Here is a 56557-nt window from a genome sequence, read left to right on the forward strand (position 1 = left end):
TTAAATGGTCTTGCATCATGTGCTCTCCACTTGAGGAAGAAATCTTAAAGAATAATAAAATCCGTCATTCGGATTTTATAGGGAAGAAATGAAGTAGGGATAGAAAATTTTAGCGCGCTGGGCGCAATAATAGAGCCGATAATTTTTTTATCGGAGAAAGCAGTACGGTAAGCGGTGAACAACTGTTTTTGGAATACATAATGGAAGCGACTATAAATATTTTTTGCTTTCTATGCAATAGGTACTAGCGATTAGATTCGTCCGGATTTCTTTTGCTTTTACCAAAACGCCATAATTTAATGAAATATCCCGAAAATGCATAAGCAGCAAAAAGAATGAATAGCACCAAAGGCGGATGACTTGGAATCAGAACAAAAAAGAACAACACCAATAACAGAACAGTAAAAAACGGCACTCGGCGCCGTAAGTTTATCTCTTTACCGCTATAGAATGGAATATTACTCACCATCGTTAATGCAGCAAACAAAGTCACGATACTTGCCAGCCATTTGATGTCGTTTCCCTGAATGTCAAAGTTCAACATGACCCATACCAATCCGGCTATTAATGCAGCAGCAGCCGGACTGGGTAATCCTTGGAAAAAGCGTTTATCGATTACTTCAATATTGGTGTTAAAACGGGCTAATCGCAATGCTGCGCAGGCGCAGTAAATAAATGCGATAATCCATCCCCATTGCTCCATCTCCTTCAATGCCCACTCATAAACAATCAACGCAGGTGCGACCCCGAATGAAACCATGTCAGACATGCTATCGTATTCAGCACCGAACTCACTTTGAGTCCCGGTCAGGCGCGCCACCCGGCCATCCAATCCATCCAATACCATGGCAATAAAAACAGCGATCGCTGAATATTCAAAATTCCCGTTCATTGCCTGCACGATCGCATAAAACCCGGCGAATAACGCAGCCGTCGTAAACAAATTAGGCAACAAATAGATACCCCGCCGGCGAAGCCGGGATTTGATCACAATGCGTTCTGGTAGTGAATCAGGTGTCAGTGGCATTTGGCTGCCTTGAAGGCACAAAAAATATAAAATCCAATGGATTAAATTACGCTAGAAATAGTTTCTCTTCAACGTTCCCAATCCAACACTGGCTGGCTTTGCAGAAACAGGCCTGGTACGAACACTAATTTGCTTCAGCCAGGTGCGTTGGCCTCTTCACGAAATTCCGCCAATATGGATGTTGTTGCAAAGACTTTATCGCCGATATTGACATTAATTTTAGTATTCAGCGGTAAATACACATCGACTCTCGAACCAAATCGAATAAACCCGAAGCGTTGTCCTCTTGCCAAATGATCACCAAGCGAAGTATGGCAAATTATCCGTTTTGCAATCAAACCCGCCACTTGAACACAAGTCACATCCGCGCCATTATCGGTTTTAATCCATAAGGCGTTGCGTTCATTTTCCAGTGAAGCTTTGGGCAAATCGGCATTAATAAATTTTCCCGGGAAATACCACCGGTTGCGTACTTCGCCATCAACCGGACTACGGTTGGAATGAACGTTAAATACATTCATAAAAACGCTGATTTTAATTGCGTCTCTCTCTAAAAAAGGATCGTGTGTTTTCTCAACCGCCACTATTCGGCCATCAGCAGGCGCCAAAACAGCATTCAGGACAACCGGTACTTCCCGTGGTGGATCTCGAAAAAATTGTAATACAAAAATGGCAATTACCCAGAATGGTATTGCCCAATACCAGTCAACAAAGAAGGTCACACTGATCGCTGCTGCAAACGCAATCGCGATATGCAACCAGCCTTCGCGCGCGATGATAGGATAAGGATAGTAAGCCATGAAATAAGCTAAGCCAAAAACAAAATTAATGTAAGAAATTCAATCAGGATAAAAATTCTTAATTCTTTCCTTGGTCAACCAGTTTATTTTTCTTAATCCAAGGCATCATATCTCGCAATTTCGCGCCCACTTGTTCAATCGGATGTTCGGAAGCAATCCGGCGGCTTGATTTGAGTACCGGCGCACCTGCTTGATTCTCCAGAATAAATTCGCGGGCATACTCTCCAGTTTGAATCTGCCGCAGAATTCTCCGCATCTCTTCACGCGTTTGCTCGGTAATAATTCTCGGACCACGAGACACATCGCCATATTCCGCGTTATTGGAAATTGAATACCGCATATTTGCAATTCCACCTTCGTAGATCAGGTCCACGATTAATTTCACTTCGTGCAAACATTCAAAATAGGCCATTTCTGGCGCATAACCAGCTTCGACCAGCGTTTCAAAACCGGTTTGTATCAAAGCGGTCAAACCACCGCAAAGCACTACCTGCTCGCCAAACAAATCCGTCTCTGTTTCTTCCTTGAACGTCGTTTCTATCACGCCTCCGCGCGTACCACCATTAGCAGCTGCATACGACAATGCCAAATCACGCGCCTTGCCCGATTTATTCTGATGAACTGCAATGAGCGTTGGCACTCCACCACCTTGCAGATAGGTCGAACGCACTAAATGCCCCGGGCCTTTCGGCGCAATCATGATGACATCCAAGTCTTCTCGCGGTGCCACTTGTCCGTAATGAATATTAAAACCATGCGCAAAAGCAAGCGTGCTCGCCTTTTTCAGAGCCGGTTCGATTTCCTTTTTATACACTGCAGCAATCTGTTCATCGGGCAATAACACCATTACGACATCGGCTCCTTTGACAGCATCGGTTACTTCTTTGACTTTCAATCCTGCTTTCTCGGCTTTAGCCCACGATGCACCGTCTTTCCTCAGACCGACAGTAACCTTTACCCCGGATTCGCTCAAATTATTTGCATGCGCGTGCCCTTGAGAACCGTAACCCACGATCGTAACTTTCTTCCCTTTAATAAGAGATAAATCTGCATCTTTATCGTAAAAAACTTTCATTATTTTCCTTTTATACAAATGTTGGATAGACACAAGCAAGCAATAGAGACTATGCCTGTTAACAAAATTAAACGCTGTGGATGATTGCTTTCAAGATTCGAGTTAATCGCCAATAGAAATTATACCTTTAAAATCCATTCCCCACGCCCAATACCGGATGCGCCTGTACGCACTGTCTCCAGAACAGCGCTCTTGCTGACAGCTTCAAGAAACGCATCCAGCTTTGAACTCGTACCTGTCAATTCAATCGTAAATGACTTTTCTGTGACATCAATAATGGAACCGCGGAAAATTTCGGAAAGTCGCTTGATCTCTTCTCGATCAGTTCCGATTGCACGCACTTTTACCAGCATCAGCTCCCGTTCGATATGGTTACCGTCATTCAAGTCAACAATTTTAACCACTTCAATCAGCTTGTTTAATTGTTTTGTCACCTGCTCCACAACATCATCGGATCCCACAGTGACCAGCGTCATACGGGATAGGGTCGGGTCCTCCGTTGGCGCCACAGAAAGTGACTCGATATTGTAACCACGAGCGGAGAACAGACCGGCTACTCGAGATAAGGCTCCCGCCTCATTTTCCATCAATAAAGAAATTATATGTCGCATTTATTCACACCAAAATCATCTCAGAAAGCCCTTTTCCACCTGGCACCATTGGAAAAACATTCTCAGTCTGATCCGTAATGAAATCCAAAAATACCAATTGATCTTTGAGCTTAAAGGCATCTTTTAAGGCATCTTCTATATCTCCAGGTTTTTCGATGCGCATCCCGACGTGCCCATAGCTCTCTGCTAATTTAATAAAGTCCGGCAGTGCATCCATATAGGACTCCGCATAGCGATTGCCATGAAAGAATTCTTGCCATTGTCTTACCATACCCATATAACGATTGTTTAAATTAACAATTTTCAGCGGCAAGCGATATTGTTTACATGTTGACAATTCCTGGATACACATCTGAATACTTGCTTCACCTGTAATACAGGCTACTTTTCCTTTCGGATTGGCCAATTGCACTCCCATTGCTGCCGGCATGCCAAACCCCATCGTACCCAGTCCACCCGAATTGATCCAGCGGCGCGGCTTATCAAATTTATAAAACTGTGCGGCCCACATCTGATGCTGTCCGACATCGGAAGTAACAAAAGCGTCTCCTTTCGTGATGTCAAACAATTTCTCTATGACCATCTGCGGTTTAATGATGTTGCTATCCCGATCAAATTTCAGGCAATCCCGCTCCCGCCAGAGATCTATCTGTTTCCACCATTCCTTCAACGCCGCTTGATCTGATTTTTCTTTTTCGGATTTCAGCAATTTTATTAATTCTTTCAGCACATCCAAAACATCACCGACGATCGGAACATCCACTTTTACACGTTTTGAAATCGATGATGGATCAATATCAATATGAATGATTTTCCTATTTTCATTGTAAAAATGCTTTGGATTACCGATTACACGATCGTCAAACCGGGCGCCGACCGCCACCAGCACATCGCAATATTGCATCGCCATATTCGCTTCATAAGTGCCGTGCATGCCCAGCATGCCCAAGGATTGCTTATCGGTCCCCGGATAACCGCCCAATCCCATCAAAGTATTAGTGCATGGAAAATTCAGCAACTGCGTTAACTCGGTCAATTGGGCCGCAGCATCGCTCAAGATCACACCACCGCCCGCATAAATCATTGGGCGTTTGGCGCTCAATATCAAATCCGCCGCTTTCTTGATTTGCCTAGCGTGCCCCTTTACCACCGGATTATAAGAACGCATTGTTACCTTGTCCGGATAGACAAACTTCGTTTTTTGTTGCGAGATATCTTTTGGAATATCAACGAGAACAGGACCCGGACGTCCGGTCGAAGCGATATAAAAAGCTTTCTTGATAGTTTGCGCTAACTCAGCCACATCCTTCACCAGAAAATTATGCTTTACACATGGGCGTGTAATACCGACTGTATCGACTTCCTGAAAGGCATCCAAACCAATGGCGCTGGTCGGCACCTGACCGCTAATAATTACCATGGGAATTGAATCCATGTACGCAGTCGCAATCCCTGTCACAGCATTGGTAAGCCCCGGCCCGGAAGTAACGAGCGCAACACCCACCTTATTACTAGAGCGCGCGTAACCATCCGCTGCATGTAACGCAGCCTGCTCATGGCGCACTAAAATGTGACGAACTTTATCTTGCTTAAACAGTTCATCGTAAATGAATAACACAGCGCCACCAGGATAGCCGAAAATACATTGCACCCCTTCTTCTTGCAAGCACCGTATGGTAATTTCAGCACCGGTCAGTTCTACACTCATGCCAATTGCATCCTAATATCAATTTCAATAACAATTCATAAAAAAATAACACCCGAAAACTCCGCTATCGTATCAAGAAACATCGTACCGCGAAGCGTAAGGTATTATTCAAAAATTAAATGCCTGTTCCACCCACCGTCAAACCATCGACACGCAAGGTCGGCTGTCCTACACCAACAGGCACGCTTTGCCCCTCTTTGCCACAGGTACCGACTCCCGGATCAAGCAACATATCATTACCGATCATGGAAACCCGGGTTAATACATCCGGGCCGTTACCAATCAAAGTAGCACCTTTAATCGGGTACGTGATTTTCCCGTCTTCGATCATGTAGGCTTCTGCAGCCGAGAAAACAAATTTTCCACTGGTAATGTCAACTTGACCGCCCCCAAAATTGGCTGCGAATAACCCGTGTTTGACAGATGCTATAATCTCGGCTGGGTCCTTGTCGCCGTTTAACATATAGGTGTTGGTCATGCGCGGCATCGGAATATGCGCGAAAGATTCTCTTCGACCATTGCCGGTCACCGGCAGATCCATCAACCGGGCATTTAGATTATCCTGCAAATAGCCGCGCAGTATGCCATCTTCTATCAATACAGTACATTGCGTCGGATTACCTTCATCATCAATATTCAACGATCCCCGTCGTCGAGGAATAGTACCGTCATCGACCACGGTAACGCCCGGAGCCGCCACGCGCTGTCCAACACGACCGGAGAATGCCGAACTTCCTTTACGGTTAAAATCCCCCTCCAACCCGTGACCAATCGCTTCATGCAGTAATATCCCCGGCCAACCGCTCGCCAAAACAACCGTCATCGTACCAGCAGGTGCCGGGCGCGCATCCAGATTGACCACAGCTTGATGAACAGCTTGCTTGGCGTAGTCCTGTAAAATCTCGTCGGTAAAATATTCATAACCAAAGCGCCCGCCACCGCCTGCCACCCCCTGTTCGCGACGGCCTTTTTCTTCGGCGATTACCTGCAAAGACAATCGGACTAGTGGCCTCACATCGGCTGCCAGCGCCCCGTCACTTCGAGCAACCATTATCACTTCGTATTCGCCCGCCAATGACGCCACCACTTGCGTAATCCTGCGGTCAAGTTGCCGGGTAAAACGCTCCACCTTTTCCAGTAGCGCTACTTTCTCCGCGTCTCTTAGACTCGCAATCGGATCTTGAGGCAAATACAATTGTGTTCGTTGATCCAATCCATTTCGCTTTACCACTTGAACCGCGTGCTGGCCACCTTGATTGGCGATCGCCCGTGTCGCCTGAGCGGCTGACATTAGCGCCGACATACTGATATCATCGGAATAAGCAAACCCGGTTTTTTCACCACAGATCGCACGAACACCGACGCCCTGGTCGATATTGAAGCTACCCGATTTCACAATACCTTCTTCCAGCATCCAGCCTTCAGAACGGCTATACTGAAAATAGAGATCCGCATAATCGATTCGATGAGACAACAACTGCCCCATCACTTGCTGCAATCCAGATTCATTCAGATCGTATGGCGTCAGCAAACAGCGATTTGCAATCGCTATAAAATCCTCACTCTCTGTATTTCCTTCAATGCTCATATCGTAATTCAATTAATTGAGCTGCAGCCGCAATAAGTCCTCCATGATGCATGGATCTCATACGCTTAGCAGGGTTGTAAAATCCGATGATTCAAGGCTGGTAAATTGGCTCGCAAACTTGATTGATAATCGGGATCGATTTTCGCCACAACGGCACCGGAACCACGCGGCAAACGCTCCACCACCACGCCCCATGGATCGACAATCATGCTGTCCCCATTGGTTTCGCGTCCATTAACGTGATAACCGCCTTGTCCAGGTGCTATAACATAAGCCATGTTTTCGACAGCGCGCGCGCGCACGAGAACTTCCCAGTGCGCTTTTCCAGTAATTGCCGTAAATGCAGCCGGTGCCAGGATGATATCAACTTTATCCATCAACCGGAATAATTCCGGAAACCTTAGATCGTAGCATATCGACAAGCCGATTCGACCAAAAGGGGAATTCACCGTCACCACTTTATCTCCCGCTTTTATGGTTTTTTCCTCGGCATAACATTCATGCCCCAGCTGCAAACCAAACAAATGAATCTTGTCGTAACGAGCCACTTGCCGCCCGTCATCCGCATAAACCAAGCAACTATTATAGACTTTATTAGGATCAGGCGAGACCAGCGGCACCGAACCTCCTACCAACCATATTCCTAAACGTTTTGCTGTGTCACTCAGAAACTTTTGAATTGGCCCTTCGCCCGGTTGCTCCCGAACCGCCAGCTTATCCGTATCCTTCATACCCATGATGCAAAAATACTCAGGCAACACAACCAATTTGGCGCCACGGCACACAGCATCTTCAATCAATCTCGCCGCCTCTTCGAGATTAGCGGACACACTCGGTCCCGAAGCCATTTGTATCGCGGCCACACAAAATCCCTTATCGGCACCTTTATCGATGTTCAAGGAATGGTCTTTAACTGTATTTTTTAACATACTTCGTTTACTCTGATTCAATCTTTTCCAAAAAACTTAAAAAATATCACACTGGATATTTTAAAAAATCTGTTTTATTATCAGCCCGTTCCAGTATATATACTATGCACGGCATCGAACCGATCTTATCCATGTCGAATTCTAGCATTTAGTAGGATAACGATCTATTTCGTTTTATACGGTATTTTATCCAACGCTTTAAAGTAAGCTTCCTGATCAGCTACATAATTAACATCAATTCAACAATGGAACAAGGCAATCTTTCTCCCGATGCGATTCTGACTGCCGCACTACCTGCCAGTCGCTATGCACAACGGTTGTTGGATAGCGAACCGGCACGAAAAGCTACCTTGTTAGAAAATCTGCACACGCGCTTTCATAGAAAAGAAATGCAGAATTTTCTTGATTCGCGGTTAAAACAAATCCTAAAGGAAGAAAACTTAAATAGCGTACTTCGCGATTTACGCAAGCAGGTTATACTTCGTTTAGCGATTCGCGACATTAGCGGACTGGCTGATTTAGCCGAAGTAATGGCTTGCATGACCGATCTCGCAGAGGTCACAATTGATTGTGCTCTTAAATATCACGAAATGTGGCTCACTCGGCCTGATCGCTTCGGATCACCTCAAGGTGAAAACAGTCAAGCGGTCCAGCATTTGCTAATTGTCGCCATGGGTAAGCTCGGTGGCGGCGAACTGAACGTATCGTCGGATGTCGATTTGATCTTCGTGTATCCGGAAGATGGCGAAACCGATGGGGTCAAATCAATTTCAAATCACGAGTTTTTTGCGCGCCTCGGACGCAAGGTGATTGCCAGTCTTAACGACTATACCGCCGATGGTTATGTGTTCCGGGTTGATATGCGGCTACGCCCGCATGGTGAAAATAGCCCTTTAGCGATCAGTTTCCCGATGTTGGAGGAATATTTCATCAAACAAGGACGGGAATGGGAACGCCATGCTTGGATCAAGGGCCGGGTGATCGCTGGAAACACTGATAGCGAGAACGAATCCATCTTGATGGAGCAAATTGTCAGACCCTTCGTATTCCGTAAGTACTTGGACTTCAATGCTTATGAGTCGATGCGCCGTTTGCATGCGCAACTGCGCAAAGAAGTCGAACGCCGCGAATTGCACGATAATATCAAACTCGGACCCGGCGGCATCCGGGAAATCGAATTCATCACCCAAGTTTTTCAATTAATTCGTGGCGGGCGAGATGTGGATCTATGCATTCGTCCTACCCTCAGCGTTTTGCAACGACTTCGAGAAAAGCAGCAATTACCGAAACAAGCCGTGTCAGAGCTCATTCAAGCTTATCATTTCTTGCGGAAACTCGAGCATCGCCTGCAATACCTGGATGATCAACAGACCCAAACGTTACCATTAAATCCCGACGATCAGTATCGTATTGCGATGGCCATGGGTTTCAACGACTACGATCACTTCATGCAACAACTGGACATGCACCGAAATGACGTAACGCGTCACTTTGAGCTCATTTTTGCCACGCCGCGGAAATCCCCCACACATGACATGTTGGCTTATTTATGGCGAACCGAAGCGCACGATACCTCGCAAACCGAAGCTGCCACGATGCAACTAAGCACTATGGGATTCAGCGAACCCGCAAAAATCTCGCAACGAATCCGCTCCTTCTATCAGGATACCTCCTATCAGCAACTTCCGGAATCGAGTCGGCAGCAAATCACTACACTGATACCCATGTTCATTGAAGCAGCCTCTGAGCATCCGCCGGTCGATATTACATTGGAACGCATGCTGCAATTACTCGAAAAAATCAGCACGCAGTCTTCTTACTTGGCGCTACTGCTGGAACATCCCCATACCTTGCAGCGTGTCGCGGAACTTGCGTGTATCAGCCAATGGGCCAGCGATTATTTGGGACGCCATCCCATTCTACTGGATGAATTATTGCGTCAACACGAACCACACCCGGTCCCGGATTGGACAGTGCTCAACGACGAATTGATCTACCAATTGAATCATGTTAACAATCCGAAAAATGACGTGATCGAATGGCAAATGGACGTTTTGCGGCATTTCCAGCATGCGCAAGTATTCCGCCTCCTAGTCACCGATCTTGAAGGTACGCTGCTACTGGAAACTCTCAGCGATCACCTTACGGCATTAGCGGATCTGGTATTGGACAACGTCCTGAATCTTGCGTGGCCTGGCTTGAAAAAGCGTCATCGTGAGAAACCCGCTTTTGCAGTGATCGGCTACGGCAAACTCGGCGGAAAAGAACTTGGCTATGCATCCGATCTTGACATGATATTTTTGTACGATGACAACCATCCGGATGCAGCGGAAATCTATACCAAGTTGGGACAGAGCATCAACGCTTGGCTTACACGTCACACATCCGCCGGGCTGCTGTATGAAACCGATCTGCGCCTGCGCCCCAACGGTGCCTCCGGCTTGTTGGTCAGTTCAATGGAAGCTTTTGCGCAATATCAGCATCAGCAAGCCTGGGTATGGGAACACCAAGCACTGACCCGGGCGCGTTTTGTGACCGGTGATCCACGTGTCGGAGAAATTTTTGAAAATACACGTAAAACAATTCTATGCAAATCTCGCGACTTGATCGAACTTAAACAAGAGATATTAAAAATGCGTGAAAAAATGTTGGAAGCGCACCCCAACCCAACTCCACTGTTTGATATCAAACATGATCGCGGCGGTATCATCGATGTCGAGTTCATCGTGCAATACCTGGTACTCGGCTATGCCAACCGTTACCCCGAACTAACTGGTAATATTGGCAATATCGCGCTCTTGAAACTCGCCAGCAAGCTGGATTTGATCCCCGCCATCGCGGCTGAAAATGTACGTTCATCCTATCGGGAATTCCGGCGCATCCAGCACCGCTTGCGCTTAAATGGTGATGCCGATATCGCCGGTGGCGCCACGGATGGACAAGCACAAAAATATACCCGCGTTGAAGGTAATCCTCTAAAAGATGATCGCAAAGCGGTTTTGACACTATGGGAAGAAGTCTTTGGACACTAATGCAGTGTATTAAAAAATTTTCTATCTACTGAAATTTCAATCCGACTTCGATATCCAACATAATAACAAACGACTTGATATTTGACCGATAACCTATGAATAAAATAGAAGAATTCTTTTTATAAAAATTATGGCACGGATTCTGCTATGAATTCGGTACACACATCGGGTGTGCCCTACTCACAACCAAAGGAGAAAAACAAATGCAACACGTACAAAAAGGTTTTACCCTGATCGAATTAATGATTGTTGTAGCCATTATCGGTATCTTGGCTGCGGTGGCGGTGCCTGCTTATCAAAATTATGTTCTAAAAGCACGATTTTCAGAAGTTGTCAATTCTGTCTCTGGAGTTAAAACAGGCGTCGAATTATGTGTACAAGATGGCAGATGTTTTAATGGCGGAGCGATAGTTAATGTCGCTTTTGGTGCTTTTGGATTAATTCCGGCAGCCCCAACTGGCAGTACATTCCTTAATGGCATCGCTGTTGATGCCGCTGGCAATATTACTGCGACAGCCACTGCTGTTCAAGGATTAGCTAATGAAACATATATCCTCAATCCTGTTGCTGACGCGCAAGGCAAAGTAACCTGGACAGTCAGTGCTGCAAGCGGCTGCCTCACACGTGCAGCCGGCGCTATTTGCTAATAAAAATATGATTTATCAATAAAAAAACCGCCTTTAAGGCGGTTTTTTTATTGGCTCTCCATGAAACAATCTTCAAATCATTAAGTTGGATTAATCCCAGAAAACAACAACTCAACAACACAAAATGCGGAATACCTAGTAGTACTGCATCTTTTCTACATCCAATTCAAAAAATATCCTTCTCAGCCCTAAACAAATCGAATACTGTCACATAAATCTCCACTAAACACCGCCCCTTAAGCATAGCTAAGAGCCTATGCTGATATCGAATTCCTCACACGATAAATCATGTAAACCCACCGCTGCGTCTACGCGATAAGTCATAGAGATTACTTAATACGTTCTCAATGCGGACAAACTACTTAATACACACCACCCGCACTTGATGCATATCGGTAACTCCCTGCAGAACTTTCTCAATACCGTCCTGCTTCAGGGTCCGCATACCATCACTCAACGCAGTCACTAACATATCCGCAACACGGGCACGTTCCTGCACATTCTTCTTGAGTGCATCGGTTGCGGTCATCAATTCATGCAGTCCAACCCGTCCGGCATAACCGGTATCGACGCAATCATCACAACCAACGGCCTTATACAAAATAATCTGACCTTGGTCGTTTGCGTACTGCCGGATCCATTGCTCACGAATTTCACGAAGCGCGGCATCGGGATCGACCTTAAACCGATCGATATTTTTGAGCTCAGTGCAATACTCGGCTAATAAAGTATCGATTTCCTGCTCGCTGGCTACATAAGCTTCCTTGCAACTCTTGCAAAGCCGCTTAGCCAGCCTTTGTGCCAACACCCCCAGCAAAGCATCGGCGAAGTTGAATGGATCCATTCCCATATCCAGCAAACGAATCACCGATTCCGGCGCACTGTTGGTATGCAAGGTCGCCAAGACCAGATGGCCGGTCAGCGATGCCTCAATGCCGATACTGGTAGTTTCCTTGTCGCGCATTTCCCCAACCATGATAATATCCGGATCTGCCCGCAGAAATGAGCGCATGATCACCGGAAAAGTTAAACCGGCTTTGACGTTGATCTGAACTTGCCGCAACCCCTTCTGTGTAATCTCAACCGGATCTTCAGCCGTCCAGATCTTGGTGTCGCTCTGATTCAGATATTTCAATACGGAATGCAATGTGGTGGTTTTACCAGACCCTGTTGGTCCGCAGACAAAGAATAATCCGTAAGGTTTACTGATGATGTTTTTTAATTCTTTCAGATTATGTGACGTAAAACCCATTTTCTCCAGCGGGATCGGCTCGCCGGCAGCAAGAATCCGCATAACCACATCTTCCATGCCGCCAGCCGAAGGAATCGTTGCCACCCGCAATTCAATATCCAGCGGCGCAAATTTTCTGAATTTAATTTTGCCATCCTGGGGTTTGCGTTTCTCGGAAATATCCAGGTCACACATAATTTTAATCCGTGTTACCAGAGGATTTCGATAACCGGCGGGAATCTCGATATAAGGCATTAGCGAACCATCTTTGCGGAATCGGATTTTGGTTTTGTCCTTGCCAGGAAAGGGCTCGATGTGAATATCCGAAGCCCCCATCTTGTAGGCATCGATGATGATTTTATTGACCAGCTTAACCAACTCGTTATCGGAAGCCGCGGAAGACTCTTCTTTCTCAACGGAAGTCTCTTCGATATCAATCGATTCCCCTTGAAGATTCACGAGCATCTCATTGATATCGCCCGAACCTATCTCGTCATTACCGCCATAAAACTGCTCCACGGTCGCATCGAATTCCCGCTTGGTGGTCACGGCATAGATAATTTTAGATTTCGGAAAAATAGTATTGGCAATACGCTGTGTTTTAATGCGCTCGGGGTCGAGCGTTAAAATCACCAAACCTTCTTTGTTGTCGTCTATTGGCAGTATCGCGTTACTTTCAACATAATCTCTTTTTAAATTTTTCAGCAAATCTGCCGGCTTTATGCGATCGGCTCTGTAAGGCTCGTATTTGACTTCGAAAAAAGAGGACAACGCTTTGCCGATAAGCGGTGATCCGATCTGAAATTCATCGAGTAATATGTCTTCCAAATCGCATCCTTTTTTACGCGCTGAGCGCGCGGCCAACTCCAGTTCCGCAGCGGTTATCGTTGCATCAAGCACTAAATAATCATATTTTGATTTTAATAATTGGGCCGGTTTCTGCGGTTGCTTGAGAGCTCCCGCAACTGCACAGCAAATCTCGGTGATACTTTGCACAATCTCGGCTGGAAATGTTCGATTGCTTTTATTGTTGATTGCTTGAACAATGCCTATCAATCCTTGATTATCCAAGCTCAGTATCGGTGCAACCAACATTTGCTTGGTTCGATAACCAGTGCGCTTGTCAACCTCGTTGGAAAAAACCAGGCGCGCATCAATCGCCTTCAATTCACTCTTATTGTAAACATCTTCAATATTGACAGTTTTCTTTTGCAAGCCGGCATAACCAATAATACTGTTTTCCGTTACCGGAATTTTCAGGTCTTGAAATGAATGAACCCCGGTTTTAACACGGGTGATAAAAAATGATTTATCGTCGCTCAGTAAGTAAATCGTCAATCGGTCCGCACCGAATAGCGCGCGAATGTCTTTACTCATTTCCGCCATAATCTCATCAACACTTTTCGCAGCCTGAATCTTAGCGATAACAGCTTGCTGGCTTTTAGAAAAATCCTGTGCGGAAATGGTATTCGGGATACTTTTTTGTTTAAGCAGTGTTGGCGCGGATATACTCATGATGTCGCTTCCTAAAATTCAAATAATTGATTGTTTTCCAGTCGTTTCGGATTAAATCGCGCTAAGCATTGCCGAATTTCATCCATGGTGATATCCGCTTCGCCGGGTTTCAAATGTGAAATTAAAATTTCCGCTTCGCATTCCAGTTTTTCTAATTCTTCAATCAATAAACTAGGGCAAAGATGCTTGGATCTGATCGCGATGTCTCTTTTCTGATTACAAAAAGCGGATTCAATGATCAAATACTTTAAATTCCCAATCTTATTCACGATTGACCAGAAGGCATCATGCGTGCTGGTATCCCCTGAGAAAACAAGACTGGCATGACCGGAGTCCAATTGGTAACCAACTGCCGGAACGGTATGGTTCGCTGGAAGCGGTATAATTTTGCGGCCATTTAAATCGATCGCCTGTTCTGGCAGTATCGTGTCATAGCACATATAAGGTGAGACTGTATCCGGAATTTTTGTAAAATCCGGCCATAAATGCCAATTAAACAAATGCTCCTGCAAAACAATCAGTGTTGCTTCGATAGCATGGACAATGAGCGGTTTGGTACGTAACGAACCGACGGTATCAACCAGAAAAGGGATACAAGCCACATGATCGAGATGTGCGTGAGTAACAAAAATATGATCAATCTTGATCATTTCTTCGATACTCAGATTTCCGACCCCCGTTCCGGCGTCAATCAAGACATCGTCGTCCAGTAACATAGCCGTGGTTTGTGCACCACCGCCAATACCACCGCTACATCCCAAAACTCTGAGTTTCAAGGAACCAATCCAAATAAAGAATTATTTAATCAGTAAGACAGGTGTTTGCGAAAGCTGCATCACTTTGCTGGTTACGGATCCCAGCAGCAGCCCTTTTAGGCCGCCTCTGCCGCGGGGTCCCATCACGATCAAGTCATATTGCTTTTCAGTTGCGAATCGCACGATCATCTCAGCCGGATCACCGACCGTAATATGAAACTCGTGAGTGATTTCCGCTTGATCCAATATATCGCGAGCCTCGCGCAGATTCTTCAAGCCTTCCTCTTGATGATATTGCTTGATATCCGCCTGATTGATAAATAATGACACATTTCCATCCAGTGGATATTGAACATTTAGCAGATGAAATTCCGGTATTTCCTTGTACCAATCGAGCAATTGAATAAAATCTCTCACGGCTTTTTTGGAACATTCGGAACCATCAATGGGCAGCAGTATTTTCAGCATGACTAATCCTCTACTTATCTGAACTAACCCAGACTACTTTCTGGGATTATTTTCATCGGCCAGATCAATGATCGGTTTCGACTCGACCAATTTGCGAGCGGCCAATATTTTACCAATGGCAATCACCACCACAGCCATCACAGCAGGAGTAACCCAGTGCAGAAACTTCGCATTCGCATTGACCCAATCCGCGGTAACCACGTCTGTCACCGCCATATCACCCGCAATCCACCCCAAAAGCCCTGCACCTATCGCGATAGTAACCGGATACCGGTCCATGACTCTCATGACAAGCTGACTCCCCCAAACGATAATCGGCACACTGATCACCAGACCAAAAATCACCAAACTAATCTCGTCTTTCGCTGCGCCCGCGATTGCAATCACATTATCGAGGCTCATCACCGCATCCGCTATGATGATAGTTTTGATAGCACCGAGCAGCGTTGTACTGGCATCTACTTCGTGCGCTCCTTCCGGTTCCGGCTGTAATAATTTAATACCGATCCAAACCAGCAACGCTGCGCCCGCAACTTTCAAATAAGGAATCGTCAAGAGATTTAATGCAAAAAAAATCAAAATAATGCGGAGCACAATTGCACCCGCAACGCCCCAAAAAATCCCGAGTTTGCGCTGCTCCTCGGACAATCGTCTGCAAGCTAACGCAATTACGACAGCATTGTCGCCACCTAAAACAATATCAATTGCAATAATTTGCAACACGGCAAACCAAAATTGCGGGGTATCAAATGCCATCAACTTTCCAATGAAATGTCCATTTACAGAAACTGCAACTAACGCTCGGGTCCGTTCTCGTTATTTTGAATTCCGATGAATTTCAATAATTCCGTTTTCTGCTGAAGCGTATCGCTATAACCCAACTCAATTAAATCCCGGCAAAATGCCATTTCAAACAACACGTAACTCAATAGGGTTGAGCCGTTAGGCCCCATTGCACCGATAGCGCGATACAAATAACGCATGATCCAAGGTAAAGTATCAGCATATTTTTGCGCGATCTCATTAATACCCTCGCTAGGCGCTATCATCATCGCTTCAACCGGCCGCAATGAAATATTGTTTTCTTCAAATGCCACCGGCGGAATCAGTTTTAACGTTTCGTTAATGCGTAGCAAACGCTCCAAATCCACATCCAAACTATCGACAAAAATACTGTTCAATGCATGTCCGGCAATCTGCGCAAATGGCGGATAACCCGACACACTGACACGCTTCGGCTCATCGGTCACGGGTTTGCGCACCCCAATTATCAACACTTTATCCGCTCCCAAATGCAGTGCCGGGCTGATCGGCGCCAATTGCCGCATTGAACCGTCTCCGAAAAATTCCCGATTCAGTTTTACTGCCGGAAAAATAAAAGGAATCGCCGAAGAAGCCATTAGGTGCCCGACCCCGATCTCGGCTGGAACTCCCAATCTTTGGGCTCTCTTCCAAGGTGAAACTTCTTTAGCCGCTTGGTAAAAAGTAACCGATTGACCGGATGTATAACCCCACACGGTTAGACCGAGCGCATATAAAGAACCGGAACGAATGGAATGCTGGATGGTGCGAAAGGAAAAACGATTTCTCAATAAGGCTTCTAAAGGGGAATTATCCAGAAGGGAGATCGGATGATGTTGACCATATTCGGTCGAAATTAACGAAAGCAAACAGCGCAAGGTATTATGCAGCACACCAGGAAAATCGGACCGGTAGATCTGATCGACATGAAAATTCGACCAGACAGCTTCAAGCCTTTCGACTCCTTCAGCAAAATTGTTTGCTGAGACTGCAATACTCGCTGCGTTAATCGCACCAGCTGAGGTACCGCAGATTATGGGAAACGGATTGCGGCTTTTATCCGGCGAAAGTTCCGCAATCGCTCGTAACACCCCCACTTGGTATGCAGCACGGGCACCACCTCCGGTTAATACCAAACCGACTTTAGGCGTACCCGGATCTTTCTGTTGTTCATGCACGAACTGCAAACTCTGACTTCACCCTCTCCAGCGCATCCCGTAAGGTTTCTTCTGGTAAATTATTTAACGAACTGGATAAGATTTTTGCCGCTTGGCACGCCGAATTCGGCAAAATCGAACTATCCAGCTTAGCTACAAAAACAGCGGCCGCTCCGGTTGCATTTAGGAGGCATTGACGCTCGCTCATTAAAATTTCCATTTCTTCGCGTAGCATGGAAACTTCTTGTTCTCTCAGAATTGTATTAGGCATATGATATTCCTTATAACATAAATACGATAATTCGCCTGCCGAGCAATATAACAGAACTATAATTCATTTATATTTTGAACTCTGTGCTGTTTATCACTCTTTTCCAGTTTTTTTAACCAAATTATTTAACGGCATTTGTACTCATATCATGAATAATCGCGCTACTTTATATCCCGAAATCCAACCTTATCAGCAGGGTATGTTAGCCCTGGATAAAATACACACTATGTACTGGGAAGTATCCGGCAACCCTGCAGGTATCCCCGTCATATTTCTTCATGGCGGGCCAGGCGCCGGATCTGCTCCCGCGCATCGGCGCTTTTTCGATCCCGCATCTTATCGCATTGTCATTTATGATCAAAGAGGCGCTGGGCGATCAACGCCGCTCGGTGAAATACAAGATAACACAACCCCTCATTTGATCAATGACTTGGAGTTACTTGGCCAGCACCTGGAAATTGATCAATGGCTTGTATTTGGCGGCTCGTGGGGCAGTACATTAGCCTTGGCATATGGGGAAGCACATCCCGAACGCTGCCTTGGTTTTATTCTGCGAGGCATTTTTCTGTGCCGCCAGCAGGAAATTGATTGGTTCTTGTATGGGCTACGCAATTTATTTCCCGAAGCTTGGCGGAAATTTGTCGCGCCGCTCTCTGCACAGGAACGCCACGACATTCTATCCGCGTATCATCAGCGTCTGATGAATCCGGATCCCGCTATCCATATGCCAGCGGCACGCACCTGGAGCACTTACGAAGGATCATGCTCGACATTGTTGCCCAACCCCGCCACAGTCAATTATTTCGCAAGCGACACCGTTGCGCTCGGGCTTGCTCGCATGGAAGCGCATTACTTCATGCACAACATCTTCTTACCCGAAAATTCATTGTTAAATAACGTGCACAAACTGCACAACATTCCCGCCACCATCGTGCAAGGACGATATGATGCGGTTTGTCCGATCATCAGCGCCGATGATTTGCACCATGCCTGGCCGCAAGCGGAATACATTATCATCGACGACGCCGGGCATTCGGTATGGGAGCCGGGCATACAAGCGGCCCTAATCCGCACCACTGAACGCTTCAAAACCTGCAGCAAGTAAAACATTACCTTACCGCTCCGGTTGCATCCGGGCTAGCGTTTATCCGCTCCGAATTTCCTGCGCTGCAGCAATTCTTCCAGCATACCGATCCACTGCTGCTTCTCATAATCCAGCCGATTTTCACGGTGCAGCCGGTATAAAATAGCCAGCGCATCCGTCAACAGATCTTTTTGCCGGTCTTCCAAAATTTGCGCAAGCTTGAAATAGCTCACCACTGAATCGGTTTGCCACTCCACCATATCCGGGTCAAGTTCCGCCAGTTTCTTGCGAATCGCTAGCGATTCCTGATACGCCTTCAGCGCCGCTCCGTTGTCGCCACTTTTCAGATGCATGTCCCCGACTCGCTCATAGCTCACCGACAGGTCCCGCTGTAAATCCCAGTTACCAGGCTCGATTTGAGCGAGCTGACTGAGCAGCGCTCGCGCTTGCCGGTATTTTTCCAGTGCGGTCCGATTGTTGCCCAATGCATTGCGCGCATCGCCTTCATCGGACAATGCTACAGCCAGCCACCAGGTATCCACTTCCGGATCGAGTTGTTTTTGCAGATTCTGCGCGGCTTCCAGCGCCAATTTGGAATTCCCCATTTTCCTGGCCAAGCTGCCGATATTGCGCCAGGCAGCCGGGAAATTAGGCTGGAATCCAACGGCTTCCTGGTAGAGTCCCAATGCTTTGGGCATATTGAATGCGCTTTGCCAGCGCTCGGCAGCCGTGAATGCTTCCTTGGCCAATTTCCGCCGTTCTTTCCCGTTTCAGATTTTGATAATAGCGTTCACGGATTTGTGCTGCTTGTTCCAATTCCCCTGTTTGCAGTGCTTGCCGCTCGGCCAGTAATTGTGGATTCTCGGGATTCTTTTGCAAATCGGTTGTATTTTGTACAAACGCATCCCGGTACTTTCTTTCCCATTCAACCACATCGTTACGGTATCTCTCTAACAGATCACTGAGATTGTGATTATTCCGTTTTTCTTCGGAAAGCCGTTTCTGCAGTTGTTCCACGAGAGACTGGATTGCGGCATCAGGCAAATTTGTATACGAAGCGACTTGTACCGCTTCTTGCGCAATGCTGATGTTTAATGCAAGCCCATTAATGGTCTCTGATGGAAGATAAATCATATTGCCAATTTCCGGTGCTGGTGTCGCATGTTGATCCGTCAGCAACCGGTACAGCGCGGTATAATCCCGTGGCAACACATAGGTAGTGTAGCTTTTCAGCGGCAGCGGCACATCGTCCAGGTTGCCATGTTCGGGTATGACCGGGATGAATTTGGCATTGCGGTAATAGTGATCGTACAGTGTCTGAGAAATCACGACGCCTTCGAAATTGACGCCGCGCCCGCCGTCCGGCGCCTGCCCGCGGTAGCGCTGCAAGTACAGCGGCGTGCAAACGATCAGCACAAAATCCGCGCGCTCAATCTGAGCCTCCATCCATCGTTGCCAGCCTTCCGATGGGAATCCCTTTACGTACTGATCGATCTGGCAATCAAGGCCGTCACCGCGCAGCCGATTTGCCAGCAACAAGATGAATTCGCGGTGTTCGGCTGTATCGTGGCTGTAGCTGATAAAAACGCTGACGTTTGAGTTCATGAATAAATTTCACCGCGCTATAGATGTCCGGCAAGCATATGCAAAACTTCTTGCAAAGTCCACCAGGTATCTATTACGCACGCCGCCGGCATGATCGACCAAATTCCCCGCTGAACGGAAAAGCCCGTTTATTCCCGCTTTAGGCTTTCTTGCTCTTTACCGTATACTCCCCAGGCTTCGGCAATATGTGTTTGATTTAGTATAAGTTACTGAAATACAGATGAATACGGAGATTGCAATGGATAATTATTTTCTCGGACGACAGCCCATTCTGGATCGTAATCAGAATCTGGTCGCGTACGAATTGCTGTTCCGTCAGGAACAAACCCAGGAAGCCGCAACTGTCACCGATGATTTATCCGCATCCGCCAATGTCATCGTCAACGCCTATGGCCGCTTTGGTATTCAAAATGTGTTAGGACGGCAACGAGGGTTCATTAATGCAGATCCCGGCTTGATCATGAGCGATATCATCAGCTTGCTGCCGTGTAAACATGTAGTTCTGGAGCTCAGGGTTCCCGATCACATCACCGAAGATTTTTTGCAACACTGTAATGAATTAAAGCAAAAGGGGTATCAGTTTGCGTTGGATAACATTGTCGCCATCGATAATAGGATCGAACGGTTATTACCGATTGTCAGCATCGTAAAAGTCGATGTGCTGGCCCTCGAAATCGATGCCTTGGAAAAACTGGTTAACGATTTGAAACGCTGGCCTGTTCTGCTACTGGCATTAAAAGTAGAAAACCGTGAACAGGAAATACGCTGTAAGCAACTGGGATTCCAGATGTTTCAAGGATATTACTTCGCCAAACCGGAGGTCATGTCGGTCAAACGCGCAGACCCTGGGAAATTATCGCTTATGAAGTTACTGACGCTGGTAACCGATAATCGCGATCACGATCAGATCGAAAAAGAGTTCAAACGCCAACCGGGTTTAAGCTATCACCTCATGCGCATGGTCAATTCCGTAGCTGGGGATCTGCCGCAAAAAATCAATTCGATCAAACACGCCATCACGCTGATGGGGCGCGAGCAATTATTAAAATGGATTCAATTGCTGCTTTACACCTCTAATCAGACCGAAGATGGTCTGTCCGACAGGCGTATGCAAACCGCAGTTGAACGCGGCAAGTTAATGGAATTGATCGCCACAGTCGAGCGCCCCCACGATAAGAATCACCAGGAAAGGGCTTTCTTGGTTGGTATTTTGTCTTTGCTGGACGAATTGTTGGGAATAGAAATGCAACAAATTGTGAATAAATTAGGCATTTCGGAAGATATGCACCAAGCTTTGATGAAACGGGAGGGCCGCCTTGGTCAAGCACTCCAATTGGTTGAAATAGAAGAAAAAGGCGACAATGCCGCCGTCGAATCCGCGCTGGCGAAACTAGGTTTCCTGAGTCTGCGGGAGTTTACGGATATCAAGTTGCTTGCGTACGATTGGGTCAATCAAACGGGTGAAATCGCCAATTAATCGCAAACCACGAATCAATCCGTGCCCCCCTTAAGGTAATTGTTCGAATCCGGAAATAACAAATCTCAATTCATCATCCGCAGCGCCTTTAATGCGATCGATATAGATCTGTTCCGGAAAGCCATACACCGGATGAAACTTCGCTGTAACCCGATCCGCCTTACCGCCTTGGTGAGCTTCTAAGACGGAAAACAAACGATCCATGGTCGCATAGCGGTCAAAATACTCAAAGTGCGCATCCGTTTTTGTGATGATAACGCCATGCGCATCTTTCATCGATACCATCTGACCATCCAAAACTTCGATCTGCAACGGCATGCGCCCCCTGAAAGGGCAATAACAAACGATACGCAACTCAAACCGGTAGTGGGAAATTCTGGCCTCTTCCCATTTCCGTTGCTGAGAGATGGAATCGCTTTGCCCACCAGTCGCGGCACACGCCACTGCGATGATCACAATCAGCATCAGCCCAAAAAAATTCTTCATCTCAACGCAAGATTCCCAAAATAACCACCGATTTCCATCATCCAAGCTACTCCTAAGTGAACAGCCAAACCACCGACGATCGACTGTGTCCGATATGCAATAACACCCAGAATCAATCCACCAAAGAAAGAAGAAACGCATTCAAACATAGGTTTACCAAAATGGATACTACAATAAAAAGTAGCCATCGGTAAAATTGCAGCTGCACCGACATAGCGGACAAAAGCAAAAATCAGAAACCCTCGAAAAAATAACTCAATGGTCACAAAATCCAATCCATAACTGATTTCATACAGTAACAGGATCGGTATGGAGTGATCCGTATGCGGCAAAATAAAATCAACTTGCTTTAAACGGGGATACGTATTTAGAAAATCCGATTGCGTGCTGGCAAAAACGATCAGCGGCAGCATTAATCCCAGCATAAGAATATAAGGCCGCCACTGAACACCTTTCCAGGTCATACCCCAGATACCCTGTTGCACCGGTAAACGCATGGCCAGAACCAGCAATGGTATCAATACCACCAGCAATTTAAACGGCAATGTCGTCACTATCGTCAAATAATCACCCCAAACCCCCGCTACTAAATTTTCGAGCGGATTGGCGATACTTACTTTAAGCGCAAATAAAAGCGGTGCAAGCATCAGCAAGCACCAGAATGCCGGCGTTAAAACTTCCTGATTTACTCCCCGCGCAATCACAAACCAATAAGGCACCACAAACGCGCAGCAGTACAGTCCTGTCAACGCGGCAAATTGATAATAGCGCGAACTCAGGCCGGCAATCATTTCGCGCTCAATTCCCAGCTGATAATTCAGAGTAACCAGAATACCGATCCAGATGCTGCAAAACAGCAACAACCATTTATCAACCGTTAAAACATAAACCCGCAAATAATTCAGAAGAATGGTCATGATTAGAAACGAATCGAACAACACATTGCACAATCGGGAAAATTTGCTCGCAATAATTGCAAAAGAAACAATGCAATCATCATTTTATTGGAAGGTGAAATAAGTAGTTTTCTTCTCGTTTTTCAAGCTTTTCCATCATCAGCCGTAAGATACACTCTACATTCTAACCTACTCAACGATAGCGGAGAGCATGCCATGAGCACAGCATTACACGAAATTGATGAACGCACCAATTTAACGGCAAATAACAAATTCGAATTACTGTTATTCAGATTAGGAGAGGCACCAGGTACCGACCATCGCGAACTATTCGGCATCAATGTGTTTAAAATACGGGAAATCCTGGTTATGCCAACCATAACCGCAGTTGCTAATGCTCCCGAATATGTTATGGGTGTCGCTAACATTCGTGGCCAGATCATTACTGTCATTGATTTACCCAGAGTAGTCGGTTGCACCCCCAAAAAAGGAACTTCAATTCTGCTGGTAACCGAGTATGCGCGCTCAACTCAAGCTTTCGCTGTGGAAGAAGTTAACGAAATCGCCCGCTTGGATTGGAACCAAGTGATCGCCGCAGAAGGAAAAGGCGGTAATTTAATCACCAGCATCGCTCGTCTCGACGGTGATAAGGAAGATTCCCGTTTAGCGCAAGTGCTCGATGTCGAGCAGATTCTGCGCGATGTGTTACCAAGTTCATCCGGAGATTTGATACCGGAAAAACTGAATACCGCACTCGTCGTTCCTGCTGGCAAAGTCATCCTAGCTGCCGATGACTCACCACTTGCTCGTAGCATGATTGAAAACAGCCTGAAGGTATTAAACGTACCTTTCGAAATGACTAAAACTGGATTGGAAGCCTGGACCAAGATTCAATCAATGGCTGATGCCGCCGAGGCCGAAGGAAAAACCATTCAAGATAAAGTCGCTTTGGTCCTTACTGATTTAGAAATGCCGGAAATGGACGGATTCACGCTGACACGCAACATTAAAAATGATCAGCGATTCAAGTCGATTCCCGTGGTTATCCATTCTTCACTTACCGGTGAAGCCAATGAAAATCATGTCAAATCGGTCGGTGCGGATGCATATGTCGCTAAGTTTGTAGCTGAGGAACTGGCCGAAGCAATGCGAAATGTTATGAATAAAACACACGTCTAGTACCCGTAGAGATTGAATTCAAGTTCTGGATATACTAAAAGCCAACCTCATGCATGAAACGGGGTTGGTTCTTCCCTAGACAATAGTCTCAAAGTTTTAGCGTCACGGAACATCGGGTTGTCCAAGAGCACTCCAAAATAGCAAGACTCTTACGCAGTTACACCAACCGTTGAAATGTAGCAATTATCGGTGTTCCAATGTCACCTGCCGATAAATCCGCTCCATCACGCTGTTATTGTAATCCTTAACCAGTAATTGCGACTGAAACAGCGCATTCAATTCAACCACCGTAATGACAATCAGCAACAGTATTCCGAAACCGGCAAGCGGTGTGAACAGCATCATGATTCCGGTCAAAAAAACCCCGAGATTAACAAAGCCGCGCGCCCACTTTTCCAAATAAAAATGGTGCAAGCCGGCGATAAAAAGAAAGTTTAACGTAGCATAAGTATCGGGATCTTTCAGCAATTTTTCCGCTTGAGCGAAAAACACTGATCGCTTGTCATCCGGCAGTGCGCGCACCATTCTTCGAATGCGCTCTTCATCTTGCTCAATGGTTTGCTTGTTCTTCATCGGTATGTCGTTTGATTGTCAACGCGCCAGCGTGATAATGACGGCTTCCCGCTTCCAAAACAATAAAAACCGCTTTTGTTCGACAAACTGAAACACCAGTGTCCAACCATCCGCTGCTTCCTTATTAAGCGTCATCTCCAGTCGTTTGATCGGTATGCCCGATGCGCCCAGAAAAATCGTTCCCAATCCTCCTTCTGTCACGTATAACACCTTATATTCCTTATAGGCCACTGCAGATACCTCCTTGGTAGATAAATTGATTTCCGAGAAAACTCATCCCCAGCAAAAAACTTGTATCTGCAATGGTATCAGCGAAACCGATGTAAAATGCAGCAGCAATGAAAACCAATGCGACGGTTATATTTATCAGGCTACGCGAACAACACCCGCCTGCGGTATGCAATCATCGCCATCATTAAAATACAAAGTACCAGCATCACCGCAGGAAATAACAATGTCGTTAAGGTCAGATTCTCCAATGCCAGCATCACCAACACATTACGTAGCGTGAACAACGCAAAAAACAATAAGGATTCCGAATACGGAAACTGATAAGCTTTTCTGACCGTTGGACCGAATCCTGCAACATCGATAGCTGTCAGTAAAATCACCGCCCACAGTGGATCGGATGTCCAATACCACAGCGGTAAAGACAACAGCGCCGCGATAAAAAACAGCCAGTCGCCGCAAGTAATCGTTACATCCGCACGTTTAATAAACGCCAGATAAGCGATAAATATCGTGATACTCGCCGAAACCCCGATCGGCCATGTTCCAACTCCGCCATGATCTTCCAGCTGCGCTACAAAAATCAGCAGTGTCGTCACACCCCAGATTACCCAGGAAAAAATATGCGGTCTGATCGTACCTCGGAAGATTTCCCGAATATAAGGAATGAACGCAGCCAAGGTGATCGCGATTGCGATGAAGCTGAATATTTCTTTGTAGAACATGCTTTTCTGACACACTGAAATTATTGAAAGCGGTGTATGAGTGCATTGCTTCCAATTGGTTCAGTTTAAAAAATAGGCTTCGAAAATAATGAAAGGAAAAACTGCACTGAGATGTTCAGCAAGTACGTTTTTGTTGCTGCGATGGCTCCAGCTTTTGCCGTCAAATTTCTATCTTATCCGAACTCGGGTGGTCATTTTTGTGCGGCACATTCTTTTTCCTCTTTTGACTCAAGCTTGTGCATCTCAGCGAGAGACCATCCCAAGTTCTGTTTCTTCGCATTCTTGATGAAGAAATAAAATTGAACCAAGGTAACGGATGCATCGACAACAAATTCGGTATGCACCGCATCGGATTCCTCCGGTTCAATTTCAAATTCACCGGAATCCCAATGCCATTGCCGGGCTGCAATCAATGGCCATTCAACCTGAGTCTGATCCTGCAATAGCAGATCATAATTCTGGGAAATCCGTTCATTTACTTCGATTGGCAGTGGCAATACCTGACGCAGGCGGATTTCCGCAAACCGCGAGTACAACATCACTTTACCGGTATTCTTTAGCGTGACGGTGGTGTGGATCAGCTTTTTGCCATGATCCAATGCATATTGATCACAGGCAATTTTCAGCTCTATTTGCGGATAATTGAGCCGGTTCTTAATGAACAAAAAATAAGTCCAAATGCCACCAATAACAATGGCACCCGTCGTAGCAATCGACTGCACCAAGTCAACAAAATTTTTTAATTCGCCGACATCCACAATGATTGCATCGCCTTTCAACCACTCGAAATTAGAAAATTGTTAGAAATAGATTGGGATTGGTGACATACAGCACAGCATCCGCATGAGATCATGCTGCTTTCTGGGCGATTAATCAAATGCTGCGATGAAGTACATTTAGTTAGTGAAATACGGGAACTGTCACCGGAAGGTTCCGGTGACATTCATTTCAAAATTAAACGGCTTGATTTCTACGTCGAACCATAAATCCTAGCATTCCCAGACCCGCTAACAACATGCCATAGGTGGCCGGTTCAGGTACCGGACTGATCGTGCCGCCGATAAAGAAAGTGTCCGTGCCATTGATTGCAGAAACGGCTGCTGCATTCAGTGCAATCGATACGATACTGCCGTTGCTCGATGAATCGACAGCAATCGAACCGTAAGAAACGCCGGATGCGAGATCACCGAAAATTCCAAGACCGGAATCGGTCAATGGGTTACCGGACACATCGAACAGCGTATATAACAACGCAGACGATTGACTCAAGAAGCCACCATCCGCTCCTCCATTTTCGCCGACAGCCGGTTGATACAAATTCAACACCGCGCTAGTAGTGCCCGAAATGCCATGAAGATCGAATGCAAAGTAGTTATTTGCGTACCTATCGCTTCCACCGCACGAATCAGATGAACCGCAAGTACCCACAATATAATTTCCTAAAGCACCGCCAAAATTGTTTGAGCCAAATTCATCAACCCAGCCGCGATTGGTTGCCGTCAGCGTCGTGCTGCCGTTCAAAACCAATTGCGCACTACCGATACCATGCGTCCAGGCAAAACTATGGTCACTGAGTCCCGCGCTTGCAGACGAAGACAATATGGAAAGCCCTAAAATGCACGCGGCCGCACTTGCCAATTTGAATTTTTTATTCATTAGATTCCCCAAATTATGTGATTAATAAACCTAAAAAAACTATTCAGCAGTTGAATAGTACTCCCTCAGATATTCTCAAACCATAAGAAAAGAATACCCCTTTTTATAGGAGGTTTGTACTATTTTCGGCAATATCATGATTAATAAACCGACTGCTGCAAAATGCGATTCAACGAATTACATCTAGAGTCACTATTCCCAAATCACCATCTTGAAGCGCTCCTTGACAATGCCGAAGTAATTGCACTTCCAGTCGCTTTGCGCGAAGAAATCGAGATGATGCCAACGATCTTTTTGTTTCAGGATACTGGTAGCGGCATCGTCCCAGTCGATGGCGGCGAATTTCGGCTCCAGTTCCTGTTTACGCGCTTCGACTTCGGCATAATTGAAACCGTCGTATTCCCAATGCAATACTTCAAATACATTGCCATCCCGATCGGCGTAGTCGATGCTGAAATCGAGACCCCATTTCGGACGAATACGGATAATCTTGAAAATCAGCGGATTGGTTTTTGCCCAGCGTTTCAGTTGCTGCAATGCCTCTCCGGTATAGCCTTTACGTTCGAACAACAAGCTGTGATTCAACACCGCTCCTTCTACCCGATCCGGTTGCGTAAACCATGGCGCTTTCAATGCGCGCCGATGCTCGCGGTGCGGAAGTGCTTGCATCTGATTGATTTCGGCATAGCGCTGTTCCAGATCGGTCAGATCGTAACCATTCTGATCGAATAACGCCAGGTCCCGCGCCAGTGGTATATCAGCTGTCTGCAATGGTTGATTCCAATGGCTCTTGGGATTGAATTGATGATCGGTTAAATTGAGATGACTCATGGGCACTAACATTCTATCAATAAGTAAACAATCTCGCGAAATCTACTGGATGACTTACAGACTGTCAAATAATGCTTGTACCCGGGATCAGATTGGCTATCCGTCGTGGCGCGACTTTCCATAGAGCAGACGCAGCTCATCCTTAGTTCTTTCGAGTACTTTCCGCTGCGCTACGGGCAAACGCTTTCCTGCCCGGTTGATATAAAAATTCAACATCGACATCGCCGATGCAAACGGCTCCGCTTTACGCCGCTCACTGCTATCGGCAGAATGCTTTAACGATAACGCGATTCTGCGCGGATCATTCCAGGTAAAAACGCCAGGGTCAAGGTCAAGAGCATTGCTGGTTTCGGTAATTTCACGAGACCAATCGGATTGATGGTCTTGAGACATCAATCTATCGAAGCACAATATTGGAATATTCCATGCATATTAGTTGATATGCTGAGAAAGACAAAAATTTCCGATCACTAGAATTCTGATTCGATATGAAAATACCAGAAAAGATCGAATCATTGCAAATAAAAAAGCCCCGCTTTTAACGGGGCTTTTCACTTGCTCAATTAATGTTTCTTATTTTAATTTCAGTGTTTTCTACGACGTGACAGAAACCCTAGCAATCCCAACCCCGCGAGAAACATCGCATAGGTTTCAGGTTCAGGCACCGCCGCAACGGTGTTACTAAACGAGAAACTTAAATCATTGTAATCAAAAGGTCCGTTGTAAAGATCCTCAAAACTGACCAGCGTAGTATTCGGAAGCCAATCAGACTGAACACGCGCGTGTTCGTGACCGTCTGGATTCCGGCTTGCCTCGCCAGTAAAGAAATCATAACCGGTATTGTTAACGTGCATCCGGAAAATGAGCTCGGTTCCCGCAGAAAAGGTTCCCAAGCTAACGGATGTCCCGACCGGCGTCGAATGATTATTGAAAATAAACGTAGAATCCAAATATAGATCATTACTGAAAGCAGCAGAGTTACCTTCATATGTTGCAATGATTTCTCCGCCTGTTGCGATTACCTTGAATCCTTCAGTGCCCGGTACCGCGATTGGAAACGCATAAGCGGAAGTACTGATTCCGCCCGATATTATCAATGCTGCTGCCAGCTTCGTAAATGTATTGTTTAATGCATGAAACATAAAAATTCCCCTAGATTATTCCCGATTAATCCAATTAAAAGCTATGAGGCTTGTCATTGGTGAAGCGCTTTGAGCATAAAAACCATTCTTAGAATGGTGATTTGCTACTTGCGCTATCATACAAATGTGCTATTCGGATTGCAATAGCGGTGATTCACATGCTGCAATCCGATAAAACCAAAAGCCAAAACTTATTGATTAAATAAGAATTCTTGAATGAGAAGCTCTATCGTAATGCGCTAAATTCTCGATCAGACGATTATTTCTACTGATCCAGAACCTTGAAAATATCAAGTGCAGCTCGCTTATTTGTTTTAAAACCAAACGGTATTATTTCTAACAACGGACTACCCACTCGCTGTTCCAATGTTGCGATATTCTCCGCCAACACCAGCATCTCCGGATCGATGCAGTTCGCCACCCAACCCGCCAATAACAAGCCGCTCGCGCGAATCGCTTGGACGGTTAGCAATGCATGATTTAAACAGCCGAGACGCATGCCGACTACCAGAATAACCGGCAAATTCAGTGCAAGCGCCAAATCCGCACCGGTTTGTTGCGCATTGAGCGGCACCAGAAAACCACCGGCGCCTTCGACAATAACAAAATCCGCTTGATGACTAAGCGACTGATAAGCATGCTGAATCATTATGAGATCGATATCGATACCAGCTTGCTGTGCGGCGATATGTGGAGAAACCGGGGGATCGAAGGCATAAGGATTGACGTGCTGGCGATCAACACGGATATTGCTGGCGGCGATCAGTTGTTCGACATCGCACCATTGGCCATTTTCGCTGCCAGCCACCACCGGTTTCATACCCACAACTTTTTTACCCCGCGCGGCAAAAGCTTTCAGCAATGCGCAACTAACGGTGGTCTTACCGACACCGGTATCGGTACCAGTCACGAAGTAACCTCTGGACATATTTATTCTTAAGGCGGCAAACCCAATTGCCGCCGTGTTTCCGGAGTCAGAATCGAACGTGGATTATACGGTTTCCAGGCATGACCATATATCACTTCAAATGTCGCCGGCAGCTTGTTGTCGCGGCGCAGCGTTTCATAAGCGGCAATCGCATGCCGCCATTGGTCCTTGCCCATCAATCCCTGACGCCGTCCTTGAATCACATTATGCGCACCGATTGCTTTGAGATCGCGCATCACGCTGATGACGTCATCGTATGTTAACGTGATGTATTCCATATCCATCACCGGCGTGGAAAAACGGTTATTCAAAAGCAAATCGCCGATGTCATGCATATCGACAAACCGGTTCACATGATGGTAACCATCGATACCCGCAAACGACTGGCGCAATTCTTTCAAGGTATCCGGCCCGAACGTGCTGAACATCAGCAATCCATCGGCACGTAGAATGCGATGTATTTCGGCGAAAGTATGCTCCAGATTATTGCACCACTGCAATGCCAAATTTGACCAAATCATACCGATACTTTCGTTTTTAAACGGTAGCTGCTCAATATCACCACAGACATAGTCACTACGTTGCTGCAACGGCAGCAAGCGTTGCCACCAGGCGGTATTCGGACGCGCATGTGTAAGCATCGACCAAGCGATGTCGATCGCGATCAGCCGGCTTTGCTGATAGCGTTTTGCCAATTGCTGTGTGCCATAGCCGGTACCGCTGCCGGCATCGAGAATGACTTCCGGCTGGTATTTGATATATTCCAGCCGCGCCAGCATGCGATGGCTGATTTCGCGCTGCAATACAGCTGCCTGATCGTAACTGCCGGCGGCTCGCTCAAACGCCGCGCGCAATTGTTTCTTATCAAGAGTTTGTTCTGAAATCATTGAGATGCATTACAAATTGTTCGGGGTAGGATAAAAATGGCGCATGACCGCAGCGGTCAAATTTTACATACTGCGATTGCGGTAATTGCCGGTGCATCCAATCGGCTGCCGCCGGATGCGTAATCACATCATTATCACCGTGCATGATCAAAACCGGTTGCCGGATGTCGCCAATACACCGGCGCAAGTCGCTTTGCTGCAAAATTCTCAATCCTTTCTCCAATGCCGCAGGATCGGGTTCGGCACGTTGAAAAAAATTTTTGCGCAATTGCGACAGAATTTTGCTGGCATCGCGATCACCGCTCATTTGCAGCGTCAAGAACCGATTGATGGTGGTCGCGTAGTTCAGTTTCAGATTCTCCAGAAATAGTTGTAATAGCTTGCGGTCCATGCCGAATGTCCAGTCGTCTTGCCACGCAAAGCACGGCGTGGTTGAAATCAGCACCAGCTTTTTGATTCGCTCCGGTTGCCGCAACGCCAGTTGCATTGCAATCTGCCCACCCAGTGACCAGCCACCGATCATACACTGCTCGGGTAAACAATCAGCGACGATCTCAACCAGATGGTCGAGCGTTCCCGGTTCACACATCGGGCTCAAGCCGTGTCCCGGCAAGTCGACCAGATGCACACGGCCATGCTGCGCAAGCAAATCGCGCACGCTGCTCCAGATACCGCCATGCATCGCCCAGCCATGCAGCAACACCAGATCAGATCCTCGTCCGAATGTTTCGATATGCAAGGCTGCCATGACTAAGCTGCCAGCTCGTATAAAGCATCCGTCAAACGCGCGATATCCTGCGGTTGGTGCGCGGCGGATAGCGAAATACGCAATCGCGCCGTTCCTTGCGGCACTGTCGGCGGACGAATAGCCGGTACCAGAATGCCGCGTTCACGCAAACGCTGACTGATTCGCGCCGCTTCAATGCTTTCACCGATCAGCAGTGGCTGAATCGGCGTATCGGATGGCAGCAGTTTCCACGGCAATGATTGCAGGTTCTGTTTAAGCTGCGCGATATGCTGCGCCAGTAATTCACGTCGCCATTCGTCATTCTCAATCAATTGTAAGCTTGTCAGCAGTGCCTGTGATAACAAGGGAGGTGTCGCGGTGGTATAAATATAACTGCGTGCCGATTGAATCAGTGTTTCGATCACTTCCGGCTGTGCCGCGACAAATGCACCGAATACGCCGGCCGCCTTACCCAAGGTTGCCATATAGATCACAACCGGCGAATGATGCTTTCCATCATTCGATAAGAACAAGCTACCGCGTCCTTGTCTTCCCAAAACCCCAAACCCGTGTGCATCGTCGATCAACAACCAAGCGCCATAGCGTTCGCATAATTCGATAAGCTGCGGAATCGGCGCAACATCACCTTCCATGCTAAACACCGCATCAGAGATCACCAGTTTGCGCCTCGCTGTTGCCGACGCCAACCGTTTTTCCAGGACTTCCAAGTTCAGATGCGGGTAGCGAATGAATTTTGCACGGGACAGTAAGGCGGCATCGTTCAGAGATGCATGATTCAGTCTATCGGCAAAAATAATATCACCGCGTCCGGCCAAAGCCGTCACCACACCGATATTCGCCATATAGCCTGTGGAAAAAAGCAACGCCCGGGGAAAATCGCTGAATGCCGCCAGTGCTCGTTCCAAATCATGATGCACTACGGAATGACCATTAATCAGGTGCGAAGCCCCTGCGCCAACACCCAGTTGGCGCGCACCTGCACAAGCAGCTTCGATCAATTGCGGATGATTGGCAAGTCCGAGATAATCGTTACTGCAAAAAGCCAGATAATGACAACCTTCAACGCTGATATGGTTTGCTTGCGGGCTTTCGAGAATTTGCCGCTGGCGCAACAAGCCTTGTTGTTCGCGCTTGCGGAGTTGCTCGGCAAGATCAGAGAACATCTATGACAATGCGTGCAACCCCAGCTTATCCAATAAGACCCGATCGCGATCAGTTTCGGGGTTACCGGTCGTCAATAACTTATCGCCATAGAAAATCGAATTGGCTCCGGCTAGAAAACACAGTGCTTGTATCGCTTCCGACATCTCTTGCCGCCCCGCGGACAAACGCACCATGGCTTTCGGCATAGTGATCCGGGCAGCGGCGATGGTACGGACGAATTCCATTGGATCAAGCGCTGCGGTACCGTATAGCGGTGTACCTTTTACCTGCACGAGATGATTAATTGGCACTGATTCCGGATATGGGTTCAGATTCGCCAGTTGCGCGATCAATCCGGCACGCGATTCCCGCGTCTCGCCCATGCCGACAATACCGCCGCAACATACATTGATACCGGCATCACGCACATCCTGCAGCGTATCAAGGCGATCCTGATATTGCCGCGTGGTAATAATCTCTTCATAAAATTCCGGCGCGGTATCAAGATTGTGATTGTAGTAATCCAATCCAGCCTCGCCGAGTTGCTGCGCTTGACCCGGCTTTAACAGGCCCAAAGTAGCGCAAGTTTCCATACCGAGCGATTTAACCGCACGGATCATTTCAGTCATTTTCTCAATGTCGCGCTGTTTCGGGCCACGCCAGGCGGCGCCCATGCAAAACCGCGACGCGCCTTTGGCTTTGGCCGCGGAAGCCGCCGTCACAACTTCATCGATCGACAACATCGCTTGATTTTCAACACCGGTATGATAGCGCGCCGCTTGCGGGCAATAACCGCAGTCTTCAGGACATCCGCCGGTTTTGACGGAAATCAACGTAGATAACTGCACACCGTTCGGATCATGATGTTGCCGATGAACCGTTTGCGCCCGATAAAGCAAATCGTTGAACGACATGTCGAGCAACGCTAATATTTCCGAAACACTCCAGCGCTGCATGCGGCCGTGATTAGCCGTTGCGCCGCTTCGTTCGTTTTCCGTTTCACAGTTTGACGATGTATCCAAATTCATACGTATACCTATTAAGCTAATTGAATCCTGTAACAATTACCGCGATTGCCGATAGCGTTATGGAATAAACAACATCGGGCAGCCCATTCTACCATTGCCCATTTTTAAACGGCAGACTATATTTCGTGCAAATTCTAACTCAAACCTCCTGCATTCTTTGTGGCGCTCACACACAAGCAGATTTTTGCAAGCCTTGTCACGATCACCTTCCGCGTTTACCGGCACATCATTGTCCGGTTTGTCTTTGGCCGGTGCCAACGGCAGAAATTTGCGGCGCTTGCTTGAAAAAGCCGCCAGCGTTCACTCGCACCATCGCGGCGATGCGCTATGACTTCCCGGTCAACGCATTGATTCAATCATTAAAATACCAAAGCAACCTGGTCATCGCACCGATTCTCGCCAATCTTCTATTCACCCGTTTGCAGACGATTGTCACTAGACCGGATATCATCGTACCGATGCCATTGCATCCAATTCGTCTGCGCGAACGCGGATTTAACCAGGCAATGGAAATCGGCCGGTATCTTGCACGGCAAATGAAAATTCCGCTGCTACCCGATTGCTGCAGCCGTATCAAGCATACGCCACCACAAGCCGGATTACCGTGGAAAGCACGGCAAAAAAATATCCGCAAAGCATTTGGCTGTACAATTGATTTATCGGGCAAACATGTCGCCGTGATTGATGATGTCATGACGACAGGCGCTTCATTGAATGAACTGGCCATCGTGTTGCGGCAACAAGGTGCTACCGAAATCAGCAATTGGGTTATTGCCAGAACCTTACCGGAATTGACTCAAACAACTTTCCATACCACATCACCATTGTAATTCAAACAGCATGTTCAACATCGTCCTCCATCAACCTGAAATTCCACCGAACACTGGCAATATCATTCGTCTGTGTGCCAATACGGGCATGCAATTACATCTGATCAAGCCACTTGGTTTTCCGCTTCAAGACAAACAATTACTGCGTGCCGGGCTGGATTATCATGAATTTGCGCCGGTCAAAGTGCATGAGAACTGGAAGGCGTGTAGTCTGATGTTACAGAGTCAACGTATGTTCGCGGTGACAACAAAAGGCACGCAACATTACGACAAAGTCATATACCAAGCTGGGGATATATTTGTGTTCGGCTCTGAAACACGAGGGTTACCTTTGCCGATTATGGAAACCTTCCCGGAGTCATATCGTATCCGGATACCAATGGTAGCCACCAGCCGCAGTTTGAACCTATCCAACACGGTAGCGATCATTGCCTATGAGGCGTGGCGTCAGATCGGATTCCCGGGAGGAAGATAACAAGCAAGCTATTGTAAATTCAGATTATCACTCAGAATACGCGGCGTTACAAAAATCAACAGCTCGCGTTTGTCGTCTTGCTTGGAGGTATTCTTGAAAACATTACCCAATACTGGAATATCACCCAGCATGGGTACTTTATTGACGACCTCATTCTCCGTCCGATCAAAAATTCCACCGATCACGACCGTTCCACCATTCTCGACCAGCACTTTCGTTGTCACTTGTTTAGTATTAATCGGAGGCGGCAAAAATTGATTGATTGGCGTACCAATCTGATCCTGGTTAACGCTTAATTCCATGTCGATCTGGCCATTATGGGTAATAAGGGGCTTCACCCTTAAGCGCAGCGTCGCATCCATGAAACGAATACTCGTAGCACCGCTGCTGGTGGCTTGTTGGTAAGGAACCCGGTCACCTTGCTCAATGATCGCCTCGATTCCATGCGCGGTTACGACACGCGGACTGGCGATTACTCTACCTTTCCTGTCTGTCTCCAATGCCGACAGTTCCAGATTGATCAAACGGCCATTGTTGATTTTCATCAAACTTAATCCAAGCGCTGCAGGACCGCCCAGTAATCCGGTAGCCGCAGCGGCCGGCAAATTGACATTGAGGTTATCCGTCCCCCCTACCGCGCCTCCTCCGGCAAGCTCACTCGATCCGGCCGCGCTACCAGAAATCCCGAGCCTTTGGCCACCCAAACCCGTGGCGTTCTGAATCCCGAAACGCGCACCTAAATTCCGGCTGAAAGTCTCGATCGCTTCCACGATACGCGCTTCAATCATCACTTGTCTTTCAAAAACATCCAGTTTATGGATACGTTTTCTGATTTCATCCAACCGGGCCGGAATATCGGTGACGGTTATCGTATTGCTGATTTCATCAATATTGATGGTGCCACGTTGACTGAGCATTCCCTCAAACGACATCGAATTCACCCGGCGATGATTCAAATGGTAAATTTCCGAGCGCAGCGGCGCCAATTCTGTTATTTGCATTTTAGCTTCAAGGTCCAGCAATTCTCTATCCGCCATCTCTTTACGGGGTGCCACAAAAATTACGTTACCGGTCTTCCGTTTATCCAAATCGTGCGCTTGAAGCACAATATCCAGCGCCTGATCCCACGGTACATCTTTGAGACGTAATGTCAGATTTCCACTGACCGAATCACTGGCGATAATATTCAAATTCGTAAAATCCGCGATAACTTGCAGAACCGCTCTTACTTCCACATCCTGAAAATTCAGCGAAAGCCTTTCGCCGGTATACCCGCCATAAACACGTTTCCTTCTGGCTTGTTCTTCTTCATCTTCCGATAATGCGCGCACCTCCAATACAAATCGTGTTCCGGATTGCCGCGCGGAATGTTCCCAGCGGCCACCGGCCTTAACCAGCATCCGAACATTATCGCCTTTCTTGAATGCTTCAATGGTATGAACCGGTGTTGCAAAATCCATCACGTCGAAACGCCTCATCAAGCTGGAGGGAAGCAATGTATCGAAAAATTCGACGATAATGTCATCACCTTGTTGCTGCACATCGACACTCATGCCTGCTTTGGTCACGTCAACTTCAATGCGCCCCTCGCCACCGGGTCCTCTTCGAAAATCGATATCCTGCAAACTATTCATCCGTTTATCCGGTGTTTCCTCGGCAAAACGAACCACTGTGTTGGTTGCCAGGTTCTCCGCTACGCTGACTAATCTAATCAATACAACATTATCTTCGGCATGTATCTCGTGACGCATCAATCTTGCCAAATTCAATACCACCCGTGTCCGGTCACCCACTTGAATGATATTTGCACTGCGAAGATCACCTTCCGCAGCTTCCTGCACATTCTTACCTAATTTATTGGATATATTATAGAAATCAAAATAAATCCGGTGAGGGTTGTCGAGCACCACACCAACAGGAAGGTTTGCTAACGGTTTATCCAGGGTCAGCTTGGCAATTACCTCGCCATTCAGAAAAGTTGAAAGGTCAAATGCTCGAATACTGTTCTGTACTACATCCGCCGTTGCAGTTTGCACAGTAATGAATAATGTTGATATACAAAACATCCATATCGTTATCACTGCACCCGTGCTATAATTTTTTGTTATCAATAGCTGCATGACCCTCATCCTAATTTTTTAGCATCAATACACTTGTTCTTTCAACCCATTCATTAGCACCTTCCTGAATTATTTCCAATAGTTTAATTTCCGATTCAGAGACTTCATTAATTCTCCCAAAGTTTTGACCCACGTAATTTCCAATTTTTACACGATGCAGTATGCCTTCCGGGGATTTAATCAGCGCGTAAATCAAATTATGCTGTTGCAAAGAACCGACCATTGCCAAACTTTCCAATGGATAAGATTCCAATACTTCTTTACGGCGGTTCAGATCAGGTCGAATTTCACTCATGCTTGGAAACACTTGATCATTTTGTCGGGGGGCGAAAGGGTTGGGCGCATCAAATGCCATATAGGTAAAAGGCTTATAGGGCTTGACTTCCGGCAGCGAATCAATTTGTCCATGTAACCCCTCTCCCGAGTTATGGATAAACACTTCAAGATCACTATAGTCATTTTGCTGACACGCAGTAAGTAGAAATTGAATCGTTATGAGCAATACTAGCAGGAATGTATTTTTTAGCATAATTTATCTATTTTCAGCCTGTTTTGTCATTTCCCCTTCGTCCAAATAGCGAAATGTCTTTGCAACGGCATCCAAAATCAGTTTTCCATCATTCCCGGGTTTGATATTAATATCATTGAGGGTCACAATACGCGATAATTGCGCGATATCACTGGCAAAAGCACCAAACGCGTGATAGTCACCGGTTACACGAATCGCAACCGGGAGTTCCGCATAAAAGGCATTAACCGTTTCCTGAGTTGCGGGCTTAAATAATTCAAATTGCAGACCTCTACCTAAGCCAGCTTGGTTAATATCGATCAACAGCGCTTCCATTTCGGATTTATCCGGAAGCTGCCGCAATAAAGTACCCAATGATTGTTCAATTTCTTTCAACTGTTCACGCATCGCCGGTAAATTCACCGCACTACGCTTTTTAATCAAATAGGTATTTTTTAATGTTTCCTCTTCCGCTTGAATCCTCTCAAGTGTTTCAAGTTCCTCCTGCCAGATCAGAAAATGGCCTGTAACGACAATCGCGATCAATAAAATTATTAGTGCTGCAATTTTAAAAGCCGCCGGCCAGTCCCCAGCCCGATTGATATCAAGCTGGCGCAACTCCATCAGTAGATTTTCCATCATGCCCCTAACTCATCCATTTATACTCTGAGAAGAATTCTGCGCATCATCAATCGTGGTGCGACGTAATTGAATTTTCAGGTTGAACTCGTTTTGACGCACATTATCTTGGGTCATGGCTTTTATTTCGATTAATAACGGTGACTTAAGCCACGGTGAGGATTCCAGGTTACGCATTAATGCCGACACTCTTGCATTCGATTGTGCATAACCCATCAGGGTGATATCGTGATCATTCTGCTGAATGCTTTGCAAATACACGCCATCCGGCAATAATCTAACCAGTTGATCCAATAAATACACCACTTCGGAACGACTATTCTGCAGTGTTTCGACAACCTGCTTGCGTGACAGCAATTCTTGAATCTGAGATTTAATATTTCTAATTTCTGTAATCTCTTGATCCAATAGCGCAGTCTGATCACTCAGATATTTGTTACGGCTATTCTGATATTCGACTTCCCCCTCGATTATCGAATAAACACTCCAGACGATCGCGATCCCCAAAATACTGACCAATCCCGCCAAGATAGCAATCTGTTGTTGCTTCGCCTTACGTTTCAGCTCGCGATGCGGCAGTAAATTAATACGAATCATGATGGATCGAAACTGCGTAACGCTAAGCCACAAGCAACTAACAAAGAGGGAGCATCAAGATTGAGCTGGCGCGGGATAATCCGACTTGATAACTCCATCGCTGAAAAAGGATTTACAACTAGTGTGCTTACTTGAGTACGTGTCGAAATGATTGCATCCAGGCCAGGAATTACTGCACTGCCGCCCGCCAAGAAAATATAATTAACTTCCGTATATTGCGTTGAAGTGAAAAAGAATTGGATTGCGCGCATCACCTCAATCGCCAACGTTTCGCAAAATGGCTGCAATACTTCAGCATTATAGTTCTCGGGCAAGCCACCATTCCGCTTGGCCGTTTCTGATGCTTCCAATGAAAGGTTAAATTGATTATGAATTTCCTGAGTCAGTTGATTACCACCGAAAGGTTGATCTCGTGTATATAATGATTCGCCGTTGAGCAACACATTTATTTTCATCACTGTTGCCCCAATATCGACCAACGCTATCACTTGGTCTTTTCCATTCCCGGGTAATTGGTTCAATGTCAATTCGAGTGCTGCTTGCGCTGCATAAGGTTCAACATCCACTACAACTGCTTTTAGACCCGCAGCTACAGCAGTCGCCACACGATCTTCGACTTTTTCTTTTCGCGATGCTGCAATGAGTACTTCCACTTCTTCAGGGTTATCAGGAGCAGTCTTTGTCACTTGAAAATCCAGATCCACCTCATTTAAGGGAAAAGGGATATACTGACTGGCTTCGTTTTCAACCTGAAAAACCAGATCGTCTTCTCGTTGACCGGCCGGAACGATAATTTTTTTGGTAATTACATCCGTTGCGGGAAGTGCAAGTGCCACATTCTTTTGTTTCGTGCCCATTCGCTTCCAGCCGCGTTGCAAACTCTCACTGACAGCTTCCATATTCACGATATCACCGTCAAGCACGGCATCGGTCGGTAAGGATTCTATCGCATACCGCTCAATTCGATAGGTCAGATCATTACCGGCACGGGATAATTCGACCAATTTCACCGCAGAAGAACTTATGTCCACACCAATTAATACCGGAGGTTTTATCTTAAAGAAGTCAAAATTGATGTCAAAATTTCCCTTGAACATTGGTCTAATAGAAGCGATACTTTAAAGATATCATAATAATATTGTGAATTTATATGAACTCTTTTGAAGAATCCATTGAATTTATTCAGTATACTAAATAAGTACACTGAACAACAAAAATTTGATTCTGCCAGAGTTTAGGAAATTTTATTTAAAGAAAAGCGATAGATATCCCCCCTATAACTTTCCATTCTCTCAAACCCATCATTGATTAATTGTAATTCATGCTAGCCCGCTGGTTGTTTTATCTTTTCATCTCGGTTTCCGCTGCTGGATTCATTGGTATTTTGATGGCCGGTTTTGCGGCACTGGTCATTTATTCCAATTTACCCTCGTTAGAAACACTGACTGATTATCGTCCCAAAATCCCTTTGCGCATCTATAGCGACGAAGGCTTATTGATCGGAGAATTCGGCGCTGAACGCAGAAACGTAGTGAGTATCTCTGAAGTCCCTATTCATCTCAAGCAAGCGATTCTGGCGGCGGAAGATGATCGCTTTTATGAGCACGGCGGGGTCGATTATCTCGGCGTGTTACGTGCCGCTTATTCTAATTTTGCCTCGGGTGCGGTCCGGCAAGGCGCAAGCACTATCACGATGCAAGTAGCCCGGAATTTCTTTCTTACTCGAGAGAAAACTTTTACGAGAAAGCTCAGCGAAGCTTTGCTGGCTTTTAAAATTGAACATAACCTCACAAAAGATAAAATACTGGAACTCTACATTAACCAAATTTATCTCGGACAACGTAGTTATGGTTTCGCGGCGGCTGCACAAACCTACTTTGGTAAATCGTTACAGGAAATCGATATTGCGGAAGCCGCTATGTTAGCGGGACTACCTAAAGCGCCTTCTGGTTATAATCCTATTAGCAATCCTAAGCGCGCCAAAAGCAGACAATTATATGTATTAGGGCGTTTACATAAGCTAAATCATATTTCAAGCCAGGAGCTTAGTGAATTAGAAAAACAACCCATCTCCATTAAAAAACAAACGGCCGTATTTGCGATGCCGGCTGACTACGTTGCCGAAATGGTTCGTCAAGTGATTTACGATCGTTATCAAGAAGAAGCCTATAATAAAGGTATTAAGGTATATACAACCATCCGCAGGCTTGATCAAGAGGCTGCCTATCAGGCTTTGAGAAAAAATGTTCTTGAATACGACAGGCGTCGAGGCTATCGTGGTCCGGAAGCTTATATCGATTTACTCAAGAATGGGACGAATCAGGAAAAAACTCTTGATGATGCTTTGGATGAGGTAAGTGATAGCGATAGTATTTATGCGGCCATCGCATTATCCGTTAAGCCCAATGTAGTTCAAGCATACCGAAAAGGCGGAGAAATTGTTGAGATAACAGGCGAAGGCCTGAAATTTGCGCAAAAATTTCTTACTGACAAAAAGGAACCTGGAAAAAAATACATTATTCCAGGTGCATTGATTCGAATTCAAAAAGAAAATAATCGATGGCATATCACTCAACTTCCAGAAGTAGAAGCGGCGCTCGTCTCACTAGATCCAAACGATGGCGCGATTCGCGCTTTAATGGGTGGTTTCGATTTCCAGAAAAATCAATTCAATCATGTAACGCAAGCTTGGCGACAACCTGGTTCCAGCTTTAAACCTTTCATTTACTCCGCAGCTCTGGAGAAAGGGTTTACTCCTGCCACGATCATAAATGATGCACCGCTTTCTTTTAATGCGACTCAAACCGGAAGCAAACCTTGGGAGCCCCGTAATTTTGATGGAAAATTTGATGGACCAATGCGCATGCGCACCGCACTAGTCAAATCGAAAAACCTTATATCCATTCGAATTCTTCAGGCAATCGGTATTCACTATGCACAAGACTACATTACTCGATTCGGTTTCGATGCTGCACTTCACCCTCCCTATTTGCCCATGGCTCTGGGATCTGGTTCGGTTACCCCTATGCAAATGGCAGTAGGTTACGCTGTGTTCGCTAATGGCGGCTTTCGTGTCGCACCTTATTTCATAAAAAGAATTGAAGACGAGAAAGGCACTGTGCTTGAACAATTTCAACCAATCACCGCCACAACGGGAGCCAAGCGTGTAATTGATCCGCGAAATGCATTTATCATGACTAACATGATGCAAGATGTCATTAATTATGGTACAGCCGTCAAAGCAAAACAATTAGGACGCACTGATTTGGCAGGTAAAACCGGCACCACGAGCAATTTTATAGATGCATGGTTTTGCGGTTATCAAAAAGACTTGGTAACGATTGCATGGACAGGTTACGATGAACCGAAATCACTAGGGAATAATGAAACCGGCGGGCGTGTGGCATTACCAATTTGGATGGATTATATGGGGCCGGTTCTCAAAGGTGTTCCGGTCGCAGAATATAAACCGCCCAATGCTGTTATTGCTGCAAAAATCAACTCAAGTTCTGGATTTAGAGATCCGTCGGGTGATATTTCAGAATTTTTCTTTAGCGAACAATTGCCGCCGCTGACTGATATTCCACCTGTTGAAGATCATGTTTCACCATCAACAAGAGATCTGAGAGATCAATTATTCTGAAATATTATGCGTGGTTGTTTAACCAATTCGCTGCTTCTACAGCATAATATGTAAGAATCCCATCCGCACCAGCTCTCTTAAAAGAAAGTAATGCTTCCAAGACACAAGCTTCTTCACTGAGCCATCCATTCATGGCGGCCGCTTTCAACATGGCGTACTCTCCACTGACCTGGTATACGAATGTAGGCACGCCATACTGATCTTTTACTCGTCGCACAATATCCAAATAGGGTAGGCCGGGTTTAATCATAACCATATCCGCACCCTCATTCAAATCTAATCCAACTTCCCATAGCGCTTCATCAGAATTTGCAGGATCCATCTGATAAGTATATTTATTGCCTGAACCGAGATTTGCCGCAGATCCAACTGCATCACGAAAGGGCCCGTAAAAACTCGAAGCATACTTAGCAGAATACGCAAGAATTCGTGTGAGAATAAATTTCTCACTATCCAGACGATTCCTTATTGCGGAAACTCGCCCATCCATCATATCCGATGGCGCTACAATATCGGCACCAGCCTGTGCATGAACTAATGCCTGGTTACACAGAACTTCTACTGTTTCATCATTCAAAACATATCCATTCTGGTCAATTAATCCATCTTGACCATGACTCGTATACGGATCCAAAGCAATGTCTGTAATGATGCCAAGCTCAGGAAAATTTTTTTTCAATTGCCTTACGACCCTTGGCACCAATCCGTCAGGATTAAATGCCTCACTGGCTGTAAGATTTTTAAGCTCTGTATCAATAACCGGAAATATCGCTAACGCAGGAATTCCTAATTTTAAACAATTTTCTGCTTCAATCATAATAAAATCAATACTTTGCCTAACGACTCCGGGCATTGATTGAACATTCTCGGTTCGTTTTTCTCCATCTAATACGAAAATAGGGTAAATCAAATCATCCACTCTAAGATGGGTCTCTTGCATCAAGCGACGAGAGAATGTATCGCGACGCATTCGTCGCATTCTTCTTTGTGGAAATTTGGTGCTTAAAAACATAAGGATCAGAAAAAAATAATTATTCTAAAAATGGGGAACTAATTCTATCATTTTGTCCTCTCATAAACGGACAATCTTGATCGTCCCCCTGTCTTTCCTCCCTGAGACGGGGTCTTAAGTGATATTAAGACGACTCCCCCCGGTTTTACTCCCCTTTAGCCGGGGTTCTTTTCGAGTCGAATCATCTATCTGGTTACTCGTCATTAAACCACCCATCAATAACTGAAAATGCAGTATCAACGCCTAAGGCTGATTGGCTCGAAAATAACTGTACACTACAATTGGAATAAGCAGTACCAAGATACGTATTTACTTCCTTTAATGTGCTGTTTGCCTGTTGTTTACTAAGTTTATCAGCTTTCGTCAACAAAATATGAACGGCTTTTCCTCTTGGCGTAAACCAATCCAGCATTCTAATATCTAATGTTTTCAAAGGATGGCGAATATCCATGATTAATATCAATCCCTTTAAGGATTGGCGAGTCTGTAAATAGTTTTCTAAGACTTTTTGCCAATGTTGTATCACCGAAGCTGGTACTTTCGCATAACCGTATCCAGGTAAGTCAACCAGAAACTTCCCAGTATTTACTTGGAAAAAATTAATATGTTGTGTCCTTCCAGGGGTTTTACTTACAAAAGCCAGACGATTCTGGTTTGTTAAGGTATTAATAACACTTGATTTACCAGCATTTGATCTCCCAGCAAACGCAATTTCGACGCCTGCTGGTGGAGGCAAATCCCGTTCTTCATAAGCAGACGTAAAAAAAGAAACATTGTGGAAAAGAGGCATACGATCAGTTATCACTCATATTTTTTACGACTAAACATAATATCATTAGCAATAATGACAAGCCCTTCCATAACCAAGTTATCTATGCTCTCCACAGGTATTTTAAAAAATGGGATAAGTTCAGCACAGCCCCCCCCGCTAACGAAACACTTCAAGTTTGGTGATTTCAATTTTTCAGAAATTATCTGATAAATACGCTCAATCGCACCCAATACACAATGCATTAAGCCACTATGCACAGCATCATCTGTCGTTTGAGGGAAAGTTTGAAAAAAACCGATTCGTAAATTTTTTAATTGTGTTCTTGATTGTAAGCAGTCACGCATTGAGTGTGCGCTAGGTAAAATTACTCCACCAAGAAATTCTCCTGCATCAGAGAGTGCATCAATGGTAACTGCAGTACCAACATTCACTACCAAGCAGGCTTTGTGATGAGTATTCCAGGCCGCAATAAGAGCAGCCCAACGATCGCTTCCTAGTTGATCTGGCAGGTGATAACCATTAAAGACTTCACATTGAAATGTTCCCGCACGTAACCAATAGGGATTTATAGGCCATAACGATATTATTTCCTCAATATCGCTTTTTGAAATATTATCAGTCACGTGGGAAATGATAATAAACAAAGGGCACGGCAGTCTTTCAAAAACATTCGATAAAGAGATAATTTCCGCATTCGCGATTTCTCCCTTAGCTAACCATGAATCCTCTTGATAAAAACCCCATTTAAAATAAGAGTTACCAGAATCGATAACTAAAATTCTTGACATTAATAAATTAAATAATTGATTTGAGTCTTAACGAAACATCCCCGATATTATATGAATGTTCACCATTGCAAGTCGCCAAATTAAGTGCACCAGCATCATTAACACCACGCACAATTCCATCAATTCTCTCACCAGTCGGAAGTTTTAAAGAAACAAAACAATCTTCATATGCATGATTTTTGGTCCATTCATCTTTAAAAATTTGAAACCCATACCGATCGAAATCTTCAAGAGTGCTTCGTAACTCCGAAAGCAATGAACCGAGGAGGTGATTTCGATTCAAATATCTTCCAGTAATTTGATATAAATCAGTTATATCTTGATTAATAAGTAATCTCAAGGAATCTGGCAAATAAAAATTTATTCCAATACCTATTACAGCAAAAGCCGATCCATCAATACTTTTGATCTCTGTTAATATTCCGGCAAGCTTTTCATTATTAAAGATAATATCGTTTGGCCACTTAAGTCTTATATCTTCTGCCGAAAAAAAACGAAGACTTCGGACAATCGCAAGACCTACCACCAAACTCAGGCCTGCGAGATGTGTCAAGTCTCTATCAAAACGCCATAACACGGACAATGTCAGACAGTTAGCTAATCCACTGTGCCATACGCGACCGTGCCGCCCTCTTCCATTCATCTGAAGCTCGGAAACAACAACATATAGCTTATGAGTATCTACTGAATCTATAGATAGCTTTTGAAGGAGATAATTATTTGTGGAATCAATACTATCAAGAACAGTTAATTGAATTAAATCTGCAGAAAAAAAACATGAATTCAGAATTTCATCACAATTTAGCCAGATTACATCATCAAGACCATAAGTATCACGATAACTATGAATTAATAAACTCCAGAAGATATATATGTGGAATATTATATTGAGCGACAGAAATCAAATAAGCATTACGCCTGATTCTGGTCATCTTCAGTTAAGTCTAAATTGGGGCGATCAACAAGTTCAACTATCGCCATCGGAGCATTATCTCCTTTTCTAAATCCAAATTTAAGAATCCTCAAGTATCCACCCGGCCTCTCGTTATAGCGTAAACCAAGTTCCGCAAAGATTTTAACAACATTTTCACGGTTTCTAAGTTTATTAAAAGCTAATCGCCTGTTTGCTAATGATGGTTTTTTTCCCAAAGTTATTACAGGCTCAATAAACCGTCTTAGTTCTTTAGCTTTTGGTAACGTTGTTTTAATAGCTTCATATCGTAATAAAGAATTACTCATATTACGAAGCATCGATAAGCGATGACTACTGCTTCGATTTAATTTTCTTAAAGCACAACTATGACGCATGATTAATATCCTTAACTAGATTATCTAAATTAGGTGGTGGCCAATTATCTAATTTCATTCCTAAGGTAAGCTCCCGTGCAGCTAAAACCTCTTTGATCTCATTAAGAGATTTTCTACCTAGATTCGGAGTTCGTAATAATTCCGCTTCTGTTCGCTGAATCAAATCTCCAATATAGTAAATATTTTCTACTTTAAGACAATTAGCCGATCTAACTGTCAATTCTAAATCATCGACGGGTCTTAATAATATTGGGTCTATTTGCGGAGTCTGTGGTTGTTCTTTCGGTAACGGCGTGCTTTCCAAATCAGCGAAAACAGATAATTGCTGAACCAAAACCCTTGCAGCATAACGAATAGCTTCTTCGGGTTCGACGATTCCATTTGTTTCCAAATCAATGACTAGCTTGTCTAAGTCAGTGCGCTGCTCTACACGAGCGCTTTCAACAACATAACTTACACGTTTTATCGGACTAAAAGATGCATCAAGTAATATCGTTCCTACACTATTATCCTGATTTTTATTCCTTCTTAAAGTTGCAGGCACATAACCCCTGCCTTTTTCAATTTTTAATTGAATATCGATTTTTCCATCAGAGGTTAAATGAGCAATTATGTGATCAGGATTAATAATTTCTATATCATGCCCGGTCTCAAAATCACCCGCTGTAACTAAGCCTTTTCCAGATTTCTTTAAAGTAAGAACAGCTTCGTCATTATTATGAAGTTTAAGAATAATCCCTTTTATATTTAAAAGAATATCGACTACATCCTCTTGCACACCATCAATCGACGAGTACTCATGCAAAACACCAGCTATTTTCACTTCAGTCGGAGCAAATCCAACCATCGATGACAATAATATGCGACGTAAAGCATTACCCAGTGTATGTCCGTAGCCTCGTTCAAAAGGCTCCATCACGACAGTAGCATGCAACGGAGAAATATTTTGTACATCAACAATGCGCGGTGTTAATAAATCATGACCATGCATAAAAAGTCCCTTATTTTAGCAATCGAATCGATTATTAATTATTTTGAATACAATTCAACAACTAAGGATTCATTAATAGTTGATGAGATATCAGTTCGATCTGGCTTTGATTTAAATACACCCTGCATCTCTTTTACATTCATGTCAAGCCATATTGGGAAAGTACGACCTTCTGCAGAGTTTATTGCAGTTTTAATTCTTAACTGATTCTTTGCTTTAGCTAAGACCTCAATTTTATCACCGGGCTTCACTTGATATGCAGGTATATTAGTTCGTTTTCCATTAACAAGAATATTATTATGTCGCACAATTTGGCGAGCCTCGGAACGCGAAGATCCGAATCCCATCAAATATGTCACATTATCAAGTCTACATTCTAAAATTTGCATCAAATTTACACCGGTTACACCTTTCTGGCGATCAGCATTCTTATAAATATTCCGAAATTGGTTTTCAAGAACCCCATATATTTTTTTTATTTTCTGCTTCTCTCTCAGCTGAACGCCATAGTCTGATAAACGCCCTTTCTTTTGGCCATGCTGACCAGCAGGGTAATTTCTTCTTTCTATAGCGCATTTATCAGTAAAGCATTTTTCTCCTTTGAGAAAAAGTTTCTCGCCTTCACGACGACATTGCTTACATTTTGGTTCAAGATTTCTAGCCAATATGATCTCCTAAATACGTCTCTTTTTGGGTGGACGACAACCATTATGCGGAACTGGAGTAACGTCAGAGATACTTGTTATTTTGAATCCAGCAGAATTTAGAGCTCGTACTGCAGAGTCTCTTCCTGGTCCAGGCCCTTTTACCCGCACCTCTAAATTCCTAACCCCACATTCAATGGCAATCTTACTAGCGTTTTCTGCAGCAACTTGGGCTGCGAAAGGTGTGCTTTTTCTAGAGCCTTTAAAACCAGCACCACCCGATGTTGCCCAAGATAGAGCATTACCTTGCCGATCAGTTATAGTGACGATAGTATTATTAAAAGAAGCATGGATGTGTGCAATACCTTCTGAAACATTCTTCTTTATTTTCTTTCGTATTTTTGAAACTACTTTTGCCATCAGATTATCATTCCTATAAAAAATACAATTCTACCTTGCTCTGATTGCTTTTCTTGGCCCCTTTCGCGTTCTTGCATTAGTTCTTGTACGTTGACCACGAACGGGCAATCCTTTACGATGACGAAGTCCTCGATAACATCCCAGGTCCATCAATCGCTTAATATTCATTGAAACTTCACGCCGTAAATCACCTTCAACAGTAAATTTTGTGATTTGGTCTCGCAAATCATCTATTTGTTTATCCGATAGATCTTTGAGTTTTTTATCTATCTCAACACCAACAGATCTGCATATTATGGATGATCTCGTACGACCAATTCCATAAATAGAAGTTAACGCTATACCAACATGTTGATGATTTGGTAAATTCACACCTGCAATACGAGTCATTCTTAATCCTGTTTAATATTTAACCTTGACGTTGTTTATGGCGCGGATCCTCACATATTACACGCACAATCCTTTTGCGTCTTATGATTTTACATTTTCTACATAATTTCTTCACTGATGCATTTACTTTCATTATTTATCCACTTAGTATGCGTTTTTCACTTTGCTCGAAATGTAATTCGTGCCCTCGTTAGGTCATAAGGAGTCAGATCAACTGTAACCTTATCTCCTGGTAAAATTCTTATGTAGTGCATTCTCATCTTTCCAGATATGTGACCTAGAACTATATGTCCATTTTCTAATTTTACTCGAAAAGTTGCATTTGGTAGTGTTTCTAGAATTTCACCCTGCATTTGTATCGTTTCTTCTTTTGCCATATGTTTTTTAATTTATTGTACAAATTCGATAACATCAATGCATAGGTACTCTGCCATTTCCTTTCAAGTTAGCTTTCTTTAGCAAGCTATCATATTGTGATGACATAACATGAGATTGAACTTGAGACATAAAATCCATAGTCACAATCACTATTATCAACAACGATGTTCCACCAAAATAAAAGGGAACATTCCATTTGAGAATCAAAAATTCTGGCAATAGACAAACAAGCGTTACGTAAAGTGAACCAGTCAATGTCAGTCTCAACATGATGCTTTCTATATAGTGAGTAGTCTGTTCTCCAGGTCTAATTCCCGGTATAAAAGCGCCACTTTTCTTAAGATTATCAGAAGTTTCTTTTGGATTAAACACTAATGCAGTATAGAAAAAACAAAAGAAAATAATCATTACTGCATAAAGAATGACATAGATAGGTTGACCTGGTGCCAAAGCACCACTGATATCTTTGAGCCATAACATAGAATCATTATTAGCAAACCACCCCGCTAACGTAGCAGGAAACAAAATTATACTTGATGCGAAAATTGGCGGTATAACTCCCGCCATATTAATTTTAAGCGGCAAATGAGAACTTTGTCCCCCAAATATTTTACGACCAACCTGGCGTTTAGCATAATTTACTAAAATCCTGCGCTGCCCCTTCTCTATAAAAACAACTATACAAGTAACTACCGCAGCAGCGACAAAAATTCCCAAAGCAACAAGAAAATGCATAGACCCTGTACTAACTAGATCTAAAGTTCCACCAATCGCACTCGGCAATCCGGCAGCTATACCAGCAAATATAATTAAAGATATACCATTTCCGATGCCTCTTTCAGTAATTTGCTCTCCTAGCCACATTAGAAATATAGTACCTGTAACTAATGTTACTACAGTTGTAAGCACAAACATCCCACCAGGCACTATCACCAAACCATTTTGAGATTGCAAAGCAATTGATATTCCATAACTTTGCACTAAAGCTAGCATCAGTGTTCCATAACGTGTATATTGGGTTATTTTTTTCCTTCCGCTTTCACCTTCTTTTTTCAATGCCTCCAAATGCGGCACAGCAACTGTTCCTAATTGCATGATAATAGATGCCGAAATATATGGCATAATACCTAAAGCAAAAATCGAGAATCGTGATAATGCGCCTCCTGAAAACATATTAAACATTCCCAAAACACCATTTTCTTGAGAATTAAATAAATCTTTCAGTACAGCAGGATCAATACCAGGAACAGGGACATGGGCACCTATTCTATATACTATGAGTGCTAAAAACAAAAACCATAACCGTCTTTTAAGGTCCGCGAATTTATCGACTGGTTTTTGCAATAAAACCTTCGTTGTCAATTTGCTTCCTCACGAAACTTTAGTGCCCCACCATTATTTTCAATCTGATTTTTTACACTTTTACTCGCAAAAATATTTATAAAGTTAATTTTTTTAACATTATCCGATGGGTTATAAATTTTTACTCTACGTATCTTATGAGAAATTATTTTTTTTGACTTAAGTAGACTCAGATCAATAATTTCATTACCATCTAAATTCATGAGATCTGATAATTTCAGTGATATGCTATCTTTGGCGGTATGACTAATAAATCCTTTCTTAGGCAAACGACGTTGGATTGGCATTTGACCGCCTTCAAATCCAACTTTATGAAACCCACCTGACCGTGATTTTTGTCCTTTATGACCTCTGCCGCATGTTTTTCCATGCCCGCTACCAATCCCACGTCCGACCCTCAATTTATTTCTTTTAGTTCCTTTGGAAGATTTTATCGTATTTAATTGCATATAATTTACTCACATCTTAGAAGATAGCAAACTTTTCTTATCATTCCGCGAATTGCTGGAGTATCATTTAGAATCGAGTAGCTATTAATTTTTTTTAAACCCAAACCTCTAATAGTTTCACGATGAGATTTTTTTGTACCGATAAGACTTCGCACTAAAGTAATCTTAACAGTCTTATTGTCGTTCATAATTTTTACCTAAAATATCTTCAACACTTTTATTTCTTTTTGCAGCGATCTCCGCTGGAGTACTCATGGAACTCAATCCTTTTAGCGTAGCACGAACAACGTTATATGGATTCGTCGACCCGATACACTTAGCTAAAATGTTAGTCATTCCCATTACCTCAAATATTGCACGCATTGGTCCACCCGCAATAATACCAGTACCTTCTGGTGCGGGCTGCATGTAAACTTTTGCCGCGCCATGAGATGCCGTAATCGGATGATAAATCGTTCCACCCCTCAATTTTATTTTTACAATCTTTTTTCGAGCTTCATCCATGGCTTTTTGCACAGCTACTGGAACTTCTCTTGCTTTGCCTTTTCCCATGCCAACTCCACCATCACCATCTCCGACTACAGTAAGAGCAGCAAACCCTAATATTCTGCCTCCTTTAACAACTTTTGTAACACGGTTAATTGCCACCATTTTTTCACGTAGATTATCTCCGCTATCTTCTTCTACGCTCGTTTTATTATTTGTTTTACTTAATTTAGACATTATAATTATCTAGAAAATTAAACCTTCTTCACGTGCAGCTTCTGCTAAAGCTTTAACACGCCCATGATAACGGTAACCAGATCTATCAAAAGCAATCTTAGATATTCCGCATTTCTTGGCATTCTGAGCAATTTTTTTACCGACTATAATTGCTGCAGCAATATTCCCACCATTAATTATTTCTTTTCTAAAATCTTTTTCAAGCGTTGATGCTTGAGTTATTACAATATTCTTTTTGTCATCAATAAGCTGAGCATATATATGCGAATTAGTACGATGCACTGATAATCGCATTATCTCATTATTTGCTATCCTAATTCTTGTTTGTTTAGATCTAAGCAATCTTCTATCTTTATTACTTTTCATATAAAACTCAATTATTTTTTCTTAGTTTCTTTTAACACAATTAATTCATCACTATACCGAATCCCCTTGCCTTTATAGGGCTCTGGCCTTCTATATGAGCGTATATCAGCAGCAACTTGACCAACTTTCTGCTTATCAATACCTTTAATAACAATCTCAGTCTGTGTTGGTGTTTCTATTTTGATTCCATAAGGGATCTCATGATCAATCGGATGCGAAAAACCAAGCGATAAATTAATTTTATTTTGATTTACTTGTGCTCGATATCCAACACCAACCAATTGGAGTTTTTTCTCAAACCCTATAGTTACGCCTTTAACCATATTAGCAAGTAACATTCTTAAAGTACCTGCCATAGCATTCGCTCGTAAAGTTTGAACGTTATTCTTTACTGCTAAATAACCATCTCCCACCTTTACGTTAATTTCTTCTGGAATATTTTGATTAATTACGCCTAACGGTCCTTTAATCGATATTTCTCTATCCAGCCTAACAATCTCAACGTCTTTAGGTATACTAATAGGATTACTACTTACTCGTGACATATTATAAAAATCTCACAAATTAAACTACAGAACATAATAATTCACCACCTATTCCTAGAATTTTAGCTTTTTGATTTGTCATAACACCTTTCGATGTTGAAACGATAGCAATCCCAAGGCCGTTTTTCACTTCTGGCAACCTATCTCGTGATTTGTATATCCTCAATCCTGGCTTGCTTATACGTTTTATCTCTTCAATAACCGAATTACCACAATGATACTTTAGACTGATTATTAAGCTACTTTTTTTCGATGCTTCTACTACTTCAAATCCATAAATATAGCCTTCATCTTTTAGCACATTAGCAATTGCAACTTTCAACTTCGAACTCGGCATCTTAGCATGCGTTTTATATGCCATTTGAGCATTTCTAATTCTAGTCAACATATCAGAAATTGGATCGCTTAAACTCATCAACTACTCCGCTTATTTAAATATGATCAAGGATTACCAACTTGCTTTTGTTATTCCGGGAATTTTGCCACTCATAGCAATTTCTCTCAATTTAATTCTCCCCAAACCAAATTTAGAGTAAACCCCTCTAGGTCGTCCTGTTAATTCACATCTGTTTCTTAACCGCACAGGACTAGAATTCTTAGGAAGCAATTGCAAAGCGGTACGCGCCTCAGCCCGCTCTTCAGGTGACAATGAGGAATTATGAATTGACTCTATAAGTTGAATTCTCTTTTTGGCATATCTCTCAACCATTCTTTTTCTTTTTATATTCCTATTGATTAATGAAAGTTTGGCCATCTTATTCTCAACTCTTAAAAGGAAAATGAAAAGCTTCTAACAATGCTTTTGCTTCCATATCATTTCTTGCGGTAGTCGTAATTGATATATTCATTCCACGCAAATTATCAATTTTATCATAATCAATCTCGGGAAATATTATCTGTTCTTTAATCCCCAAATTATAATTTCCTCTGCCATCAAATGCTTTACTTGATATTCCTCTAAAATCACGAACCCTTGGCAATGCAATGCCAATTAATCTATCTAAGAACTCATACATTCGAACGTGCCGCAATGTCACTTTGCATCCGATAGGATAATCCTTCCTCACTTTAAAGGTTGCGATTGATTTCTTAGCACGCGTAACAACGGGCTGCTGCCCGCTAATTCTTTTTAAATCTGACACAGCATTTTCAATTATTTTTTTATCTGTGGTCGCTTCCCCTAACCCAATATTAAGCGTTATCTTTGAAATTCTGGGTACTTCCATCACAGACTTATAATTAAAATCATTCATTAATTTTTTCACAATAATACTCTGATAATATTCCTTTAATCGAGCCATATATAACTACTCCCAATATTATCCAATTAGCTCACCTGTAGATTTAAAAATCCTGGTTTTTCTTTTTTCAGAATTAATGCTTATTTTTATTTTGTCACTTTTATTAATTTTGAAATTATAAATAGCAACATTTGAAATGTGAACTGGCATCTCTTGATCTATTATTCCTCCAGTAACTCCAGTTGCTGGATTTGGCTTCTGATGCTTTTTGACAGTATTGACTCCCTGCACGATTAATTGATCGCTTTTTATTACACGTAATACAGCTCCTTTTTTACCTTTATCTTTACCTGTAATAACTATTATTTCATCGCCTTTTTTAATTTTTGACATCTTGATTCACCATATCATAAAACCTCAGGAGCCAATGAAACAATTTTCATGAACTTAGCATTTCGTAATTCCCTTGTGACCGGACCAAAAATCCTTGTTCCAATAGGCTCTAACTTATTATTTAATAGAACAGCTGCATTATCATCAAATTTCAACAATGAACCATCAATGCGACGCACACCTTTGGTTGTGCGTACTACAATCGCATTATAAACTTCTCCTTTCTTAACTCTCCCTCTTGGTGCTGCATCCTTAACACTTACTTTAATGATATCACCAATGTAAGCATATTGTCTTTTTGACCCCCCCAATACTTTTATACACATAAGAGATCTTGCGCCTGTGTTATCAGCCACGCGTAATTTAGATTGCATCTGTATCATATGTCTTCTCTATTTTTAATTTCACAATTACGCGAATTCTATTAAAATAAATAATCTCGTTGTAATTGCTTTCAAAAATTCAACACCGCTCTTTTGCAAAGGATTAAAGCTAATCATTTTTCTTTTTGGCAATCAATTCTTTTACTTTCCAATTTTTGGTTTTTGAAATTGGACGACATTCTTCAATCAAAACAATATCTCCAATTTCTGAATTATTTTCTTCATCATGAACTTGATATTTTTTAGATCGAGTAATAAATTTCTCATATAGAGAATGTTTTAGTCTACGCTCTATAAGAATAGTAACTGTCTTGTTCATCTTTTTATTGACAACCTTACCGCTTAAACTGCGTTTTATGTTTTCATTGTTCATAATTATTTTTTTGAGAAATTACAGTCTTTACTCTAGCGATATCTTTTCGATTTTTTTTAATTTGTTTTGTATTTACTAGCTGCTGTGTGGCATGCTGCATGCGCAAACTAAACTGAACTTTTAACAATAACAAAAGCTCCTCGTTCAACTCATGCAATTTCTTGAGTCTCAAATCATTAACGTTCATTCTATACACCAATTTGTCTGACGATAAAGGCTGTTCTAATTGGCAATTTTGCTGCAGCTAATAAAAAAGCTTCTTTAGCCAATTCTTCATTTACACCATCCATTTCATATAATACTTTACCTGGTTGAATTTCAGCAACATAATATTCTGGACTGCCTTTGCCATTCCCCATCCTAACTTCTGCTGGTTTTTGAGAGATTGGCTTGTCTGGAAATATTCTTATCCAAATTCTCCCCCCTCGTTTAATATGCCTTGTCATTGCACGTCTAGCAGCCTCTATCTGTCTAGCTGTCAATCGTCCGCGACCTATAGCCTTTAAACCATATTCGCCAAAACTAACTTTAGCTCCCCGGGTTGCTATACCTGTATTTCTGCCTTTCTGTTGTTTTCTGTATTTCGTTCTTGATGGTTGAAGCATTAATTTCTCCAGTTATATCAACGTTATTGCTGTGCAAATTTAATCAGCACGATCATCATTCTTCTGCAACAGTTTTATTATCAACATTGGAGGTAGTTTTTAAATCACCGTCAGATATATTAATGATTGATTTTTTAGATATCTTTCTTTTCTCATTATCTGAATTTGCATTATTGTGTGATGATAAATTCAATTCATTTTTTCCAAGAATTTCACCTTTAAAAATCCATACTTTTATGCCTATAATTCCATAGGTCGTTTGAGCTTGCGCTGTTCCATAATCTAAATCAGCTCTTATTGTATGTAGCGGAACTCTTCCTTCACGATACCATTCTGTCCGAGCAATCTCGATGCCATTTAACCGACCTGAA

At 43.9% G+C, this 56557-nt stretch carries 71 protein-coding genes and 1 pseudogene (2 of these 72 cut by a window edge); 10 read left to right on the forward strand and 62 right to left on the reverse strand.

The window, feature by feature from the left end:
* The 8 genes from KF839_RS04375 to KF839_RS04410 form a co-directional block, all read right to left on the reverse strand.
* Positions 1 to 16, reverse strand: the 5' portion of a protein-coding gene (locus KF839_RS04375; RefSeq protein ID WP_292916619.1) for a 2-isopropylmalate synthase. Its footprint begins 1517 nt before the window's first position; 16 of the gene's 1533 nt are visible here — the first part of the coding sequence; it begins with the start codon at positions 14 to 16; its stop codon lies off the left edge, out of view.
* Positions 17 to 244: 228 nt separating this feature from the next.
* The gene (pssA, locus tag KF839_RS04380) at positions 245 to 1027 is read right to left on the reverse strand and encodes a CDP-diacylglycerol--serine O-phosphatidyltransferase (protein WP_292916620.1); all 783 of its coding nucleotides are present in this window, start codon (positions 1025 to 1027) and stop codon (positions 245 to 247) included.
* A gap of 134 nt (positions 1028 to 1161) precedes the next feature.
* Positions 1162 to 1827 (reverse strand): phosphatidylserine decarboxylase, encoded by a 666-nt coding sequence (locus KF839_RS04385; protein WP_292916621.1) that lies wholly within the window; start codon positions 1825 to 1827, stop codon positions 1162 to 1164.
* 58 nt (positions 1828 to 1885) lie between these two features.
* The gene (ilvC, locus tag KF839_RS04390) at positions 1886 to 2902 is read right to left on the reverse strand and encodes a ketol-acid reductoisomerase (protein ID WP_292916622.1); all 1017 of its coding nucleotides are present in this window, start codon (positions 2900 to 2902) and stop codon (positions 1886 to 1888) included.
* A 119-nt stretch (positions 2903 to 3021) separates the two neighbouring features.
* A complete protein-coding gene (gene ilvN / locus KF839_RS04395; RefSeq protein WP_292916623.1) occupies positions 3022 to 3513 on the reverse strand; it encodes an acetolactate synthase small subunit in 492 nt (163 codons plus the stop codon).
* 4 nt (positions 3514 to 3517) lie between these two features.
* Positions 3518 to 5221, reverse strand: coding sequence for an acetolactate synthase 3 catalytic subunit (locus KF839_RS04400; protein WP_292916624.1), 1704 nt, complete (start codon positions 5219 to 5221; stop codon positions 3518 to 3520).
* Between the two features lie 115 nt (positions 5222 to 5336).
* Positions 5337 to 6809: a metalloprotease TldD gene (gene tldD, locus KF839_RS04405; protein WP_292916625.1), complete on the reverse strand. Its 1473-nt coding sequence runs from the start codon at positions 6807 to 6809 to the stop codon at positions 5337 to 5339.
* A gap of 65 nt (positions 6810 to 6874) precedes the next feature.
* Entirely contained in the window at positions 6875 to 7738 is an 864-nt protein-coding gene (locus tag KF839_RS04410) for a carbon-nitrogen hydrolase family protein (protein ID WP_292916626.1), read from the reverse strand.
* Between the two features lie 245 nt (positions 7739 to 7983).
* Here KF839_RS04410 and glnE point away from each other — a divergent pair, with 245 nt between their 5' ends.
* Positions 7984 to 10770 (forward strand): bifunctional [glutamate--ammonia ligase]-adenylyl-L-tyrosine phosphorylase/[glutamate--ammonia-ligase] adenylyltransferase, encoded by a 2787-nt coding sequence (gene glnE / locus KF839_RS04415; protein WP_292916627.1) that lies wholly within the window; start codon positions 7984 to 7986, stop codon positions 10768 to 10770.
* Between the two features lie 203 nt (positions 10771 to 10973).
* On the forward strand, positions 10974 to 11417 hold the full coding sequence (locus KF839_RS04420; RefSeq protein WP_292916628.1) for a pilin: 444 nt from the start codon (positions 10974 to 10976) through the stop codon (positions 11415 to 11417).
* A 358-nt stretch (positions 11418 to 11775) separates the two neighbouring features.
* On the opposite strand, the gene KF839_RS04425 is transcribed toward KF839_RS04420, so the two are convergent.
* From KF839_RS04425 to KF839_RS04450, 6 genes are read right to left on the reverse strand one after another with little or no spacing between them, the layout of a single operon-like run.
* Positions 11776 to 14163, reverse strand: a complete 2388-nt coding sequence (locus KF839_RS04425; protein WP_292916629.1) for a GspE/PulE family protein — start codon at positions 14161 to 14163, stop codon at positions 11776 to 11778.
* Positions 14164 to 14174: 11 nt separating this feature from the next.
* Positions 14175 to 14939: a 3',5'-cyclic-nucleotide phosphodiesterase gene (locus KF839_RS04430; RefSeq protein ID WP_292916630.1), complete on the reverse strand. Its 765-nt coding sequence runs from the start codon at positions 14937 to 14939 to the stop codon at positions 14175 to 14177.
* Positions 14940 to 14960: 21 nt separating this feature from the next.
* Positions 14961 to 15386: a universal stress protein gene (locus tag KF839_RS04435; RefSeq protein ID WP_292916631.1), complete on the reverse strand. Its 426-nt coding sequence runs from the start codon at positions 15384 to 15386 to the stop codon at positions 14961 to 14963.
* Positions 15387 to 15419: 33 nt separating this feature from the next.
* Positions 15420 to 16142 (reverse strand): TerC family protein, encoded by a 723-nt coding sequence (locus tag KF839_RS04440; protein ID WP_292916632.1) that lies wholly within the window; start codon positions 16140 to 16142, stop codon positions 15420 to 15422.
* A 38-nt stretch (positions 16143 to 16180) separates the two neighbouring features.
* Complete coding sequence (locus KF839_RS04445; protein WP_292916633.1) at positions 16181 to 17365, reverse strand: patatin-like phospholipase family protein; 1185 nt, start codon at positions 17363 to 17365, stop codon at positions 16181 to 16183.
* Positions 17358 to 17615 carry a hypothetical protein gene (locus KF839_RS04450; protein WP_292916634.1) on the reverse strand — a complete coding sequence of 86 codons (258 nt, stop codon included), beginning with the start codon at positions 17613 to 17615 and terminating at the stop codon, positions 17358 to 17360. Before KF839_RS04450 ends, KF839_RS04445 begins: the two co-directional genes overlap by 8 nt.
* Positions 17616 to 17763: 148 nt before the next feature.
* On the opposite strand from KF839_RS04450, the gene pip reads away from it, so the two are divergent.
* Entirely contained in the window at positions 17764 to 18720 is a 957-nt protein-coding gene (gene pip / locus KF839_RS04455) for a prolyl aminopeptidase (RefSeq protein WP_292916635.1), read from the forward strand.
* Between the two features lie 32 nt (positions 18721 to 18752).
* Here pip and KF839_RS04460 read toward each other — a convergent pair whose 3' ends face one another.
* On the reverse strand, positions 18753 to 19397 hold the full coding sequence (locus KF839_RS04460) for a tetratricopeptide repeat protein (RefSeq protein WP_292916636.1): 645 nt from the start codon (positions 19395 to 19397) through the stop codon (positions 18753 to 18755).
* Positions 19348 to 20304, reverse strand: a complete 957-nt coding sequence (locus tag KF839_RS04465) for an SEFIR domain-containing protein (protein WP_292916637.1) — start codon at positions 20302 to 20304, stop codon at positions 19348 to 19350. The genes KF839_RS04460 and KF839_RS04465 overlap by 50 nt, the downstream gene beginning before the upstream one ends.
* A 238-nt stretch (positions 20305 to 20542) precedes the next feature.
* On the opposite strand from KF839_RS04465, the gene KF839_RS04470 reads away from it, so the two are divergent.
* A complete protein-coding gene (locus tag KF839_RS04470) occupies positions 20543 to 21781 on the forward strand; it encodes an EAL and HDOD domain-containing protein (RefSeq protein ID WP_292916638.1) in 1239 nt (412 codons plus the stop codon).
* Positions 21782 to 21811: 30 nt separating this feature from the next.
* Here the strand turns inward: KF839_RS04470 and KF839_RS04475 are convergent, their stop codons facing one another.
* On the reverse strand, positions 21812 to 22267 hold the full coding sequence (locus KF839_RS04475) for a DUF6174 domain-containing protein (RefSeq protein ID WP_292916639.1): 456 nt from the start codon (positions 22265 to 22267) through the stop codon (positions 21812 to 21814).
* Positions 22264 to 23184 carry a CPBP family intramembrane glutamic endopeptidase gene (locus KF839_RS04480; RefSeq protein ID WP_292916640.1) on the reverse strand — a complete coding sequence of 307 codons (921 nt, stop codon included), beginning with the start codon at positions 23182 to 23184 and terminating at the stop codon, positions 22264 to 22266. The genes KF839_RS04475 and KF839_RS04480 overlap by 4 nt, the downstream gene beginning before the upstream one ends.
* A gap of 195 nt (positions 23185 to 23379) precedes the next feature.
* Between KF839_RS04480 and KF839_RS04485 the strand changes: the two genes are divergently transcribed.
* Positions 23380 to 24342, forward strand: coding sequence for a chemotaxis protein (locus KF839_RS04485; RefSeq protein WP_292916641.1), 963 nt, complete (start codon positions 23380 to 23382; stop codon positions 24340 to 24342).
* Positions 24343 to 24525: 183 nt separating this feature from the next.
* On the opposite strand, the gene KF839_RS04490 is transcribed toward KF839_RS04485, so the two are convergent.
* The 13 genes from KF839_RS04490 to bioB all read right to left on the reverse strand — a co-directional run bounded on the left by KF839_RS04490 (position 24526) and on the right by bioB (position 34231).
* Positions 24526 to 24915, reverse strand: coding sequence for a TM2 domain-containing protein (locus KF839_RS04490; protein ID WP_292916642.1), 390 nt, complete (start codon positions 24913 to 24915; stop codon positions 24526 to 24528).
* A gap of 18 nt (positions 24916 to 24933) precedes the next feature.
* Positions 24934 to 25146, reverse strand: a complete 213-nt coding sequence (locus KF839_RS04495; protein WP_108698768.1) for a DUF4177 domain-containing protein — start codon at positions 25144 to 25146, stop codon at positions 24934 to 24936.
* 140 nt (positions 25147 to 25286) lie between these two features.
* A complete protein-coding gene (locus tag KF839_RS04500; protein WP_292916643.1) occupies positions 25287 to 25868 on the reverse strand; it encodes a hypothetical protein in 582 nt (193 codons plus the stop codon).
* A 191-nt stretch (positions 25869 to 26059) separates the two neighbouring features.
* Positions 26060 to 26647: a hypothetical protein gene (locus KF839_RS04505; RefSeq protein ID WP_292916644.1), complete on the reverse strand. Its 588-nt coding sequence runs from the start codon at positions 26645 to 26647 to the stop codon at positions 26060 to 26062.
* Between the two features lie 175 nt (positions 26648 to 26822).
* Positions 26823 to 27524 carry a PEP-CTERM sorting domain-containing protein gene (locus KF839_RS04510; protein ID WP_292916645.1) on the reverse strand — a complete coding sequence of 234 codons (702 nt, stop codon included), beginning with the start codon at positions 27522 to 27524 and terminating at the stop codon, positions 26823 to 26825.
* A 192-nt stretch (positions 27525 to 27716) separates the two neighbouring features.
* Complete coding sequence (locus tag KF839_RS04515; RefSeq protein WP_292916646.1) at positions 27717 to 28355, reverse strand: hypothetical protein; 639 nt, start codon at positions 28353 to 28355, stop codon at positions 27717 to 27719.
* Between the two features lie 96 nt (positions 28356 to 28451).
* Positions 28452 to 28748, reverse strand: a complete 297-nt coding sequence (locus tag KF839_RS04520) for a DUF3175 domain-containing protein (protein ID WP_292916647.1) — start codon at positions 28746 to 28748, stop codon at positions 28452 to 28454.
* A 191-nt stretch (positions 28749 to 28939) separates the two neighbouring features.
* Positions 28940 to 29497, reverse strand: coding sequence for an FxDxF family PEP-CTERM protein (locus tag KF839_RS04525; protein WP_292916648.1), 558 nt, complete (start codon positions 29495 to 29497; stop codon positions 28940 to 28942).
* Positions 29498 to 29762: 265 nt separating this feature from the next.
* The gene (gene bioD, locus KF839_RS04530; protein ID WP_292916649.1) at positions 29763 to 30425 is read right to left on the reverse strand and encodes a dethiobiotin synthase; all 663 of its coding nucleotides are present in this window, start codon (positions 30423 to 30425) and stop codon (positions 29763 to 29765) included.
* A gap of 8 nt (positions 30426 to 30433) precedes the next feature.
* Entirely contained in the window at positions 30434 to 31312 is an 879-nt protein-coding gene (gene bioC, locus KF839_RS04535) for a malonyl-ACP O-methyltransferase BioC (RefSeq protein WP_292916650.1), read from the reverse strand.
* Positions 31290 to 32060, reverse strand: coding sequence for a pimeloyl-ACP methyl ester esterase BioH (bioH, locus tag KF839_RS04540; RefSeq protein WP_292916651.1), 771 nt, complete (start codon positions 32058 to 32060; stop codon positions 31290 to 31292). The genes bioC and bioH overlap by 23 nt, the downstream gene beginning before the upstream one ends.
* Before the next feature lie 2 nt (positions 32061 to 32062).
* Positions 32063 to 33223: an 8-amino-7-oxononanoate synthase gene (gene bioF, locus KF839_RS04545; RefSeq protein ID WP_292916652.1), complete on the reverse strand. Its 1161-nt coding sequence runs from the start codon at positions 33221 to 33223 to the stop codon at positions 32063 to 32065.
* Positions 33224 to 34231: a biotin synthase BioB gene (gene bioB, locus KF839_RS04550; RefSeq protein ID WP_292916653.1), complete on the reverse strand. Its 1008-nt coding sequence runs from the start codon at positions 34229 to 34231 to the stop codon at positions 33224 to 33226.
* 125 nt (positions 34232 to 34356) lie between these two features.
* Between bioB and KF839_RS14800 the strand changes: the two are divergent.
* From KF839_RS14800 to trmL, 4 genes and pseudogenes are all read left to right on the forward strand, one after another.
* Positions 34357 to 34455, forward strand: a pseudogene (locus tag KF839_RS14800) (ComF family protein); the annotation flags it as partial.
* Positions 34425 to 34562 (forward strand): hypothetical protein, encoded by a 138-nt coding sequence (locus KF839_RS04555; protein WP_292916654.1) that lies wholly within the window; start codon positions 34425 to 34427, stop codon positions 34560 to 34562. The pseudogene KF839_RS14800 and the gene KF839_RS04555, both read left to right, overlap by 31 nt.
* Positions 34513 to 35061, forward strand: a complete 549-nt coding sequence (locus tag KF839_RS04560; RefSeq protein ID WP_292916655.1) for a ComF family protein — start codon at positions 34513 to 34515, stop codon at positions 35059 to 35061. Before KF839_RS04555 ends, KF839_RS04560 begins: the two co-directional genes overlap by 50 nt.
* 10 nt (positions 35062 to 35071) lie before the next feature.
* On the forward strand, positions 35072 to 35536 hold the full coding sequence (trmL, locus tag KF839_RS04565; RefSeq protein WP_292916656.1) for a tRNA (uridine(34)/cytosine(34)/5-carboxymethylaminomethyluridine(34)-2'-O)-methyltransferase TrmL: 465 nt from the start codon (positions 35072 to 35074) through the stop codon (positions 35534 to 35536).
* An 8-nt stretch (positions 35537 to 35544) separates the two neighbouring features.
* Here trmL and KF839_RS04570 read toward each other — a convergent pair whose 3' ends face one another.
* From KF839_RS04570 to KF839_RS04590, 5 genes are read right to left on the reverse strand one after another with little or no spacing between them, the layout of a single operon-like run.
* Positions 35545 to 37656: a type IV pilus secretin PilQ gene (locus KF839_RS04570; protein ID WP_292916657.1), complete on the reverse strand. Its 2112-nt coding sequence runs from the start codon at positions 37654 to 37656 to the stop codon at positions 35545 to 35547.
* A gap of 10 nt (positions 37657 to 37666) precedes the next feature.
* Positions 37667 to 38185 (reverse strand): pilus assembly protein PilP, encoded by a 519-nt coding sequence (locus KF839_RS04575; RefSeq protein ID WP_292916658.1) that lies wholly within the window; start codon positions 38183 to 38185, stop codon positions 37667 to 37669.
* A 3-nt stretch (positions 38186 to 38188) separates the two neighbouring features.
* The gene (locus KF839_RS04580; RefSeq protein WP_292916693.1) at positions 38189 to 38803 is read right to left on the reverse strand and encodes a type IV pilus inner membrane component PilO; all 615 of its coding nucleotides are present in this window, start codon (positions 38801 to 38803) and stop codon (positions 38189 to 38191) included.
* Positions 38804 to 38815: 12 nt separating this feature from the next.
* The gene (locus KF839_RS04585) at positions 38816 to 39400 is read right to left on the reverse strand and encodes a PilN domain-containing protein (RefSeq protein ID WP_292916659.1); all 585 of its coding nucleotides are present in this window, start codon (positions 39398 to 39400) and stop codon (positions 38816 to 38818) included.
* Positions 39397 to 40497 carry a pilus assembly protein PilM gene (locus KF839_RS04590; RefSeq protein ID WP_292916660.1) on the reverse strand — a complete coding sequence of 367 codons (1101 nt, stop codon included), beginning with the start codon at positions 40495 to 40497 and terminating at the stop codon, positions 39397 to 39399. The genes KF839_RS04585 and KF839_RS04590 overlap by 4 nt, the downstream gene beginning before the upstream one ends.
* Positions 40498 to 40721: 224 nt before the next feature.
* Between KF839_RS04590 and KF839_RS04595 the strand changes: the two genes are divergently transcribed.
* Positions 40722 to 43043: a penicillin-binding protein 1A gene (locus KF839_RS04595; protein WP_292916661.1), complete on the forward strand. Its 2322-nt coding sequence runs from the start codon at positions 40722 to 40724 to the stop codon at positions 43041 to 43043.
* A gap of 4 nt (positions 43044 to 43047) precedes the next feature.
* Here the strand turns inward: KF839_RS04595 and hemB are convergent, their stop codons facing one another.
* The 26 genes from hemB to rpsC form a co-directional block, all read right to left on the reverse strand.
* Positions 43048 to 44055: a porphobilinogen synthase gene (hemB, locus tag KF839_RS04600; RefSeq protein WP_292916662.1), complete on the reverse strand. Its 1008-nt coding sequence runs from the start codon at positions 44053 to 44055 to the stop codon at positions 43048 to 43050.
* Positions 44056 to 44248: 193 nt separating this feature from the next.
* The gene (yihA, locus tag KF839_RS04605) at positions 44249 to 44845 is read right to left on the reverse strand and encodes a ribosome biogenesis GTP-binding protein YihA/YsxC (RefSeq protein ID WP_292916663.1); all 597 of its coding nucleotides are present in this window, start codon (positions 44843 to 44845) and stop codon (positions 44249 to 44251) included.
* An 11-nt stretch (positions 44846 to 44856) separates the two neighbouring features.
* A complete protein-coding gene (locus tag KF839_RS04610) occupies positions 44857 to 45615 on the reverse strand; it encodes a type III pantothenate kinase (RefSeq protein WP_292916664.1) in 759 nt (252 codons plus the stop codon).
* Positions 45616 to 45622: 7 nt separating this feature from the next.
* On the reverse strand, positions 45623 to 46513 hold the full coding sequence (locus KF839_RS04615; RefSeq protein ID WP_323802044.1) for a biotin--[acetyl-CoA-carboxylase] ligase: 891 nt from the start codon (positions 46511 to 46513) through the stop codon (positions 45623 to 45625).
* A 14-nt stretch (positions 46514 to 46527) separates the two neighbouring features.
* Entirely contained in the window at positions 46528 to 46923 is a 396-nt protein-coding gene (gene rplQ, locus KF839_RS04620) for a 50S ribosomal protein L17 (protein WP_292916665.1), read from the reverse strand.
* A complete protein-coding gene (locus tag KF839_RS04625; protein ID WP_292916666.1) occupies positions 46913 to 47914 on the reverse strand; it encodes a DNA-directed RNA polymerase subunit alpha in 1002 nt (333 codons plus the stop codon). The genes rplQ and KF839_RS04625 overlap by 11 nt, the downstream gene beginning before the upstream one ends.
* A 38-nt stretch (positions 47915 to 47952) precedes the next feature.
* On the reverse strand, positions 47953 to 48579 hold the full coding sequence (rpsD, locus tag KF839_RS04630) for a 30S ribosomal protein S4 (RefSeq protein WP_292916667.1): 627 nt from the start codon (positions 48577 to 48579) through the stop codon (positions 47953 to 47955).
* Between the two features lie 9 nt (positions 48580 to 48588).
* Entirely contained in the window at positions 48589 to 48978 is a 390-nt protein-coding gene (gene rpsK / locus KF839_RS04635; RefSeq protein ID WP_292916668.1) for a 30S ribosomal protein S11, read from the reverse strand.
* A gap of 30 nt (positions 48979 to 49008) precedes the next feature.
* Positions 49009 to 49368 carry a 30S ribosomal protein S13 gene (gene rpsM / locus KF839_RS04640; protein WP_292916669.1) on the reverse strand — a complete coding sequence of 120 codons (360 nt, stop codon included), beginning with the start codon at positions 49366 to 49368 and terminating at the stop codon, positions 49009 to 49011.
* A gap of 19 nt (positions 49369 to 49387) precedes the next feature.
* Entirely contained in the window at positions 49388 to 49501 is a 114-nt protein-coding gene (gene rpmJ, locus KF839_RS04645) for a 50S ribosomal protein L36 (RefSeq protein ID WP_292916670.1), read from the reverse strand.
* 25 nt (positions 49502 to 49526) lie between these two features.
* Positions 49527 to 49745, reverse strand: coding sequence for a translation initiation factor IF-1 (gene infA, locus KF839_RS04650; protein ID WP_013647126.1), 219 nt, complete (start codon positions 49743 to 49745; stop codon positions 49527 to 49529).
* A gap of 34 nt (positions 49746 to 49779) precedes the next feature.
* Positions 49780 to 51108 carry a preprotein translocase subunit SecY gene (secY, locus tag KF839_RS04655; RefSeq protein ID WP_292916671.1) on the reverse strand — a complete coding sequence of 443 codons (1329 nt, stop codon included), beginning with the start codon at positions 51106 to 51108 and terminating at the stop codon, positions 49780 to 49782.
* Positions 51105 to 51557, reverse strand: a complete 453-nt coding sequence (rplO, locus tag KF839_RS04660; protein WP_292916672.1) for a 50S ribosomal protein L15 — start codon at positions 51555 to 51557, stop codon at positions 51105 to 51107. The genes secY and rplO overlap by 4 nt, the downstream gene beginning before the upstream one ends.
* A gap of 5 nt (positions 51558 to 51562) precedes the next feature.
* Complete coding sequence (gene rpmD / locus KF839_RS04665; RefSeq protein ID WP_292916673.1) at positions 51563 to 51745, reverse strand: 50S ribosomal protein L30; 183 nt, start codon at positions 51743 to 51745, stop codon at positions 51563 to 51565.
* A complete protein-coding gene (gene rpsE, locus KF839_RS04670) occupies positions 51732 to 52280 on the reverse strand; it encodes a 30S ribosomal protein S5 (RefSeq protein WP_292916674.1) in 549 nt (182 codons plus the stop codon). Before rpsE ends, rpmD begins: the two co-directional genes overlap by 14 nt.
* Positions 52281 to 52289: 9 nt before the next feature.
* Positions 52290 to 52646 carry a 50S ribosomal protein L18 gene (gene rplR, locus KF839_RS04675; RefSeq protein WP_292916675.1) on the reverse strand — a complete coding sequence of 119 codons (357 nt, stop codon included), beginning with the start codon at positions 52644 to 52646 and terminating at the stop codon, positions 52290 to 52292.
* A gap of 11 nt (positions 52647 to 52657) precedes the next feature.
* The gene (gene rplF / locus KF839_RS04680; protein ID WP_292916676.1) at positions 52658 to 53191 is read right to left on the reverse strand and encodes a 50S ribosomal protein L6; all 534 of its coding nucleotides are present in this window, start codon (positions 53189 to 53191) and stop codon (positions 52658 to 52660) included.
* A 19-nt stretch (positions 53192 to 53210) separates the two neighbouring features.
* Positions 53211 to 53606, reverse strand: coding sequence for a 30S ribosomal protein S8 (gene rpsH / locus KF839_RS04685; protein WP_292916677.1), 396 nt, complete (start codon positions 53604 to 53606; stop codon positions 53211 to 53213).
* 33 nt (positions 53607 to 53639) lie between these two features.
* Positions 53640 to 53945, reverse strand: coding sequence for a 30S ribosomal protein S14 (gene rpsN, locus KF839_RS04690; protein WP_292916678.1), 306 nt, complete (start codon positions 53943 to 53945; stop codon positions 53640 to 53642).
* Positions 53946 to 53952: 7 nt separating this feature from the next.
* Positions 53953 to 54492 (reverse strand): 50S ribosomal protein L5, encoded by a 540-nt coding sequence (gene rplE, locus KF839_RS04695; RefSeq protein WP_292916679.1) that lies wholly within the window; start codon positions 54490 to 54492, stop codon positions 53953 to 53955.
* 18 nt (positions 54493 to 54510) lie between these two features.
* Positions 54511 to 54825 carry a 50S ribosomal protein L24 gene (gene rplX / locus KF839_RS04700; RefSeq protein ID WP_292916680.1) on the reverse strand — a complete coding sequence of 105 codons (315 nt, stop codon included), beginning with the start codon at positions 54823 to 54825 and terminating at the stop codon, positions 54511 to 54513.
* A 14-nt stretch (positions 54826 to 54839) separates the two neighbouring features.
* Entirely contained in the window at positions 54840 to 55208 is a 369-nt protein-coding gene (rplN, locus tag KF839_RS04705; protein WP_292916681.1) for a 50S ribosomal protein L14, read from the reverse strand.
* Between the two features lie 109 nt (positions 55209 to 55317).
* Positions 55318 to 55581, reverse strand: a complete 264-nt coding sequence (rpsQ, locus tag KF839_RS04710) for a 30S ribosomal protein S17 (RefSeq protein WP_292916682.1) — start codon at positions 55579 to 55581, stop codon at positions 55318 to 55320.
* Positions 55571 to 55768 (reverse strand): 50S ribosomal protein L29, encoded by a 198-nt coding sequence (gene rpmC / locus KF839_RS04715; RefSeq protein ID WP_292916683.1) that lies wholly within the window; start codon positions 55766 to 55768, stop codon positions 55571 to 55573. The genes rpsQ and rpmC overlap by 11 nt, the downstream gene beginning before the upstream one ends.
* Position 55769: 1 nt before the next feature.
* Positions 55770 to 56186, reverse strand: coding sequence for a 50S ribosomal protein L16 (rplP, locus tag KF839_RS04720; protein WP_292916684.1), 417 nt, complete (start codon positions 56184 to 56186; stop codon positions 55770 to 55772).
* Between the two features lie 55 nt (positions 56187 to 56241).
* Positions 56242 to 56557: the 3' portion of a 30S ribosomal protein S3 gene (rpsC, locus tag KF839_RS04725; RefSeq protein WP_292916685.1), read on the reverse strand. The gene runs 458 nt beyond the window's last position; the window shows 316 of its 774 coding nt (coding positions 459-774); the start codon falls outside the window, past its right edge — the gene reads right to left on this strand; its stop codon occupies positions 56242 to 56244.

The organism is Nitrosomonas sp. (assembly GCF_019635155.1).
Taxonomy (GTDB): domain Bacteria; phylum Pseudomonadota; class Gammaproteobacteria; order Burkholderiales; family Nitrosomonadaceae; genus Nitrosomonas.

Coding starts and splice junctions, on each gene's coding strand:
- pssA (WP_292916620.1), bottom strand. CDS start 1,027: ATGCCACTGACACCTGATTCACTACCAGAACGCATTGTGATCAAATCC.
- KF839_RS04385 (WP_292916621.1), bottom strand. CDS start 1,827: ATGGCTTACTATCCTTATCCTATCATCGCGCGCGAAGGCTGGTTGCAT.
- ilvC (WP_292916622.1), bottom strand. CDS start 2,902: ATGAAAGTTTTTTACGATAAAGATGCAGATTTATCTCTTATTAAAGGG.
- ilvN (WP_292916623.1), bottom strand. CDS start 3,513: ATGCGACATATAATTTCTTTATTGATGGAAAATGAGGCGGGAGCCTTA.
- KF839_RS04400 (WP_292916624.1), bottom strand. CDS start 5,221: ATGAGTGTAGAACTGACCGGTGCTGAAATTACCATACGGTGCTTGCAA.
- tldD (WP_292916625.1), bottom strand. CDS start 6,809: ATGAGCATTGAAGGAAATACAGAGAGTGAGGATTTTATAGCGATTGCA.
- KF839_RS04410 (WP_292916626.1), bottom strand. CDS start 7,738: ATGTTAAAAAATACAGTTAAAGACCATTCCTTGAACATCGATAAAGGT.
- glnE (WP_292916627.1), top strand. CDS start 7,984: ATGGAACAAGGCAATCTTTCTCCCGATGCGATTCTGACTGCCGCACTA.
- KF839_RS04420 (WP_292916628.1), top strand. CDS start 10,974: ATGCAACACGTACAAAAAGGTTTTACCCTGATCGAATTAATGATTGTT.
- KF839_RS04425 (WP_292916629.1), bottom strand. CDS start 14,163: ATGAGTATATCCGCGCCAACACTGCTTAAACAAAAAAGTATCCCGAAT.
- KF839_RS04435 (WP_292916631.1), bottom strand. CDS start 15,386: ATGCTGAAAATACTGCTGCCCATTGATGGTTCCGAATGTTCCAAAAAA.
- KF839_RS04440 (WP_292916632.1), bottom strand. CDS start 16,142: ATGGCATTTGATACCCCGCAATTTTGGTTTGCCGTGTTGCAAATTATT.
- KF839_RS04450 (WP_292916634.1), bottom strand. CDS start 17,615: ATGCCTAATACAATTCTGAGAGAACAAGAAGTTTCCATGCTACGCGAA.
- pip (WP_292916635.1), top strand. CDS start 17,764: ATGAATAATCGCGCTACTTTATATCCCGAAATCCAACCTTATCAGCAG.
- KF839_RS04460 (WP_292916636.1), bottom strand. CDS start 19,397: ATGCCCAAAGCATTGGGACTCTACCAGGAAGCCGTTGGATTCCAGCCT.
- KF839_RS04465 (WP_292916637.1), bottom strand. CDS start 20,304: ATGAACTCAAACGTCAGCGTTTTTATCAGCTACAGCCACGATACAGCC.
- KF839_RS04470 (WP_292916638.1), top strand. CDS start 20,543: ATGGATAATTATTTTCTCGGACGACAGCCCATTCTGGATCGTAATCAG.
- KF839_RS04475 (WP_292916639.1), bottom strand. CDS start 22,267: ATGAAGAATTTTTTTGGGCTGATGCTGATTGTGATCATCGCAGTGGCG.
- KF839_RS04480 (WP_292916640.1), bottom strand. CDS start 23,184: ATGACCATTCTTCTGAATTATTTGCGGGTTTATGTTTTAACGGTTGAT.
- KF839_RS04485 (WP_292916641.1), top strand. CDS start 23,380: ATGAGCACAGCATTACACGAAATTGATGAACGCACCAATTTAACGGCA.
- KF839_RS04490 (WP_292916642.1), bottom strand. CDS start 24,915: ATGAAGAACAAGCAAACCATTGAGCAAGATGAAGAGCGCATTCGAAGA.
- KF839_RS04500 (WP_292916643.1), bottom strand. CDS start 25,868: ATGTTCTACAAAGAAATATTCAGCTTCATCGCAATCGCGATCACCTTG.
- KF839_RS04510 (WP_292916645.1), bottom strand. CDS start 27,524: ATGAATAAAAAATTCAAATTGGCAAGTGCGGCCGCGTGCATTTTAGGG.
- KF839_RS04515 (WP_292916646.1), bottom strand. CDS start 28,355: ATGAGTCATCTCAATTTAACCGATCATCAATTCAATCCCAAGAGCCAT.
- KF839_RS04520 (WP_292916647.1), bottom strand. CDS start 28,748: ATGTCTCAAGACCATCAATCCGATTGGTCTCGTGAAATTACCGAAACC.
- KF839_RS04525 (WP_292916648.1), bottom strand. CDS start 29,497: ATGTTTCATGCATTAAACAATACATTTACGAAGCTGGCAGCAGCATTG.
- bioD (WP_292916649.1), bottom strand. CDS start 30,425: ATGTCCAGAGGTTACTTCGTGACTGGTACCGATACCGGTGTCGGTAAG.
- bioC (WP_292916650.1), bottom strand. CDS start 31,312: ATGATTTCAGAACAAACTCTTGATAAGAAACAATTGCGCGCGGCGTTT.
- bioH (WP_292916651.1), bottom strand. CDS start 32,060: ATGGCAGCCTTGCATATCGAAACATTCGGACGAGGATCTGATCTGGTG.
- bioF (WP_292916652.1), bottom strand. CDS start 33,223: ATGTTCTCTGATCTTGCCGAGCAACTCCGCAAGCGCGAACAACAAGGC.
- bioB (WP_292916653.1), bottom strand. CDS start 34,231: ATGAATTTGGATACATCGTCAAACTGTGAAACGGAAAACGAACGAAGC.
- trmL (WP_292916656.1), top strand. CDS start 35,072: ATGTTCAACATCGTCCTCCATCAACCTGAAATTCCACCGAACACTGGC.
- KF839_RS04570 (WP_292916657.1), bottom strand. CDS start 37,656: ATGCAGCTATTGATAACAAAAAATTATAGCACGGGTGCAGTGATAACG.
- KF839_RS04575 (WP_292916658.1), bottom strand. CDS start 38,185: ATGCTAAAAAATACATTCCTGCTAGTATTGCTCATAACGATTCAATTT.
- KF839_RS04580 (WP_292916693.1), bottom strand. CDS start 38,803: ATGGAAAATCTACTGATGGAGTTGCGCCAGCTTGATATCAATCGGGCT.
- KF839_RS04585 (WP_292916659.1), bottom strand. CDS start 39,400: ATGATTCGTATTAATTTACTGCCGCATCGCGAGCTGAAACGTAAGGCG.
- KF839_RS04590 (WP_292916660.1), bottom strand. CDS start 40,497: ATGTTCAAGGGAAATTTTGACATCAATTTTGACTTCTTTAAGATAAAA.
- KF839_RS04595 (WP_292916661.1), top strand. CDS start 40,722: ATGCTAGCCCGCTGGTTGTTTTATCTTTTCATCTCGGTTTCCGCTGCT.
- hemB (WP_292916662.1), bottom strand. CDS start 44,055: ATGTTTTTAAGCACCAAATTTCCACAAAGAAGAATGCGACGAATGCGT.
- yihA (WP_292916663.1), bottom strand. CDS start 44,845: ATGCCTCTTTTCCACAATGTTTCTTTTTTTACGTCTGCTTATGAAGAA.
- KF839_RS04610 (WP_292916664.1), bottom strand. CDS start 45,615: ATGTCAAGAATTTTAGTTATCGATTCTGGTAACTCTTATTTTAAATGG.
- rplQ (WP_292916665.1), bottom strand. CDS start 46,923: ATGCGTCATAGTTGTGCTTTAAGAAAATTAAATCGAAGCAGTAGTCAT.
- KF839_RS04625 (WP_292916666.1), bottom strand. CDS start 47,914: ATGCATGGTCATGATTTATTAACACCGCGCATTGTTGATGTACAAAAT.
- rpsK (WP_292916668.1), bottom strand. CDS start 48,978: ATGGCAAAAGTAGTTTCAAAAATACGAAAGAAAATAAAGAAGAATGTT.
- rpsM (WP_292916669.1), bottom strand. CDS start 49,368: ATGACTCGTATTGCAGGTGTGAATTTACCAAATCATCAACATGTTGGT.
- rpmJ (WP_292916670.1), bottom strand. CDS start 49,501: ATGAAAGTAAATGCATCAGTGAAGAAATTATGTAGAAAATGTAAAATC.
- infA (WP_013647126.1), bottom strand. CDS start 49,745: ATGGCAAAAGAAGAAACGATACAAATGCAGGGTGAAATTCTAGAAACA.
- rplO (WP_292916672.1), bottom strand. CDS start 51,557: ATGCAATTAAATACGATAAAATCTTCCAAAGGAACTAAAAGAAATAAA.
- rpmD (WP_292916673.1), bottom strand. CDS start 51,745: ATGAACGACAATAAGACTGTTAAGATTACTTTAGTGCGAAGTCTTATC.
- rpsE (WP_292916674.1), bottom strand. CDS start 52,280: ATGTCTAAATTAAGTAAAACAAATAATAAAACGAGCGTAGAAGAAGAT.
- rplR (WP_292916675.1), bottom strand. CDS start 52,646: ATGAAAAGTAATAAAGATAGAAGATTGCTTAGATCTAAACAAACAAGA.
- rplF (WP_292916676.1), bottom strand. CDS start 53,191: ATGTCACGAGTAAGTAGTAATCCTATTAGTATACCTAAAGACGTTGAG.
- rpsH (WP_292916677.1), bottom strand. CDS start 53,606: ATGAGTTTAAGCGATCCAATTTCTGATATGTTGACTAGAATTAGAAAT.
- rpsN (WP_292916678.1), bottom strand. CDS start 53,945: ATGGCCAAACTTTCATTAATCAATAGGAATATAAAAAGAAAAAGAATG.
- rplE (WP_292916679.1), bottom strand. CDS start 54,492: ATGGCTCGATTAAAGGAATATTATCAGAGTATTATTGTGAAAAAATTA.
- rplX (WP_292916680.1), bottom strand. CDS start 54,825: ATGTCAAAAATTAAAAAAGGCGATGAAATAATAGTTATTACAGGTAAA.
- rplN (WP_292916681.1), bottom strand. CDS start 55,208: ATGATACAGATGCAATCTAAATTACGCGTGGCTGATAACACAGGCGCA.
- rpsQ (WP_292916682.1), bottom strand. CDS start 55,581: ATGAACAATGAAAACATAAAACGCAGTTTAAGCGGTAAGGTTGTCAAT.
- rpmC (WP_292916683.1), bottom strand. CDS start 55,768: ATGAACGTTAATGATTTGAGACTCAAGAAATTGCATGAGTTGAACGAG.
- rplP (WP_292916684.1), bottom strand. CDS start 56,186: ATGCTTCAACCATCAAGAACGAAATACAGAAAACAACAGAAAGGCAGA.